General features: G+C 70.4%; 44 protein-coding genes and 2 pseudogenes (1 of these 46 cut by a window edge). 35 read left to right on the top strand and 11 right to left on the bottom strand.

What is annotated here, in order from left to right:
- Positions 1 to 142 precede the first annotated feature (142 nt).
- From JK364_RS10925 to JK364_RS10900, 6 genes are all read left to right on the top strand, one after another.
- Positions 143 to 1,168, top strand: coding sequence for an AraC family transcriptional regulator (locus tag JK364_RS10925; protein WP_201850121.1), 1,026 nt, complete (start codon positions 143 to 145; stop codon positions 1,166 to 1,168).
- 311 nt (positions 1,169 to 1,479) lie between these two features.
- Complete coding sequence (locus JK364_RS10920; protein WP_201850119.1) at positions 1,480 to 2,538, top strand: beta-keto acid cleavage family enzyme; 1,059 nt, start codon at positions 1,480 to 1,482, stop codon at positions 2,536 to 2,538.
- 44 nt (positions 2,539 to 2,582) lie between these two features.
- Positions 2,583 to 3,554 carry a quinone oxidoreductase family protein gene (locus JK364_RS10915; protein ID WP_201850117.1) on the top strand — a complete coding sequence of 324 codons (972 nt, stop codon included), beginning with the start codon at positions 2,583 to 2,585 and terminating at the stop codon, positions 3,552 to 3,554.
- Between the two features lie 40 nt (positions 3,555 to 3,594).
- Complete coding sequence (locus tag JK364_RS10910; RefSeq protein ID WP_201850115.1) at positions 3,595 to 4,515, top strand: TauD/TfdA dioxygenase family protein; 921 nt, start codon at positions 3,595 to 3,597, stop codon at positions 4,513 to 4,515.
- A 30-nt stretch (positions 4,516 to 4,545) separates the two neighbouring features.
- Entirely contained in the window at positions 4,546 to 5,877 is a 1,332-nt protein-coding gene (locus JK364_RS10905; protein WP_201850113.1) for an MFS transporter, read from the top strand.
- Positions 5,874 to 6,458 (top strand): RBBP9/YdeN family alpha/beta hydrolase, encoded by a 585-nt coding sequence (locus tag JK364_RS10900; protein ID WP_201850111.1) that lies wholly within the window; start codon positions 5,874 to 5,876, stop codon positions 6,456 to 6,458. Before JK364_RS10905 ends, JK364_RS10900 begins: the two co-directional genes overlap by 4 nt.
- A gap of 111 nt (positions 6,459 to 6,569) precedes the next feature.
- On the opposite strand, the gene JK364_RS10895 is transcribed toward JK364_RS10900, so the two are convergent.
- Entirely contained in the window at positions 6,570 to 7,658 is a 1,089-nt protein-coding gene (locus tag JK364_RS10895) for a YeiH family protein (protein ID WP_201850109.1), read from the bottom strand.
- Positions 7,659 to 7,766: 108 nt separating this feature from the next.
- Here JK364_RS10895 and JK364_RS10890 point away from each other — a divergent pair, with 108 nt between their 5' ends.
- The 4 genes from JK364_RS10890 to JK364_RS10875 all read left to right on the top strand — a co-directional run bounded on the left by JK364_RS10890 (position 7,767) and on the right by JK364_RS10875 (position 13,912).
- Complete coding sequence (locus JK364_RS10890) at positions 7,767 to 8,675, top strand: LysR family transcriptional regulator (RefSeq protein WP_201850107.1); 909 nt, start codon at positions 7,767 to 7,769, stop codon at positions 8,673 to 8,675.
- Between the two features lie 132 nt (positions 8,676 to 8,807).
- Positions 8,808 to 9,077, top strand: coding sequence for an FCD domain-containing protein (locus JK364_RS10885; RefSeq protein ID WP_201850705.1), 270 nt, complete (start codon positions 8,808 to 8,810; stop codon positions 9,075 to 9,077).
- 143 nt (positions 9,078 to 9,220) lie between these two features.
- Positions 9,221 to 12,586, top strand: coding sequence for an outer membrane protein assembly factor BamB family protein (locus JK364_RS10880; protein WP_230991758.1), 3,366 nt, complete (start codon positions 9,221 to 9,223; stop codon positions 12,584 to 12,586).
- Positions 12,587 to 12,601: 15 nt separating this feature from the next.
- Positions 12,602 to 13,912 (top strand): hypothetical protein, encoded by a 1,311-nt coding sequence (locus JK364_RS10875; RefSeq protein WP_307841224.1) that lies wholly within the window; start codon positions 12,602 to 12,604, stop codon positions 13,910 to 13,912.
- Here the strand turns inward: JK364_RS10875 and JK364_RS10870 are convergent.
- Positions 13,905 to 14,375, bottom strand: a complete 471-nt coding sequence (locus JK364_RS10870) for a MarR family winged helix-turn-helix transcriptional regulator (protein WP_201850105.1) — start codon at positions 14,373 to 14,375, stop codon at positions 13,905 to 13,907. The two genes, JK364_RS10875 and JK364_RS10870, sit on opposite strands and share 8 nt — an antisense overlap.
- Positions 14,376 to 14,468: 93 nt before the next feature.
- Here JK364_RS10870 and JK364_RS10865 point away from each other — a divergent pair, with 93 nt between their 5' ends.
- The 5 genes and pseudogenes from JK364_RS10865 (at position 14,469) to JK364_RS10845 (ending at position 19,090) form a co-directional block, all read left to right on the top strand.
- Positions 14,469 to 15,773, top strand: coding sequence for an amidohydrolase family protein (locus JK364_RS10865; RefSeq protein WP_201850097.1), 1,305 nt, complete (start codon positions 14,469 to 14,471; stop codon positions 15,771 to 15,773).
- Positions 15,774 to 16,045: 272 nt separating this feature from the next.
- Positions 16,046 to 16,267 (top strand): annotated as a pseudogene (locus JK364_RS10860) (glycosyl hydrolase 53 family protein); the annotation flags it as partial.
- A 49-nt stretch (positions 16,268 to 16,316) separates the two neighbouring features.
- On the top strand, positions 16,317 to 16,559 hold the full coding sequence (locus tag JK364_RS10855) for an MmyB family transcriptional regulator (protein WP_201850089.1): 243 nt from the start codon (positions 16,317 to 16,319) through the stop codon (positions 16,557 to 16,559).
- Between the two features lie 296 nt (positions 16,560 to 16,855).
- Positions 16,856 to 17,602 carry a hypothetical protein gene (locus JK364_RS10850; RefSeq protein ID WP_307841222.1) on the top strand — a complete coding sequence of 249 codons (747 nt, stop codon included), beginning with the start codon at positions 16,856 to 16,858 and terminating at the stop codon, positions 17,600 to 17,602.
- 33 nt (positions 17,603 to 17,635) lie between these two features.
- Positions 17,636 to 19,090, top strand: coding sequence for an amidase (locus JK364_RS10845; protein ID WP_201850085.1), 1,455 nt, complete (start codon positions 17,636 to 17,638; stop codon positions 19,088 to 19,090).
- A 135-nt stretch (positions 19,091 to 19,225) separates the two neighbouring features.
- Here JK364_RS10845 and JK364_RS10840 read toward each other — a convergent pair whose 3' ends face one another.
- The 3 genes from JK364_RS10840 to JK364_RS10830 form a co-directional block, all read right to left on the bottom strand.
- Positions 19,226 to 22,357 (bottom strand): discoidin domain-containing protein, encoded by a 3,132-nt coding sequence (locus JK364_RS10840; protein WP_201850083.1) that lies wholly within the window; start codon positions 22,355 to 22,357, stop codon positions 19,226 to 19,228.
- A 145-nt stretch (positions 22,358 to 22,502) separates the two neighbouring features.
- Positions 22,503 to 23,651, bottom strand: a complete 1,149-nt coding sequence (locus JK364_RS10835) for a serine hydrolase domain-containing protein (protein ID WP_201850082.1) — start codon at positions 23,649 to 23,651, stop codon at positions 22,503 to 22,505.
- Positions 23,652 to 23,748: 97 nt separating this feature from the next.
- Positions 23,749 to 24,678: a helix-turn-helix transcriptional regulator gene (locus JK364_RS10830; RefSeq protein WP_201850080.1), complete on the bottom strand. Its 930-nt coding sequence runs from the start codon at positions 24,676 to 24,678 to the stop codon at positions 23,749 to 23,751.
- A gap of 179 nt (positions 24,679 to 24,857) precedes the next feature.
- On the opposite strand from JK364_RS10830, the gene JK364_RS10825 reads away from it, so the two are divergent.
- The 3 genes from JK364_RS10825 (at position 24,858) to JK364_RS10815 (ending at position 28,307) form a co-directional block, all read left to right on the top strand.
- Positions 24,858 to 25,739, top strand: a complete 882-nt coding sequence (locus JK364_RS10825) for an alpha/beta fold hydrolase (protein WP_201850078.1) — start codon at positions 24,858 to 24,860, stop codon at positions 25,737 to 25,739.
- Positions 25,740 to 25,882: 143 nt separating this feature from the next.
- Positions 25,883 to 27,112, top strand: a complete 1,230-nt coding sequence (locus JK364_RS10820; protein ID WP_201850076.1) for an ROK family protein — start codon at positions 25,883 to 25,885, stop codon at positions 27,110 to 27,112.
- Between the two features lie 28 nt (positions 27,113 to 27,140).
- A complete protein-coding gene (locus JK364_RS10815) occupies positions 27,141 to 28,307 on the top strand; it encodes an acyl-CoA dehydrogenase family protein (RefSeq protein WP_201850074.1) in 1,167 nt (388 codons plus the stop codon).
- 14 nt (positions 28,308 to 28,321) lie between these two features.
- Here JK364_RS10815 and JK364_RS10810 read toward each other — a convergent pair whose 3' ends face one another.
- Positions 28,322 to 29,617 (bottom strand): HAD family hydrolase, encoded by a 1,296-nt coding sequence (locus JK364_RS10810; RefSeq protein ID WP_201850073.1) that lies wholly within the window; start codon positions 29,615 to 29,617, stop codon positions 28,322 to 28,324.
- A 441-nt stretch (positions 29,618 to 30,058) separates the two neighbouring features.
- Here JK364_RS10810 and JK364_RS10805 point away from each other — a divergent pair, with 441 nt between their 5' ends.
- The 3 genes from JK364_RS10805 (at position 30,059) to JK364_RS10795 (ending at position 32,450) form a co-directional block, all read left to right on the top strand.
- On the top strand, positions 30,059 to 30,523 hold the full coding sequence (locus JK364_RS10805) for a DinB family protein (protein ID WP_201850071.1): 465 nt from the start codon (positions 30,059 to 30,061) through the stop codon (positions 30,521 to 30,523).
- Positions 30,520 to 31,743 (top strand): MalY/PatB family protein, encoded by a 1,224-nt coding sequence (locus tag JK364_RS10800; RefSeq protein WP_230991756.1) that lies wholly within the window; start codon positions 30,520 to 30,522, stop codon positions 31,741 to 31,743. Before JK364_RS10805 ends, JK364_RS10800 begins: the two co-directional genes overlap by 4 nt.
- A 134-nt stretch (positions 31,744 to 31,877) precedes the next feature.
- Positions 31,878 to 32,450 carry a CGNR zinc finger domain-containing protein gene (locus JK364_RS10795; protein ID WP_201850069.1) on the top strand — a complete coding sequence of 191 codons (573 nt, stop codon included), beginning with the start codon at positions 31,878 to 31,880 and terminating at the stop codon, positions 32,448 to 32,450.
- Positions 32,451 to 32,504: 54 nt separating this feature from the next.
- On the opposite strand, the gene JK364_RS10790 is transcribed toward JK364_RS10795, so the two are convergent.
- Positions 32,505 to 33,446: an aminoglycoside phosphotransferase family protein gene (locus tag JK364_RS10790; protein ID WP_201850061.1), complete on the bottom strand. Its 942-nt coding sequence runs from the start codon at positions 33,444 to 33,446 to the stop codon at positions 32,505 to 32,507.
- Positions 33,447 to 33,768: 322 nt separating this feature from the next.
- Positions 33,769 to 35,232: pseudogene (locus JK364_RS58020) on the bottom strand (SDR family oxidoreductase); the annotation flags it as partial.
- Between JK364_RS58020 and JK364_RS55225 the strand changes: the two are divergent.
- From JK364_RS55225 to JK364_RS10750, 6 genes are all read left to right on the top strand, one after another.
- Complete coding sequence (locus JK364_RS55225) at positions 35,143 to 35,715, top strand: TetR family transcriptional regulator (RefSeq protein WP_307841246.1); 573 nt, start codon at positions 35,143 to 35,145, stop codon at positions 35,713 to 35,715. The pseudogene JK364_RS58020 and the gene JK364_RS55225 overlap by 90 nt on opposite strands.
- Before the next feature lie 353 nt (positions 35,716 to 36,068).
- The gene (locus JK364_RS10775) at positions 36,069 to 37,877 is read left to right on the top strand and encodes an ATP-binding cassette domain-containing protein (RefSeq protein ID WP_201850059.1); all 1,809 of its coding nucleotides are present in this window, start codon (positions 36,069 to 36,071) and stop codon (positions 37,875 to 37,877) included.
- Positions 37,878 to 37,963: 86 nt separating this feature from the next.
- Positions 37,964 to 39,445 (top strand): methyltransferase domain-containing protein, encoded by a 1,482-nt coding sequence (locus tag JK364_RS55220; protein ID WP_230991754.1) that lies wholly within the window; start codon positions 37,964 to 37,966, stop codon positions 39,443 to 39,445.
- Positions 39,446 to 39,511: 66 nt separating this feature from the next.
- Positions 39,512 to 40,675, top strand: a complete 1,164-nt coding sequence (locus JK364_RS10760; protein WP_307841220.1) for a bifunctional class I SAM-dependent methyltransferase/NUDIX hydrolase — start codon at positions 39,512 to 39,514, stop codon at positions 40,673 to 40,675.
- A gap of 337 nt (positions 40,676 to 41,012) precedes the next feature.
- A complete protein-coding gene (locus JK364_RS10755) occupies positions 41,013 to 41,192 on the top strand; it encodes a hypothetical protein (RefSeq protein ID WP_201850055.1) in 180 nt (59 codons plus the stop codon).
- Between the two features lie 117 nt (positions 41,193 to 41,309).
- Positions 41,310 to 43,991 carry an FHA domain-containing protein gene (locus JK364_RS10750; RefSeq protein ID WP_201850053.1) on the top strand — a complete coding sequence of 894 codons (2,682 nt, stop codon included), beginning with the start codon at positions 41,310 to 41,312 and terminating at the stop codon, positions 43,989 to 43,991.
- A 225-nt stretch (positions 43,992 to 44,216) separates the two neighbouring features.
- Here the strand turns inward: JK364_RS10750 and JK364_RS10745 are convergent, their stop codons facing one another.
- Positions 44,217 to 44,864 (bottom strand): DUF4232 domain-containing protein, encoded by a 648-nt coding sequence (locus JK364_RS10745; protein WP_201850051.1) that lies wholly within the window; start codon positions 44,862 to 44,864, stop codon positions 44,217 to 44,219.
- Between the two features lie 441 nt (positions 44,865 to 45,305).
- Here JK364_RS10745 and JK364_RS10740 point away from each other — a divergent pair, with 441 nt between their 5' ends.
- The 7 genes from JK364_RS10740 (at position 45,306) to JK364_RS10710 (ending at position 53,965) form a co-directional block, all read left to right on the top strand.
- Positions 45,306 to 46,736 (top strand): MFS transporter, encoded by a 1,431-nt coding sequence (locus JK364_RS10740; RefSeq protein WP_201850049.1) that lies wholly within the window; start codon positions 45,306 to 45,308, stop codon positions 46,734 to 46,736.
- A 183-nt stretch (positions 46,737 to 46,919) separates the two neighbouring features.
- Positions 46,920 to 48,497, top strand: coding sequence for an FGGY family carbohydrate kinase (locus tag JK364_RS10735; protein ID WP_201850047.1), 1,578 nt, complete (start codon positions 46,920 to 46,922; stop codon positions 48,495 to 48,497).
- A gap of 73 nt (positions 48,498 to 48,570) precedes the next feature.
- Positions 48,571 to 50,244, top strand: a complete 1,674-nt coding sequence (locus tag JK364_RS10730) for a glycerol-3-phosphate dehydrogenase/oxidase (protein WP_201850045.1) — start codon at positions 48,571 to 48,573, stop codon at positions 50,242 to 50,244.
- On the top strand, positions 50,241 to 51,794 hold the full coding sequence (locus JK364_RS10725) for an FAD-binding oxidoreductase (protein ID WP_201850044.1): 1,554 nt from the start codon (positions 50,241 to 50,243) through the stop codon (positions 51,792 to 51,794). Before JK364_RS10730 ends, JK364_RS10725 begins: the two co-directional genes overlap by 4 nt.
- A 63-nt stretch (positions 51,795 to 51,857) precedes the next feature.
- The gene (locus JK364_RS10720; RefSeq protein WP_201850043.1) at positions 51,858 to 52,520 is read left to right on the top strand and encodes a glycerol-3-phosphate responsive antiterminator; all 663 of its coding nucleotides are present in this window, start codon (positions 51,858 to 51,860) and stop codon (positions 52,518 to 52,520) included.
- A 6-nt stretch (positions 52,521 to 52,526) separates the two neighbouring features.
- Positions 52,527 to 52,829: a putative quinol monooxygenase gene (locus JK364_RS10715; protein WP_201850042.1), complete on the top strand. Its 303-nt coding sequence runs from the start codon at positions 52,527 to 52,529 to the stop codon at positions 52,827 to 52,829.
- On the top strand, positions 52,826 to 53,965 hold the full coding sequence (locus tag JK364_RS10710) for a zinc-binding dehydrogenase (protein ID WP_201850041.1): 1,140 nt from the start codon (positions 52,826 to 52,828) through the stop codon (positions 53,963 to 53,965). Before JK364_RS10715 ends, JK364_RS10710 begins: the two co-directional genes overlap by 4 nt.
- Before the next feature lie 34 nt (positions 53,966 to 53,999).
- On the opposite strand, the gene JK364_RS10705 is transcribed toward JK364_RS10710, so the two are convergent.
- The gene (locus JK364_RS10705) at positions 54,000 to 54,218 is read right to left on the bottom strand and encodes an EF-hand domain-containing protein (RefSeq protein WP_201850040.1); all 219 of its coding nucleotides are present in this window, start codon (positions 54,216 to 54,218) and stop codon (positions 54,000 to 54,002) included.
- Between the two features lie 221 nt (positions 54,219 to 54,439).
- Here JK364_RS10705 and JK364_RS10700 point away from each other — a divergent pair, with 221 nt between their 5' ends.
- On the top strand, positions 54,440 to 55,006 hold the full coding sequence (locus JK364_RS10700) for a hypothetical protein (protein WP_201850039.1): 567 nt from the start codon (positions 54,440 to 54,442) through the stop codon (positions 55,004 to 55,006).
- A gap of 229 nt (positions 55,007 to 55,235) precedes the next feature.
- Here JK364_RS10700 and JK364_RS10695 read toward each other — a convergent pair whose 3' ends face one another.
- Positions 55,236 to 57,671, bottom strand: partial view of an AfsR/SARP family transcriptional regulator gene (locus JK364_RS10695; protein ID WP_307841219.1) — the 3' portion only. Its footprint extends 393 nt past the window's final position; 2,436 of the gene's 2,829 nt are visible here — the last part of the coding sequence; its start codon lies beyond the right edge, outside the window — the gene reads right to left on this strand; it ends in the stop codon at positions 55,236 to 55,238.

The following is a 57,671-nucleotide window of genomic DNA, read 5'->3' as shown; positions in this document are numbered from 1 at the left end:
TGGTCGGTTCCGGTCGGCTGGGATGCCGAACGTCGGGCGGCGGGCTCTCGCGGTGGTGCAACGTTAGGTCGCGCCGCACCGCACCGCTTGACCTGACGTGACAGGTGACTTACCAATTGGGGACGACCCCTAGAGTGCGCCCATGAAGCCCCTCGTCCGCAACGCGGCGCTGAACAGCTACATCGAGCTCAGCCGGTCGCTCGGCATCGACCCCCGGGGCCTGATGAAGCGGGTGGGTCTGGACCCCGTCGGCCTCGCGGTCCAGGACAGATGGATCTCCGGGGTGGCCGTGACCCAGCTGTTCGAGCTCTCGGCGGCGGCCTCGCACCGCGAGGACTTCGGCCTGCTCCTGGCCGAGCGCCGCCGCCTGTCCAACCTCGGCCCCATCAGCCTGGTCATACGCGAGGAGCCGGATGTCCGGAGCGCGCTCGAGCTTCTCGTCCGCCATGAGTACACGTACAACGAGATGCTCCACAGCCGGCTCTCCGAGGCGAATGGCCTGGCCACCCTGAAAGTGGCGCTGGAGCCGGGTGGTGAGGCCGTGCCGGCCCGCCAGGCCATGGAGCTGGCCGTGGGGGTGTTCCACCAGGTCCTCCGCGGTTTCCTCGGCGCTCGGTGGCTGCCGGTGTCCGTGTGTTTCACCCACGGCGCGCCGACGGACACCGGGACACATCGGCGCACCTTCGGCCCGGTGGTGGAATTCGACCGGGAATTCAACGGAATCGTCTTCTACGCCAGTGATCTCAACGTGCCCAACCCCATGTCGGATCCGCTGCTCCACACCTACGCGCGGCAGTACTTCGACTCCATCGCGGTCTCGAGGGACACGACCGTACCGGACCGCGTGCGCGAGCTGATCGAAGTTCTGCTGCCGACCGGGCGCTGTTCGATCGAGCAGGTCGCCTCCAGCCTCGGCGTCGACCGGCGAACCGTCCACCGGCATCTGTCGGCCTCGGGCGAGTCGTTCTCCTCCCTCCTGAACGCGACGCGCACTCAGCTCGCGGAGCAGCTCGTGGCGAACCAGCGCCGCTCGTTGACCGAGATCTCCGGGCTGCTGGGGTTCGCCGCGCCGAGCGCCTTCTCACGGTGGTTCGGCCAGCGGTTCGGTTGCAGCCCCAGGGAGTGGCGCAACCGGCGAACGAGGCAGCCGCACTCGGGCGAGGAGTGACCACCAGGCGATCCGTCGCGGTCCCCAAGTGATAAGTCGGATGTCACCGACGGTAAAGCGGGTGGCGTAACCGGCCCTTAACGTTGCCTTACCGCAACGGACACCGTCGGCCTCACCAGGGCGAGCGGAGACCCCGTCCGCGGCCGCATGCTCCCCGCCGGGACCCCGCTGATCGTATCCGGGCCCCTGGCGAACCCGGGAATCCCATCCGCAATCCCGCTTCGATCCCCGCCGTCCCGCTCAGCTCTCGCATCGCGGGCAGTGACGCAGATGGCGCGGCGGGTGAAGCCATCCGACAAAGGAGATGGACCGTGCACTTCTTCGATGACTCCCTGTACCCGGAGAACCAGGAGAAGCTGGTCATCCAGGCCGCGCCCTACGGGCCGGAGTGGCTGCCCGGCGATGCAGATGACCTCCCGCTCACCATGGATGAGCACGTGCAGGCGGCGGTCGACTGCTACAACGCCGGCGCCACGGTTCTGCACATCCATGTGCGCGAGCTGGACGGCCACGGTTCCAAGCGCATGTCCATGTTCAACGAGCTGATGGCCCGGCTGCGCGAGGCCGTGCCGGACATGGTCCTGCAGATCGGGGGGTCGATCTCCTTCGCCCCCGAGGACGAGGGTGGCGACGCCAAGTGGCTCAGCTACGACACCCGCCACATGCTGGCCGACATCACCCCCCATCCGGACCAGGTCACGATCGCGATCAACACCAACCAGATGAACATCGTCGAGCTCTTCGACGACGAGGACATCGAGGGCACCTCGATCGCCAAGCCGACGTACTACAAGGCCTATCGGGACATGGTGGTCGAGGCCGGGCCGGACTTCTACCTCGAGCACCTCGAGCGGCTCCGGGCCAGCGGCATCCAGCCGCACTTCCAGCTCGCCAACCTGTCACAGCTGGAGACCGTGGAGCGGCTGATCCGCAAGGGTGTGTACAACGGCCCGCTGGTGCTCAACCTCGTCGCCATCGGCGGTGGGTTCACCGGCCGGCACCCGGCCGACCTGATCGAGTTCATCCGCCGCGTCCCGGACGGGGCGGTGCTGACGGTCGAGGCCTCCATGCGCGCGGTGGCGCCGATGAACGCGATCGGCATCGCCCTGGGCACGCATGTGCGGGTGGGCAACGAGGACAACCTGTGGCGCCACAAGGGCGAGCGGATCTCGTCCGTGGCGCAGGTCGAGCAGATGGTCCAGATCGCGAACGCGCTCGGCCGGGAGATCGCCACCGGACCGGAAGCCAAGAAGATCTACAAGATCGGCGAGTGGTACTCGGACACCGACGAGACCCTGGCCCAGCTCGGCATGGTGCCCAACCGCCGTCCCGGCCGGCGCGGCTCCATGCTGCGCGACGTCGAGAACTGACCCCACACCACGAGCACACGAGCACACGAGCAACGGAGCAATTCATGGCACACGCCACTCGCTTCCACGAAACCGGAGGCCCCGAGGTACTCCGGTGGGAGGCCATGGCCGTCGGCGACCCAGGTCCTGGTGAGGTACGTGTCCGGCATGTCGCCGTCGGACTCAACTTCGCCGACACCTACTTCCGTACCGGGCTGTATCCCGTGCCGCTCCCCGCGGGGCTCGGTGTCGAGGGTTCCGGGGTGGTCGAGGCCGTGGGCGAGGGCGTGGCGCATATCGCCGAGGGTGACCGCGTGACCTACACCGGCAGCCCGCTGGGCGCCTACAGCACGGAGCGGGTCATGCCCGCCGACTCGCTGATCAAGCTGCCGGACGGGATCGACTGCGAGACCGCCGCGGCGATGACCATGCGCGGCCTCACCTCGGCCTATCTGCTGCGCCGGATCCACCCGCTCGAGTCCGGGGACACCGTACTGCTCCACGCGGCGGCCGGCGGTGTCGGGCTGATCTTCTCCCAGTGGGCGAAGCTGCTCGGCATCACCGTCATCGGCACGGTCTCCAGCGAGGAGAAGGCCGAGATCGCCCGCGCCCACGGCTGCGACCACATCATCCACTACCGCCGCGAGAACGTGGCCGAGCGGGTGCGTGAGCTGACCGACGGCCAGGGTGTCCCGGTGGTCTTCGACAGTGTCGGCAAGGACACGGTCGCCGGATCCATGGCGTCGCTGCGGCGCCGCGGCCTGCTGGTGTGCTTCGGCACGGCCTCCGGTGTCCCGCCGCTCGACGCCATGCAACTGGCCATCCACGGCTCGCTGTTCGTGACCCGGCCCGCGCTGGCCGACTACATCGCCGAACCCGCCGAACGGGCCGCCCTGGCGGGTGAGCTGTTCGGACATGTCGGGTCCGGCCGCATCAAGATCGAGATCAATCAGCGCTACGCCCTCCAGGACGCGGTGCGGGCACACCGCGAAATGGAGGCGGGACGAACGACGGGATCTTCCATCTTCGTCCTCTGAGCACTCCGTGCCCCCCTCAGTCATTCCAGGAGTGAACACCATGCCCCAGACCATCCCCGCGGCGAAAGACGACGCGCCTGCCCTGGTGCGCCCGAGCGTCCTCCGTACCTCCCTCACCGTTGAGCCGCTGACCTGCACCATCGGCGCCGAACTCTTCGGTGTGAACCTCGGTGACGCCGCACGCGACGACGACCTGTTCGCCGAGATCAGGAAACTGCTGCTGCGGCACAAGGTCCTGTTCGTGCGCGACCAGGACATCACCCGTGCCGAGCACATCGCCTTCGCCTCGCGCTTCGGCCCGCTGGAGGACCACCCGGTGCTCGGCAGCGACCCGGACAACCCTGGGCTGGTCCGCATCTACAAGGACCTGGACAGCAAGCCCGAGCACTACGAGAACGCGCTCCACTGCGACGCGACCTGGCGGGAGTGCCCACCCATGGGAGCCGTGCTGCGCTGCGTCGAGGGGCCCGAGGTGGGCGGCGACACGATCTGGGTCAACATGGCCGAGGCCTATCGCAAGCTGCCCGAGCAGATCAAGACGCAGATCGCCGACCTGCGCGCACGCCACAGCATCGAGGCGACCTTCGGCGCCTGCATGCCGATGGAGCGGCGTCACCAATTGAAGGCCCAGTACCCGGACCCGGAGCACCCGGTGGTGCGTACCCATCCCGATACCGGCGAGAAGATCCTCTTCGTCAACGCCTTCACCACGCACCTCGTGAACTACCACACGCCCGAGAACGTGCGTTTCGGCCAGGACTACGCACCCGGGGCGAGCCATCTCCTGAACTACCTGATCAGCCAGGCGGCCGTCCCCGAGTACCAGGTGCGCTGGCGCTGGCAGAACAACAGCTTCGCCATCTGGGACAACCGCTCCACACAGCACTACGCCGTCCAGGACTACTGGCCCGCCGTCCGCAAGATGGAGCGCGCCGGAATCGTTGGTGACAGAACGTTCTAAGCCCCGGCCCACGACGGAAAGGTGACGACCATGGGACCGCAAACGACTGCCACGAGGTTGCCGGAGACGTCTCCCGTCACACCGGCCGTGTCCCGCGGCTATGCCTGGCTGGTGTTCGCCCTGAGTTTCGGGCTTCTGCTGTCCGACTACATGTCGCGACAGGTCCTCAACGCCGTCTTTCCTCAGCTGAAGGCCGAATGGCTCCTCTCCGACTCCAAGTTGGGGTCGCTCAGCGGCATCGTGGCCCTGATGGTCGGTGTGCTCACCTTCCCCCTGTCGCTCCTCGCGGACCGGTGGGGCAGGGCCAAGAGCCTGGTGATCGCCGCGGTGGTGTGGAGTCTGGCGACTTTGGCCTGCGCCGTTTCCGCCAGTTACGGCCAGATGTTCGCGGGCCGGTTCCTCGTGGGCGTCGGAGAGGCGGCCTACGGAAGTGTCGGTATCGCGGTGGTCCTCAGCGTCTTCCCCGTCCGTCTGCGGGCCACGCTCTCCGGCGCGTTCATCGCGGGAGGGTCGTTCGGATCCGTGCTGGGCGTGTCGGTCGGCGGCGTCATCGGCCAGGCGTACGGCTGGCGCTGGGCGTTCGGTGTCATGGGGGCCATCGGACTCGTGCTGGCCGCTGTCTACGGTTTCGTGGTCACCGACAAGAGGCTCGGGTCGGCCGCGAGCAAGCACAGCGGCCAGTCCGGTGAACGCCCTCCCCTCGGGCCCCAGCTGCGGCGGCTGTTCTCCTCGGTCTCCGTCATCTGCGCCTACATCGGCAGCGGGGCCCAGATGTTCATCATGGCGGCCATGTTGGCCTGGATGCCCAGCTTCCTCAACCGCTACTACGACCTGCCTACCGCGAAGGCCGGACTGGCTGCCGGGGGGTTTGCACTGATCAGCGGCACTGGAATGATCCTCTGCGGGGTCGTCGCGGACCGCCTCAGCAAGGGGGCCGCGATCCGGAAGTGGACCGTTGCGATCGCCTGCAGCCTCGCGTCGCTCGTTCTGCTGACGACCGCGTTCCAGCTGCCGACCGGGCCGCCGCAGCTCATCGTGCTCGCCGCCGGGACGCTGGTGGTCGGCGGCGCTTCCGGCCCGGCGGCTGCCATGGTGGCAAGGCTGACCCCAGCCGACATCGCGGCGACGGCCATGGCCACGCTCACCCTGGCCAACAGTCTGATCGGGCTTGCCCCGGGGCCGGCGGTGACCGGCATGCTCGCGGACGACTGGGGTCTGCTCGGCGCGCTGAAGGTGGTCCCGCTGACCGCGCTCGCGGGCAGCGTGGCCTTCGCCATCGGCAGGTTCTCCTACGAAAAAGATCTGCGCCGGATGGGGCTGCTCCCCGACCCGGCGTTCCCGACCCCGGAGTATGCGTCATGAATCTCACCCCGTCACCGACGATCGTGATCGTCCCCGGACTGCGTGATCATGTGCCGGACCACTGGCAGACCATCCTCGCCAATAAGATCGAAAACTGCCGTTCGGTGTCGCCGCTGGAGAAGGACAGGCTGGCCTGCGACGCCCAGGTCGCCGCCTTGGACGCGGTGCTGTCGGATATCTCCGGCGAGGTAGTGCTGGTCGCCCACAGCGCCGGGGTGATGACCACCGTGCACTGGGCGCGACGACACCACCGTCCGGTCCTGGGCGCACTGCTGGCGGCGCCGCCGGACTTCGAGACGCCACTGCCGGAGGGCTACCCCACCCCGGAAGCCCTGCGTGCGAACGGCTGGACGCCGACCCCGCGGACGCCCTTGCCGTTCCCCAGCATCGTCGCGGCGAGCACGAACGATCCCCTGGCCACTTTCGAGCGCGTCACCGACCTCGCACGGGCATGGGGCAGCCGCTTGGTGGACGTCGGACCGGTTGGTCACCTCAACCCGGCCGCGGGCTACGGCGCATGGCCGCGGGCCGAGGAGTTCATCCGCGAACTCGGCGGAGTCCCGCTCGACAAAACCCTCTGACGTCCGACGCATGGCGTACGTCCGACGCATGGCGTAACTCCCCTCCGGCTCCCTCCTGCCCGCCCTCGGCAGGAGGGAGCCATTCCCACGACTTCACGGCCGGGCTCCCGCTCACAAGGAACCGGTCAGGAATTGGAGAAGCAGGCTGGTGGCCGAGACCACCACCCACAGGCAGGCCCCGAGGATGAGCGGTCGGGGGCCGGTGCGGCGCAGTGCCGCGAGGTCGGTGGACAGGCCCGTCGCGGAGAGCGCGACGGTGATGAGGAAGACCGACAGCTCACCGAGTCCGTGGTGGGCGGCGGCCGGGACGAAACCCAGGCTGTTCGCCGTGGTCATCAGCAGGAAGCCGATCAGGAACACGGGCACCAGCTTGACCACCCGAAGCCGGGGACGGTCCGTGGCCTCCGCCGCGGCGCGGTCGCGGCGTCCCACCAGCCAGGCCAGTCCCAGGCAGATGGGGATGATCATGAGGCTGCGGGTGAGCTTGACGACGACCGCGTAGTCCGCCGCGGTCCGGCCGTAGCTGGTGGCGGCGGCGACCACCGAGGACGTGTCGTTGACCGCGGTCCCCGCGAAGAGGCCGAAGCTGTGCTGGCTCATCCCCAGGAGGTGGCCGAGCAGCGGGAAGGTGAGCACGGCGGCGACGTTGAACAGGAAGATGGTGGAGACCGCGTAGGCCACCTCGACCCCGGCCGCGCCGATGACCGGCGCGGTCGCCGCGATCGCCGACGCGCCACAGACGCCCGTGCCCACGCCGATCAGTGTCCGCAGGTCCCCGACGATGCCGAGCCACCGGCCGATGCCGTACGCGGCGGTCAGGCAGACCACCAACGAGCCGATCATCACCGGAATCGAGCCGACGCCCACCTGGACCATCTGGCCCAGCGACAGTTGCGAGCCCAGGACGACGACCGAGACCTGCAGCACCCACTTGCTGGCGAAACCGATACCGGGACGCCACCGCGCTCCTGGTCTCTTCAGCGCGGCCAGCAGCACACCGAGCACGATCCCGGCCACCGGGCCGCCGACGAGCGGGAACATCTTCCCCACCGCCGTGCCCGCCACGGCGAGAGCCAGGACGAGGGCCAGACCGGGTACGAGAGAGGCCACGGCGGGCCGGGACGCCCGCGCCGGTTCGGCCTCCGGCCGGGCATCAGGCTCCGGCCGGGCAGGGACCGGACAGTCCAGATCTTCACTCATGGCCTTGACTCTGCTGCGCTCCGGACCACGGTTGTAGCCCCGAGATCGCGAGGAGGTCATAGCCAAGGGGAATGACCGCCGACCGGGTCCGCCCCATACCCTGGGGCTATGAGCCAGTTGCCGGATCCGGAATCACTGCGGCTGCTCGTCCTGGTCGGAGACGTGGGGAGCCTGAGCGGTGCGGCGGCGGAGCTCGGTCTCACGCAGCCGTCGGCGAGCAAGCGGCTGTCCGTGCTGGAGCGCAGGCTGGGCCTGGTGCTGGTGACCCGGACGCGGCGGGGATCGCAGCTCACCGACGCGGGCCGGGCCGTGGCGGGCTGGGCGCAGCGGGTCCTACAGGAGATGGAGGGGCTGCTGACCGGCACGGAGGCGCTGCGTACGAAGCGGGACGCGGAGCTGAGGGTGGCGGCCAGCATGACGGTGGCCGAGTGTCTGGTACCGGGCTGGATCGGCGAGCTGCGCCGCACCCGGCCGGAGTTGTACGTCGGTCTCCAGGTGACCAACAGCGAGCAGGTTCCGGAGCTGCTGCGCAGCGGAGCGGTGGACCTGGGGTTCGTCGAGTCACCGCGGGCCCCGGCGGGGCTGTCCGCCCGGCAGGTCGCCCGCGACCGGCTGCTCGTGGTGGTCGCCCCGGGACACCCCTGGACGCGCCGCCGTCGCCCGCTGAGCGTCGCCGAGCTCGTGGCCGCGCCGCTGGTGCTGCGCGAACGCGGCTCGGGCACCCGCGAGACCCTGGACCAGGCGCTGCGCAAGGCCGGCGTGGGCGAACCGCTGCCGCTCCTGGAGCTGGGGTCGGCGACCGCCGTGCGCAATGCCGTGATCGCCGGAACCGGCCCGGCAGTGATCAGCGAGCTCGCGGTGGGGGCCGACCTCGCCGATGGCCGCCTGGTGTCGGTGGCGGTCGAGGGCCTCGATCTACGCCGTGATCTGCGCGCCGTCTGGGCTTCGGGACGTGTCCCCGTCGGCCCCGCGGCGGAGCTTCTGGCCGTGACGAGACGCCGCGGAAAGAAGGCATGAACCGCCGCGGGGCCGACGCGGCACAGGCGCCATCAGTCGGCGGCCAGGTCGGGGCCGGAGGTCAGCGGGGCATGACCGCCAGCGGGCGCCGCGGTCACCGCGGACGACCCGGCCGAGCTGACGGCGGCGGACATGCGGTTCCACGAGATGCTGGTGGCGTGCCTGCGCAATCAGCGCCTCGAGCGCACCAGCAGGACACTACTGGTCGAAACGCGGATGTGTCTGGCCCGGCTCGAGGGGCACTACTCGATGCCGCAAGAGGCCGTCGACGAGCACTCCGACATCGTCGGCGCGATCGAGTCGGCGGACGTCGCAGCGGTGATCAAGGCCGTGGGCGACCACATGACCAACGCCGCGGAACTGCTGGACCGCCTCCATACCCAGCACACCACCCCGCGGTGAGGGCACGAAAGCGCTGATGGCACGTCATATGCGCCCCGCATGCCCCAACAGCCGCGAACGGGACGCTGAACACTTCGGGGCCGCCATGTGAAGAAGACCATTACCAACGAGTAACCGATAGCGGATCAGTAGCGTCCGCGTTTATGAAATCCATACACAGAGCGGCGGGGCTCGCCCTCGCGCTGCTGTTTCTCGTGCTGGGCATCGGTGCCCAGACCGCGTCCGCGCATGTCACGCGCGAGCATGCCGAACTCGTGGTCGCGCCCGGTGACCACGTCACCAGCGGCCGTCTCATCGTGCACAGTTCAGTCGTCGCTCCCGAGAAGGCCGGCGAGTGGGCGGCCGGGATGCTCTCGGCCCCTTGCCCCGCCACCGGCTCGGGCGTGCCCGGCGACCACGGCGGCGTGCCCGGCGGCGTCGTCATCGAGGTGGCGTGGAGCTGCCGCGTCGACGCGCTCGACCTGAGCCCGCTCATCGACAAGGCCGGACTGGCCCAGGTCGTCACCGAGTTCGACGGCACGACCGTCGATGCCTCCGCCGCCACCCCGCTCGTCGACGTCCACGGCGCGCACGCCCTGCCGTCGTTCCCCTGGCTCACCGTCGTGCTCGGCACGGCCGGCGGTGCCGTACTGTTGCTCGCCGCCTGGCGACTGCCGCTCCTCGTCCGCGGACTGCGCCGCGTCCGTCGGCGGTGGCAGCTGGCGGCCGCGGGGGTCGTGGCGCTGTCCTTCCTCGCGCCCCAGGCGGCCTTCGCCGACAACAGCGCGGATCCGGTCGACACCGTCACCGTCGAGGGCACCGTCTTCAAGGACCGCAACGGCAATGGCAAGCGGGACACGGGTGAGCGGCCCATGCCCGGTATCGACGTCACCGACGGCGCCGGGTGGACCACGACCGGCGCGGACGGCTCGTACCGCCTGAGCATGGACCCGAAGCGGCGGGAGACCGACCTCGTCAGCATCGTCTCCCCCGACGGATACACGCCCGCCCTGCGCAAGGACTACATCCCGCAGTTCTTCCACAAGGTCCCCGAGACCGGTGGCAAGGACGTGGACTTCGCGCTCGTACCCGACCGCAACGCCTCGAACCCCACCGAGAAGTGGGTCATGAACTCCGACACGGAGGTGAGCAACACATCCGACAACCAGGCCCGGAACGCCCTGCCCCAGTGGACCGGCCAGGTCCAGGCGATGTCCGAGGTCGACGGCGCGACGATGCAGATCGATACCGGTGACCTCACCGTCACGGACTACGCCGACGAGCCGCGCCGCCAGGGCGGGTACGACATGTTCATGAAGGGTCTGGAGGACGGCCGGCTCGGCCACCCCTTCTACCCGGTGATGGGCAACCATGACTTCGGCGGCACGGCGACCTCCCAGGGATACGCCGGCAGCATGGAGTACTACCGCCGCAACCTCGCCCCCGAGTGGTACAGCTTCGACCGCGACGGCCGCCACATCGTCGTCCTCGAGGACAACTACGACTCCAGCGGACTGAAGCCGCAGCTCGAATGGTTGCGCCGGGACCTCGCCCGGCACGCGGTCGGCAAGCAGGTGTTCGTCTTCGCCCACCGCTCGCTGTTCACCCAGTGGGGCCCGGGCGCCGGCATGCAGCCGACCATCGACGAACTCGCCAAGTACGACGTACGGATGGTCGCCGCCGGTCACAACCAGCAGGCCGAGTTCCGGCGCGGCGCCTTCAAACGGTCCGTCGAGATCAACAACCAGGGCACCTACGGGATCGACGGCGCCCACCCCGACTACAAGGTCCTCGACTTCCAAGCCATCACGGACGACCCCCGCACCCGCCGCAACGAGGACACCGGTCATGTGACCGGCGTCCACCGGCAGTTCGACATCGACGACGACGCGGCGCTGGTCAGCCCCGCGCAGGGCAGCGTGCACGGCGACAAGACCGCGGTGCCCGTCGAGGCGTACGCGGAGGACGACGGGCGCACGCCCGCGAAGGCCACGCTGACGGTGCGCGACGACCGCGGCGAAGTCGTGAAGCGGACCACGATGCCCTTCGGCAAGGGGGCGTCCCACCCAGGCGTCGAGAACTGCTACACCCCGCCCGGCGGCAAGCCCGAGCCCTGCCCCGACGCACGCGGCGCCTGGACCCGGGCGAGCGGCACGCTGCCGGAGCTGCGGCCCGGCACGTACACCGCCGAGTCCATCGCGTACGACACCAGGGGCAAGCGGTTCCCCACCGTGCGGAACACCTTCGAGATCGTGCGCGACTCCGAGCTCGCCAAGCCCAGGACCGGCAGGGACTGGCTGCGGCAGGGCGGCGACGAGGCCGGGCGGTCCTCGAGCGGCGACGAGCCGGGAGCGAAGCTCGACCTCAAGTGGGCCCGCCACACCGGCGAGCAGTTCAACCTCAACGGTTCGGTGGTCACGGACGGCAAACTCATCGTCTCCTCCCGCGCCTTCGACTCGCCGTACAGCATGATGCTCGCCTACGACATCGCCTCCGGGCGTGAGCTGTGGCGCACCTACCTGGACGGAGACGCCGAGTCGGCGCCGACGCTGCACGGCGGCAAGGTCTATCTCACCACCGGCGTCGGCCGGATCTACGCACTCGACGCGGCGAACGGCCGCATCGCCTGGCAGTCGATCGACCGGGAGGAAACCCACGGGGACACCGTGCGCCGCTACGGCCGCGCCGGCGGCCCGGTCAGCGTCTTCACGCTCGGGGGCGCGGACCGCCGCTCGGTCGCCGTCTACCAGGACGCCGGCACGGTCCGCTGCCGGGACGCCGAGTCCGGCGGGACGCTGCCCGGCGGCTTCGGCGCCGCGTTCTCCTGGGGACAGGCCCACAGCACGGTGATCCGCGAGCCCGGCTCCAACACCGCCTATCTGCACTCCATGTCGAGCAACTCCGTCATCGCCATGGACCTCGCGACCTGCACCCAGAAGTGGGTGAAGGACACCGCGGGCGGCATCGACAGCCACTCCTCGCCCGTCCTGACCGACCCGGCCACGGGCGAGGCGAAGCTGGTGACGTTCACGGCGTGGGGCGTCCGCGGGCACGACCCGAAGACGGGCGCGGTGACCTGGGAGTCCAAGCTGGGCGGCAACAGCACCTGCGAGCCGGGGCCCGCCCCGCTCACCAGCCCGGCCGTATGGGGCGACACCGCCTATGTCGCGGGCCGGGACGGTGTCGTACGCGCCTACGACACCAGCGCGGCCGATCCGTCGAAGCCGGTGTGGGAGACCAAGTCCGGCTATCTGGCGGGCGAGAGTCCGCTGGACGACAAGTGGCGCGTCGCCATGGGCTGTTCGGCCGGTGCCGGTTCGCCGACGATGCACCCGCTGGTGACGAAGTCCCATGTGTACGTCGGGACCTGGGACGGCCGACTGCTCGTCCTGGACCGGGCGAGCGGGGCGCAGGTCGCCTCGTACAACCTCGGCGCGGGAGTGGCCTCGGCCCTCTCCCTGAGCGGTGACTGGGTCTTCGCCCTCACGGACGACGGCACGGTCCACGCGCTCGCCGCACGCCGGAAGTAGAGGAGAAGCACCACCGTGCGATCACTCCGCACCGGGGTGCCGCTCCTGCTGGCCGCCGTCTCCGCGCTGCTCCTGGGCAGCGCGGGGACGGCGCAGGCGCACCCCTTCGGCACCCCTCCCGTAGTGAAGATCGAAGCGACGGGCACCGCCGTCGACACGACCTGGTCCGCGCAGCGGGACGACATCGCCGTCCTGGACAAGAAGACCGGCGGTGACGAGGCGGGCTATCTGCGCTCGCACATCGTCGTACGCCAGGACGGCCACCCCTGCCCGGTGAAGCGGGCGGTCGGCGTGAAGCTCCACTTCGTCTGCCCGCGGCCGGTGGACCGCGTCGAACTGACGGTCACGGCGCTGACGGACATCAACCCGGCGTACCGGACGCTGTCGGTCACGAGCACGGGCTCCGGCGGGCTGCACACGGCCCAGGAACCGACGCGAACGCTGACCCTGACCCCGACGGCGGCGGGGACCGCCGAGGCCGCACCGGCCGCTTCGGGCGGGCCGGCCTGGACAACTGACCTGGCCTCACTGCTGGACCACGGCGTGGCCCTTCCGCTCGCGCTGCTCGTGGCCGCGGCCGTGGGGGCGCTCCACGCCTGCGCACCGGGGCACGGGAAGTCCCTGGCCGCCGGGTATCTGGTGGGCGCCAAGGGCAGGCCGCGCGACGCGGTGTGGCTGGGCGGGATCGTCGCCGTGATGCACACGTTCTCGGTCGCCGCTCTGGCGGTCGGCTGGTGGCTGGCGGCGAACAGCACGCCCGACATCGCGGCGCTGACGGGGTGGCTCCAGCTGATCGCGGCGCTGGTGGTGGCCGGGGTGGGGGTGAACCTGCTGCGCCGCCATCTGCGCCACCGAAGGCACCACCGTTCCCCTCACGGACATGACCACGGGCCTGACCATGGTCACGGGCATGACCACGGGCACGGACATGACCACGGGCACGGGCATGACCACGGGCACGGGCACAGCCATCACATCCCGGACGCCCCGTCCCTCCTCACCTGGCGAGGCCTCGTGCTCCTCGGCACATCGGGTGGTCTGCTGCCCTCGCCGTCCGCCTTCCTCGTCCTGCTCACCGGCCTGCTGACCGGCAAGGTCGGGATCGCGCTCGCGATGGTCGCGGCGTTCAGCCTCGGCATGGCGCTGACGCTCATCGGCGTCGGCCTGATCGTGCTGCGCGGCCGGGACGCGCTGCTGGACCGCGTCTCCCGGTCCCGGACGCTGCGGACGTGGACGCCGAGGGTTCCGCTGTTCGCGGCCTCGGCGGTGGTGGCCGGAGGGACCGTGGCCGCGGCGGTTGCCGCGGGCCACCTCCTGGCTACGTGACCTCGCTGTGCGATTCGATGCGCTCGATCGTCTGCTCGCTCCATGCCCGGATGGCATCGGCCTGCTGCGGAGTGAGGGTGTCGAAGAAGTGGCGGCGGATGTTGCCGGCGTGCCCGGTGATGGCGCTCTGCACGGCACTACGCCCCTCGGCGGTCAGCTTGGTCCCGGTACGGCGGCCGTAGGCACCGCTTTCGGTCCGTGCCACGAAACCGCGCTTCTCCATGCGGGTCAGCTGGTGCGAGACGCGGCTCTTCTCCCAGCCGAGCGACTCGGAGAGCTCACCGACACGCAGCTCGCGCCCGGCCGCGCGCCACAAGGTCATCAGCACGCTGAACTCGGCCTTCGAGATGCCGAACTCACGTTGGAGGGCACGGTCGAGCTCCCGGGCGAGCAGCCGCTGCGCGTGCGTCCAGGCGCCCCAGAGCTCCCACTCCTCGGGGTCCAGGTCGCGGGTCTCCGTCATGGCGGAAATCCTACCCGCCGGAGGCGCGCAGTTGACGCATCAACACCACGCTCCTAGAGTTGATGCGTCAACTGTGTGAGAGGAGCTCATCCGATGAGGACATTGGTGCGCGGCGGCATGGTGGTCAGCATGGACCCGGCCGTCGGCAATCTCCCGCAGGGCGACCTGCTCATCGAGGACGGCCGGATCGCGGCGATCGCCGCCGACGTGGACCCGGCCGACTCGGAGGTCGTCGACGCCCGCGGCAAGATCGTGATGCCCGGTTTCGTCGACACCCACCGGCACACCTGGCAGACCGCCTTCCGTGGCATCGGCGCCAACTGGACGTTCCGCGAGTACGGCGTCGCCATGCACGGCACATTCCGGCCGCACTACCGGCCGGAGGACGTGTACCTGGGCAACCTGCTGGGCCGGATCGAGGCACTGAGCTCGGGCGTCACGACCATGCTCGACTGGTTCCACTGCTCCGACCGCCCGGAGAACGCCGACGCCGCGATCCAGGCGCTGCGTGACGCGCCCGGCCACTCGGTGTTCTGCTACGGCGCGGGCTTCGCCGACGACTCGATCGCCACCGAGGTCAAGCGCGTGCGATCCCAACTGCCGGACGAGGGAATGGCGTTGGGGCTGCGCGGCCCGCAGCTGACCTCGTTGGACACCACCGCGGACGATGTCGCACTGGCACGGGAGCTCGGGCTGCGGGTGAGCGTCCACGTACACGCCGCCACGGGCTGGCCCAGCGGTGAGCGCCCCATCGCGGACATGCGTGACCGCGGACTGCTGGATGACCGCACGACCTTCGTGCACGGCAACGGCATCTCCGACGACCAGGTGGCGATGATGGCCGACGCGGGCTGCTCGGTGTCGATCAGCCCGGACGTCGAGCTGAAGATGGGCTTCGGCTGGCCCGAGACCGGCCGCATGCTGGCCGCCGGGATCCGCCCCTCACTGTCCGTCGACGACTGCCCGTCCGCCGGCGGCGACATGTTCGCCACCATGCGCACGGCGTTCTCCGTCCAGCGCGGCCTGAACGGCGGTCTCACGGCGCGGGACTTCGTCGAATTCGCCACGGTGGACGGCGCCCGCACGTGTGGACTCGACGCCCGGACGGGCAGTCTCAGTGTCGGCAAGGACGCCGACTTCATCCTCCTCGACGCCGAGGACCTCACGGTCTTCCCGGTCACGGATCCCATCGGCACGATCGTCTCCGCCGGTCACCCCGGGCTGGTGGACAGCGTCTTCATCGCCGGAAAGCCGGTCAAGCGAAACGGCCGGCTGCTCGACGTCGACCTGCCGGCGTTGCGCACCCGGCTGCTGGAGTCCCGCGCCCGGGTCGCCGCAGCGGCAGGCGTGCCGCTCGACGGGTCCTGGGCCCCAACGGCGAGCGCGCCGAGGCGTTGATCGGCCGCGAGCGCGGCCGGGACGGATGCGGGCGAGGTGGCGAGCCGGCGGGCGTGCGGCGTGCGGCGTACGCATGCCTAAGGATCCGGCCGCCGCGCCCTGAAGGTCACCTTGCTCACGACGGTGGTCGCCCTGGCCGTGCCTCTGCTCCCCGTGCCCACGAACGCCTCCGCCACGAACGCGCTCAGCATGCGCGGCGCCGACGTGTCGACCGCACAGCGAGCTCTTGACCTGGGCGCCAAGTACTACGACGCGAACGGAAACACCAAGGACCCGCTCGACAGGCGGGCCAGGCCGCCAACTTCTCCGATGTGCGGAACACCGCCCGCAACGCCGGCGCGATCGGGGTCTTCTACTGGGAACCGACTTGGTACGCGGTCCCCGGCAACGGCTGGGACCCGGCCGACATCGACAACAGCGGAAACAGCTGGGACAACATGGCCCTCTTCGACTGGACGGGTCATCTGAACCCGAACGTCAGCTGGAGCCCGTAGCCGATGCGACGAGCCCCGTACCGACGGTGCCCGCGAATCCCGATATGACGTGCCGGCCCTGGCCGAACTCGTCGGCGATCTCGTCCTGGGCTACGAGTCCTTCACCGCCACCGACGACCCGGACCAGATCCTCGGCATCTACACCGTCGAACCCGGTTCTCCCTCCGCGGACCGGCTGGCTCTCCTCGCAGGCTGGAGCAGCCCCCCGTACCAGCCTGACCATTCCCAGGCCGCCGGCGCGGCCAAGGCCGAACCGCCCAACGACCGGGCGGGACGCAATTCGTCTTCGTGACCTACAATTCCCCGGCCAACTGGCGAAAAACGCGCGTTCGAGCGCATGGGCGAGGAGGAGCCGCGATGGCAACGGGGGGATGGGGTCTGCCGAACGACCCCGGGCAGGGAGGCAACCGCTGGGGACCGCCGCCGGCACCCGGTCCGTACGGGCCACCGCCGACACCGGACCCGTACGGGCCACCGCCGACACCGAATCCGTACGGGCCACCACCGAACCCCTATGGGCCCCCGCCCCCACCCCCGCCGCCCGGTCCCTACCGTCCGGCGCCCGCAGGCCGGCGCTGGTACCGGCGAGTGCCGTTCCTCTCCTTCCTCATCCCCCTGCTCCGCCTGGCGCACCGGCCCGCGCGGAAACTGTTCGACCAGGACGGCGGCGGGCGTGTCCACGACCCCGTGGTCGACCGCGTCCAGATCATCCGCACGGTGCTCGGCGTCCTCGCGACGCTCGCGCTCTACTACACCTACGGATCGGACGACGACCTGAAGGACCAGGCCAGCGAGAGTGCCGCCCAACTCATCGTGACCCCGGTCCTGCTCCTCATCGCCGGACCGGTGGTCATCGCCGTCTTCATCCGCTACGCGCCCGCGGAGCGGCGGCGGTTGCTGCGCTCCCGGCTCGGTGTCCCGGCCAAGACCGTCGGCTGGTACGTCCTGACGGTGGCCGTCCTCGTCGCCACGTTCTGGGCGATCTCGGCCAACCCCGAGGTGCTGGAAGGGCTGCACGGGGTGTGGCTGTTCGTGGCCGCCGTCCCCGCGCTCACGCTCGTACTGTGGGGACTGCCGTTCTTCTTCCTGGCCTCGGCCTACGTCGCCCGCTCCGCCTTCAACACCGCCTATGTGCACGCCGCGCTGCCGGCCGTGCTCACCGTGGTGATGGTCTGGATCATCGCCGCCTTCAACCTGACCGGGAGCGGTATGCCCAACGGGCCGCAGTGGGCCCAGCTCTGCTCCCTGTTCGGCGGCCCGCTGTCGGTGACCGGACTCTCCCTGTGGGAGCTGCACCGACTGCGCACACGCCACGGCGTGACCATACGCGGCTGAGACGCGGGCCCGCCGCGTACGCTGCGAATGCAGATGCGCCCTGCATCTTATCGACGGCGGAAGGGCCTGTCCGTGGGCGAGCGTGAGCTGTACTACCGGGATGCGACCGAGCTGGCGGCACTCATCGCGGGACGACAGGTATCCGCCGTGGAAGTGGTGCGGGCGCATCTGGACCGTATCGCGGCGGTCGACCCGAAGATCAACGCCGTGACGGTGACCGCCGAACGGGCACTCGACGCGGCGCGCGCCGCCGACCGGGCCGTGCGGGCGGGCACGGCTCTGGGCGCGCTGCACGGCGTCCCGTTCACGGTCAAGGACTCGCTGGATGTGGCGGGAGTGGTCACCGCCCGCGGCTCGGCCCTGTTCCGGGACCGTGTCCCGGCCGGAGACGCGACCGCGGTGGCCAGACTCCGGGCGGCGGGCGGGATTCCGCTGGCCAAGACGAACCTGCCCGAGTTCTCCTACTGGACCGAGACCGACAACGTCATCACCGGCAGGTCACTCAACCCCTGGGACCACGAGCGGACTCCAGGCGGATCAAGTGGTGGCGAATCAGCCGCGATCGCCGCCGGGATGTCCCCGCTCGGGCTGGGCAGCGATGTCGCCATCTCGGTGCGGGGGCCGGCCCACGACACCGGCATCGTCGCGCTGAAGGCCACCCGGGGCCGCATCCCAACCACCGGTCACTGGCCCGAGGTTCCCCGGCGCTACTGGCACGTCGGTCCCATGGCCCGCAGTGTGCGGGACATCGCGGCCGCGCTGAGGGTCCTCGCGGGACCCGACGGTGCCGACGGTTACGTGCGGCACCACCACCCGCTCCCCGCCGACCCGTCCGGACCGCGGGACATAGCCGGGCTGCGGGTGGGCTGGGCGACCGAGCCCGCCTTCGGCCCGGTGGACCGCGAGGTGGCGGCCACCGTCACCGCGGCGGCCGACGCCCTGCGCACCCTGGGCTGCACGGTCGAACCGGCCCCACTCCCCGAGCTGGAGACCCTCGACGCGACCGCGCTGAGCGCGGTGCTGTTCACCGCCGAGGTCGTGCCGTACTTCCGGCAGGCCGTCGCCGGCCGCGAGTCCGAGCTGCACAGCGTCATCCGGCGGGCGCTGACCGCGCCGGACGTGACGCTGACCGACTATGTCGCCGCCCAGCAACGGGCCGAGGCGCTCAGCTCGATGTTCTCCGGGTACTTCGAGCGCTACGACGTCCTGCTGTGCCCCGTGTGCCCCGTCCCCGCGCCGCCGCACGCCCGGCGGACATTCGAGGTCGGCGACGTCACCGTCCCGGCACGCGGCATCATGCGCGCGACGGTCCCGTTCAATCTCACCGGCCTGCCCGCGCTCTCCCTCCCCTTCGGAGCCACCGGCGGGAAACTGCCGATCGGCGTCCAGCTCGTCTCCCGCTGGTACGACGAGGCGACGATCCTGCGGCTCGGCGCGGCGCTGGAGGACATCAGCCCGGTCCGGCACCGCCGCCCCGACCTCATCTGACCCGGCCGCCGATCCATCCGGAGGGGACTCGCCCCCGCCGCCCCTTCGCTCACCCGTGGGCCGCCGTCCCCGCCCGCCCGCACGCCCTCGGTGAGCGAGGGCCCCGCCTCGCGTGGCCCGGTGGCCGCGGGGCGGTCAGCGCACCGTCAGGCGCCGCAGGCGTGACACCGCCGCGGGCGCCGACCCGTCGACCTCGAGGCTGACGTAGCGGGCCGTCTCGGAGGCGGTCAGCCGACGCACGCGGCCCCGGCCGGTGAGGGTTCCGGCGTCCCGGTAGGTGATGCCGTCCGTGCTGAAGCCGGCCTTCGCGCCCGGCGCCGGTGCCGCCGTCCACTCGGTCTCCACCAGGCGGACCGGGCGGACCGCGCCGAGGTCCACGACCATGCGGCCGCGCGTGCCCGGCCGCCACGCCGTGTGGGCGTCGCCGTCCACCGCCGCCGCGGGGTCGGACATGCCCTCCGGCAGCGGGCTGGTGGGGAAGACGGTCCTGCCGAGGGCCAGGTCGTCGTGCGGATGGGCGGCCGCGCCCGCCAGGACGACGGTGATCGTCCGGTCCGCTCTGACGACGGCGACCTGGCTGTGCCCCTGGGCCCGGACGCGCAGGGCGCAGGAGGCCCCGGACAGGCGCACGGTCGCGCCGTCGACGACCTGGACCCGCAGGCCCGACGGCAGGCGTCGGCTGGTGAGGGGGGTGAGCGTGAAGCGCGGGGGCAGCACGACCGCCGTGGCGGCGGGCAGCGCGGCCTCGAAGGACGTGCCGTCGGCGGTCAGCCTCTGGGTGCCCTCGAAGACCACCGTGTCCGTGCCGGTGCGCGGGATCGCGATCAGCGTCCGGACGGACTCGCCGGAGAGGTTGAACAGGGTCAGGTGCCCGTCCGTCAGCGTCGTGCGCACCTCGGTGGCCTCCGCCGTGGGCGCGGCCCCCCGGGCGATCGCGCGCAGCTTCCCGGCCGACGTGCCGGGGAAACCCTCGACGAGGAGAGGTGCCGCCGGGCCGTCGCCGAGGACGATCTTGTCGTCGTAGACGCCGATCGGGTTCCGGCCGTCACGCACCACGAGCCCGGCGCGTCCATCGACGTCGAGCCAGCCGCCGCGGCTGCTCACCGCGGGCCTGGGCCCGGTCGCCAGGTCCCGCCAGTCCCGGCCGTCCGTGGAACCCTGGACGCGGTAGGCGCGGCCGGCCGCCGACTCCCAGCGCAGGGTGACCCGGTCGATCCGGCGCTCGGCGCCGAGGTCGACGGCCAGCCAGCTGTCGGCGCGCGGACGGTCGGCCCTCGACACCGCCCAGCGGGTGGCCGCGTCGCCGTCGACCGCGAGCGGCGCGCCCTTCCCTGCGTCGGCCGACGAGGCGGTGGCGGACCCGCCGCGCGCGAGGTCCGCGCCCTGGGCGCCGTCGCGCACCTCGAAGGCGTACAGGGAGTATCCGTAGGCCGGGTCGGGCCGCACGCCGAGCATGCGGACGTGGCGCACCGTCGTGGGGGTGAAGCCGAGGTCGTCGACCCGTCCGGCGGGTGTTCCGGTGGCGGTGTCGCGGGCGCGGACGGTCGCTTCGCCCTCCTCGAAGCGGTAGGTGCGCGCGCCGTCGAGCCCCGGCATACCGGGCATCGTCAGGTTGTGCACCTCGAGGTGGCCCTCCGCGTCGGCGGTGCCGCCGCTCGCGTAGACGACCGCGCCCGTCGGGAGCGTCGCGAATCCGGCCCAGCCGCCGTCCAGGCGCAGGAGTGTCGCGCTGCCGTCGAAGCCGTCGCGCGGGGACTCGTACCCGCGCACGGTACGGCCCTGGACCTTCGCGGCGGTGGCGGGCAGGAACATCGGGGTCGCGCCGCCGATCCGGAACAGCCAGTCGTCGTGCCCCGGTTGCCAGGCGAACTTCACGAACCCGGGCTTCGTCACGGCACCGGCCCACGCGGTTCGCGACTGGTGCGACAGCAGTCCGGGGCCGGTCCCGAAGTCCGTGACACCGGAGGCCCGCGCGAACAGTTCGTCGCGCGACAGCGCCTTGACGGGCCGCCCGGACGCCGCCGCCCACACGTGCAGCAGATAGCTGATCGCGATCTCGGCGCGTGCCTCCGGCTCGTACTTCGGCTCCCCCGAGAACTTCGCCATCCGGTGCTCGGGCGGGTACTGCTGGTACGCCTCCAGCCGCGACGCCAGCTCCTGCTCCGCGCGCGCCGCGGCCCGGTCGCGCATCACCTGGGAGAGGAAGGCGAGCGGGATGACGTCCCTGCCGTAGAGGTGTTCGCGGTCGTCGACCATCGGCATCAGCGGTTCGCCCGCGTCGCTCATGACGCCCAGCAGCGTGTGCCACAGCGGCTGGGCGTTCGGCTGCCGTGTGAGGACCTGCGGGAGGGGGCGTCCGGCGGCCAGGAAGTGCGCGGCGTTGCGGCCGGAGGTGCGCCACAGCTCCTCCTGGTAGTGCGGGCCGAAGGAGCCGTGGTTCTCGACGATGAAGGTGTCGTACAGGTTGCGGGCGGTGTTCTCGGAGACGGCGACGCCGTCCACCCGGGCGGGGTTGGCGAGGTCGGCGGGCGGCAGCCCCGCCTCGTTGCGCGACCAGACGCCGTACCACCTGGCCCAGTCGGCGGCGCGGCGGTCGTCGTGGGCCCACGCGAGCGCCGGTGCGAGGGTCTGCGCGTACAGGCCCATCTCCTCCAGTTTGGTGTCGCCGACGTGTCCGCCGTTCAGTCCGTTCGGCGTCCAGTCGCCCGAGGCGGGGTCGTCGCCGCTGCCCAACGACGCGGTGTAGGCGGCCTGTTCGCGGACGATGGTCTCGACGTTCCGCCGCGTCGCGGTGTCGAGGTCCTGCCACAGCAGCCGGGCGGCGAGGACGAAGTACGACTGGAAGGTGGTGTCGAAGAAGAGCGTGCGGCCCCACTCGTCGCCGCCGGTGAGCCGGTTCGACGCGGCGAAGTGACGGATGGTGGCGAGCGTGCGCCGCTTCAGGGTCTCCCGGTCGGTGCCCGCGCGCGCCGCGTCGTAGGTGCCGTGGGTGAGCAGGACCGCGTTGCCGAGGACCACGGCGAAGCCGAAGTCCTTGGCGGTGTAGTGGCCCTGGGCCTCGTCCCACCGCGTCTCGGACCACCGGGTGTGGTCCAGGAGCACCCGCAGGTAGGTGGCCGCGACGGCGTCGGGCGGTGTGTCGTCACGGCCCTGCGCCGCGTGGGCGCTCGCGGCTCCGGTGAGCGGGGGCATGGCGGCCAGCGCACCCGTGAGACCGGCGAGGTGCAGGAAGCGGCGGCGGTCGAGGGGCAGGGATTGGTGCGACACGGAAGCGACACCTCGGAGGCTGGACAACGTTGTCAGAAGGTGTCGCACATTCTTCGGCGAATCCGGTCTGCGCGTCAACGGGTGTGACGTCAAGAGGGAGGCATCGGCCGCCCGCCGGGCAGCCGATGCGAAGCGGAATCCGGCGTCAGGGGTTGTGCCGGAGCGCGTCGTAGATGGCCGTGACGTAGCTGCCGCTTCGGTCGGAACCGATGATGCCGGGGGCCATCCTGTTCATCATGTAGGAGATCGTCATGCGCCGCTCGAGGTCCATGATGATCATTGACCCGCCCCAGCCTCCCCAGAAGCAGATCTTTCCGTCGGGGATCCAGGCGATGGTGTCCTTCTTGGGCAACGCGTAGCCGACACCCCAGCGCAGCGGGATGCCGAGGACCACGTCCACACCGTTGGCCTGCTCGTCGAAGATGAGATCGATCGTGTCCGGGCCGAGCAGGCGGATGCCGTCGACCTCACCGCCTCGGGCGATCGCGGACAGCATACGTGCGACGGAGCGGGCGTTGCCGTGCCCGTTCACCCCGCCCATGTCCGCGCGGCGCCAGTCCGGTGTGTTGGCGTCGTCCGCCTCCATGAAGGGTCCGGTCGCGGCCCTGACGCCCGGGTTGTCCGCTCCCCGGGCGTCGGCGTCGATCCGCATGGGGGGTGGCGGAATCACGTTCGCGATCCGGCCCCAGTCCTCCTCGGCGGCACCGATCTGGAAGTCGGCGCCCAGCGGGCCGGCGATCTCCTCGGCGACGAACCGCTTCAGGGGCTTTCCGCTCACCCGGCGGACGACCTCGCCGAGCAAGTGACCGAAGTTCGACAAGTGGTAGCCCGAGGCCGTTCCCGGCTCCCACCACGGGGCCTGAGCGGCCATCCGGGCGGTGGACTTCTCCCGGTCGTAGAGGTCCGCGAGCACGGCGGGCTGGTCGAGACCGGCGACCCCGGAGGTGTGCGAGAGAAGGTGGCGGATTTCGACGCCCTGTTTGCCGTTGGCGGCGAACTCGGGCCAGTACTCGGCCACCGGTGCGTGGATGTCGAGTTGGCCGCGGTCGACGAGCATGAGCGCCGCCAGGCTGGTGACGGTCTTCGTGGTCGACCACACATTGGTGATGGTGTGTTCGTCCCACGCCACGGTGCGGGCCGGGTCGCGGAAGCCGCCCCACAGGTCGATGACGACGTCGCCGTCGATGTCGAGGACCAGGGACGCGCCCAGTTCCTCGCCGGAGGCCACGTTCTGCTCGAACTTGGCGCGGACGGTGTCGAATCGGGCGTCATGCCTTCCGGCTATGTGGCTCATGGCGGCTCACGCTAACACCTGACGCGACGTCAAGGAGCCGGACAAAAGCGGGCGGCATGCGGATTAAATGAGTCGGCCGTCACGATGGGCGGACACGTTACCGACCGCCGCCGATCAACAGCTGGAGGCGGCTCAGGCGGTCCACGGTCTTCGTGTCCGGCACGGGTTGCAGCAGCAGAAGCCGTTGCCGGGACAGTGGGCTGGCGAGGATGACGCAGTCCAGATCAAGGCGCCCCACCTGCTCGCTGAACACGGATTTCGTCGAGCAGCGCAGCGTCGACACCCGGTGCTGGTCCCACATCCCGGCGAACTCCGCACTGGCTTCCCGCAGATCGGCGACCAGTGTCGCGGCGGCGGGATCGTGACCGCGCTGGGTGACCGTGGCCCTGAGGTCGGCCACGTACAACAGGCTGGTCGCCTCTTCCTCCCGCGGCGACGCCGAGCGCAGTACGGAACGCCAGTGCGCGGAGGTGAACCAGTGCCAGGTCAGGTTCCTCTCGTGGCCGGGCCGGTCGGCGAACGTGCCGAACAGGGCGACGTTCAAAGGGTTCTGTGCCAGGACGTTGGAGAGGTCGTCGGAGATGAGCGCGGGTGTCGTGGCCGCCACCGCGTCCAGCGTGTACGCCAGCCCCGGGTCGAGGTAGTCCGGGGGCTCGGCCGCTGTCGGCGGCGCGTGTCCGGCCAGCAGGTAGAGATGATGCCGTTCGTCGGGTGTCAGCCGCAGGGCGGTCGCGATGCTCGCGAGTATCGCGACCGATGGCTGGGGGCCACGTGCCTGCTCGAGACTTTCGTAGTAGGCCGTGGACATGTTGGCCATCGCCGCCACCTCGTCGCGGCGCAGCCCGGGAGTCCTGCGCCGGGGGCCGGGGGCAAGACCGAGGTCCTCCGGACGCAGTGCCTCACGGCGACGGCGGAGGAAGTCCCCCAATTGGATCCGGTCCGTCACCTGGGTCCCCGGGGTCGGCCTCCAGCCCGGGTCCGCGGCACCGGCGATCGGATCGGGGGCCGCGTCGAGATGGCGCTTCATGAGGTGCATCGTCGCATTTGGGCCCGCGCCCGTGCACATGGGCCGATCGGCGCCCCGGGTGCCGCCCGTTTTATCCACCGGTCGTCAGTACGTGGCTGAGCTGTTCGCCCGTCCCCAGCGCGCGCCTATGGTCCTGCTGACCCGCAGTTGGTCGATGAGATGGATGAAAGAGGAAGAGCATGGAAGCCACCACCCCCGTCGTTCTCGTTCACGGTTTCTGGCATGGCAGCTGGTGCTGGAGCCTGGTCGGTGAGCAACTCGCGAGCCGCGGTGTCGCCTCGGTCGCCGTGGACCTCGACGGGCATGGTCTGAAGAGCCGCTCACCCCGGTCGCGATGGGGGCGTCCGTTCGATGCCGACGCGTTCGCCGCGGAGCCCTCGCCGGTGGCCGGGATCACGGCGTCCTCCGCGGCCGCGAGCCTGGTCGAGCAGGTGCGGCGGATCGGAAGCGGCCGGCCGTGTCTGGTCGTGGCGCACAGCATGGGCGGCACCGTGGCGACCGCCGCGGCCGAACAGGCGCCGGAGCTGTTCGCCGAACTCATGTACGTGGCGGCGTTCGCCCCGGTCAGTGGGGCGCCGACGGCGCAGTACATCGGCATGCCGGAGAACGCGGGAGAAATGGTGGCGGGCGGGCTCTCGGCGGACCCGGCGTCGGTCGGTGCGCTGCGCTACGACACGAGCGACGGCGATCGTCGGGCCGTCATCCGCGAGACGTTCTACAACGACGTCGCCGACGAGGTGACCGCCGAGGCGGCGATCTCGCTGCTGAGCACGGACGCGCCCGCCGGCGTCGCCGCCGAGCCGATCAAGGTGACCGCCGAACGGTACGGTGCGATCCCGCACAGCTACGTCGTCTGCACCAGGGACAACGCCATACGGCCCACGTTGCAACGCCTCATGATCCGGGAAATCGACGCTGTGTCCACCCAGCCGACGACGATTGTGGAGATGGATTCCTCGCACTCACCGTTCCTCTCCCGGCCGACCGCCCTCGCGGATGTCATTCACGTGGCGCACACGGCGGTACACCGGCCTGAGCGGTCGCGGACCGCCGGGGTCTGACGCGATCCGGGCATCCCTGGGCGCCGCCCCGGAAACCCACAGAATTCCCACAAAGACGCTCTCTAGCCTCCCGGGCCACAAGCGATCGACCCACCTGCGTCCTGCCCACGTCACAGGTGCGTTCAAGAGGGGACCCTGCCGCCATGCCGACCGAGGGGACACGGGCCTCCGCCTCCCACAGGACCCTGGTGCTGCGCCTGTTGCGCGAACACGGCCCACTGACGCGGGGAGAGTTGGGGACCCGGTGCGGCCTGTCCCGCACCGTGCTCCACGACGCCGTCGGAGCGCTCATGGACAACGGCACCGTCCTCGCCTCGATACCGGAAGCGGCCCGGCGCAAGCGGGGCCGCCCGGCCGAGGTGCTGACCGTGAACCCCGGAACCGGTCTGCTGCTCGGCATCGAGTTCGCGCGGCGGGCGGTGCGGGTGGCCACGATGGACGCGTCACGCCAGATCGCCGGGGCCGTGGGGGAGGCACACGGCCCCGACACCCCGTGGCAGGCCCGTGTCGACATCGCATGGCGGCTGGCGGACACCCTGACCGGCGGGGCGCTGCGGTCCGGCGCGCCGAACGGCATCGGCGTCGGGGTGGTCGGACCTGTCGGCTCGCCGGATCACGGCCCCCCGCGGGCATCCCCGCACCACACGGTCTCAGAGCTGGTCCGCGAGCGCTTCGGTGCCCGGCCGCTGATCGACAACAACACCCGGTTGGCGGCGCTGGCCGAGACGATCTGGGGCGCGGCCGCCGGTGAACAGGACGTGCTGTACCTGCGGTTGTCGCACGGCGTCGGCGGCGGACTCGTGGTGGCCGGCGCACTCCACCGCGGCGCCCACGGCCACTCCGGAGAGTTCGGCCACATCACCGTGGAACCGGACGGCGCGCCCTGCGAGTGCGGTGGGACCGGGTGCCTGGAGACGGTGGCCTCGATCGGGGCCGTACTCGACGCCTACCGCGCCGCCGGAGGTACGGCAGCGGACGTCCCGGAGCTGGTGGCCGCGCTCAGGTCGGGCGACCGTCGGGCACATGCGGTCCTGGAGCGGGCCGGCGCCCACATCGGCAGAATGCTGGACGCCGTGAGCCACGCCGTGGGTCCGGGGGTGATCGTCGTAGGCGGTGAGCTGGTCGACGCCGGTCCGGCCCTGCTGCGGTCGATCGAACGCACACTGCACACGCGCGTGACGCGCGGCCCGTACGGGCGGCCGACAGTGCGTCCGGCCGGACTCGGTGACTCCGCCGCCGCGCTCGGCGCCATCGCCCATATGGTGCCCCGGCCCCCCGGAGACATCACACTGTGCGGCGGCAGCCATGCGAAGCGAATGACCCCCGCTCCGGTGGGGCGCGTGCCCTGCCCGGTCCGCGACGCGCGTTCATGATGGAACTCCCCCACAAGGAGCGTCCAGCATGAGCACACTCGACATCCTGTCCGAGGACGAGCGGTTCATCGTCAGCACCGTGCACGACTTCGTCGACAGGGAAGTGAAGCCCGTCGTCCGGGAGCTGGAGCACGCCAACACCTACCCCGAAGCCCTCATCGAGCAGATGAAACAGCTCGGAATCTTCGGACTCGCCGTCCCGGAGGAGTACGGCGGTACCCCGGTCTCCACCCCGTGTTATGTGCTGATCACCGAAGAGCTGGCCCGGGGCTGGATGAGTCTGGCGGGCGCGATGGGAGGGCACACGGTCGTCGCCAAGCTGCTGCTGCGCTTCGGCACGCAGGAGCAGAAGCGGCGTTACCTGCCGAGGATGGCCACCGGTGAGATCCGGGCGACCATGGCGCTGACCGAACCGGGCGGCGGCTCCGACCTCCAGGCGATGCGCACCGTCGCCCGGAGGGACGCGGACGGCTATCTGGTGAACGGTACGAAGACGTGGATCACCAACTCCCGCCGGTCCCAGCTCATCGCCCTGCTGTGCAAGACCGACCCGGACGCGAGCCCCGCGCACACGGGCATCTCCATCCTGCTCGCCGAGCACGGCCCCGGGCTGACCGTCTCGCGTGACCTGCCCAAGCTCGGCTACAAGGGCGTGGAGAGCTGCGAGTTGTCCTTCGAGGACTACCGGGCGCCCGCGAATGCCGTGCTCGGAGGCGTGGCGGGCGAGGGCTTCGCGCACATGATGAAGGGACTGGAGACCGGCCGCCTCCAGGTTGCCGCCCGCGCCCTCGGCGTAGGCCGGGCGGCATTCGAGGACGCCCTCGCCTACGCACAGGAACGCGAGTCGTTCGGCAAGCCGGTCTGGCGGCACCAGTCCATCGGCAACTACCTGGCCGACATGGCGACTTCACTGACCGCGGCGCGCCAGCTGACCCTCTACGCGGCCCGGGAGGCGGACGCCGGGCGCCGGGTGGACATGGAGGCCGGCATGGCGAAACTCTTCGCTTCCGAGACGGCGATGGAGATCGCCCTGAACGCCGTCCGCATCCACGGCGGTTACGGCTACTCCACCGAGTTCGACGTCGAGCGCTACTTCCGTGACGCCCCGCTGATGATCGTCGGCGAGGGTACCAACGAGATCCAGCGCAATGTCATCGCGAGCCAGCTGGTCAAGCGCGGTGGTCTGGACGCCTGATCACCCGGGGCCCCTCAGCCTCCGTGGACCGAGTCCTCCTGGTCCGGGATGACGCTGCCGTCCTGTCGGCGCACCGGACCCAGTGTGCCGTCGGGGTTGGTGTATCCGGTGGTGGAGCAGGGGTAGGCGGCTTCCTTGCGCGGCAGCGGCTCGATGAACATGGGGTTGATCAGCCAGGTGCCGTCCGCGTTGTCGTAGGCCCGGCACATGATCTCGTTCTTGTTCCGGTTGAGGACCAGGCCCGCACCGGTGGCGTCGCCGACCATCGTCACATCGGTGTCGGCATCGCCCGCGCCGATCACCAGGCGCTTCTCAGGAGACTGCCGCTTCCAGGCGGCGGGGCCGGTGACACCGAACACCTTCTCGTTGAGCCAGCATCGCTTGCCCTCGATGTACGGCATGACCGTGCCCTTGCTGTCGGGTTCACCGCCGCACCCTTCCTGGGTGTAGGTGATCCGCCCCCGACGGTCCAGCAGGTTGCGGATGGCGAGGGTGTGTTCGCGGTCGACGCCGACGCCACTCGCCCAGGCGTTGGTGACCGGAGTGCTGCCGGCGGAATCCACCCACACCTCGAATCCCGCCTTCTTCAGGACCCGGATCAGGTCCTTGATCTGCGGGTTGTAACGAGCGTAGGCGTGCAGGGTGTGGCTGCCGACCCGCTGTGTGGCGCCGACGGGGGCGGCCAGCGCCTCGGCCCGGGACTTCCGCGCGTAGGAGGTGACCTCGGCCTCGGTGTGGCCCGCGAACAGCTGGGGCACCCAGGCGTACTGGGGAAGGGTCCGGCGGCTGTTCCACTCCCCCGCGAATGCCTTGTGGCCGTTCATCAGGGTGGCCTCGCTGCGGATGGAGAAGATCTCGTCCGTGCAGGCGGTGTCGGTGGAAGTCGGCAGTGGCGCACCGACGGGCACATCCGTGCCACACGCCTCGGTGAGTGTCCGGTCGGCCTCCTCGGTCAGCCAGGGACTGGTGTCGGACCAGCGCGCCGGTCGCAAGATCTTGTCGTGCTTGAGAGCCCAGGCGATGGCGAGGTCGGTGATGTCGTTCTTGGTGACGGTGTTGTCCCAGTCGAAGGCGGCGACCGGCCGCTCGCCATGACGCACCCGCGGGTCGCCGCACGTTCCGTGCTCGTCAATCACGCGCTGAAGCCGCTCCCTGTTGTCGCCGTGCCACGCGAGCGAGGAAGAGAGGCGGGGGCAGTGGGCTCGTCCGGCGGCGGTCTCCGCCGCGTAGGTCGTGCCCGCCGGAACCAGGGACGTCAGTACGGCGACCGACGCCAGCCCGAGGACGGCACCCAGGGAAGCAGTGCGCATGCGGTGGCTCTCCTTCGCATCGAGGACGGTATCGAGGACGGTGAGGACGAAACGTTCGTACGACGGACGGTGGGACGACTCGTACCGTACGCGCAACGATCATCCGGGTACACCTCTGAGCGGTGAGTCACCGTAGGGCCGCGAGCGCGGCTCGCCGGGCGCCCTGAAGCTCCACGAACTCGGCCCCCGCCACATCGCCGCACACCTCACACCTCACACCTCACACCTCGTTCTGGACACCGGTCCATGACGTGTCACACCTTGCGAGCGTCACCTGTTTGACTGGTGACGCAATTCCGGATTAGCCTGCGGCCGTCACCAGCCGTCCGCCGAGGGCCGTGTCGCCCGGACACCCTGTTCACCCACGTCCTCGCTCGACCGTGGCCCATCGCCTCGGCCTGCTCTCGTCATGGCCCTGACCAGCACTCTCATGAGGAACCCATGGAACTGAACGAGTACCTGTACTTCCTGCGCCGCGCGTTCGACGGCATGATCGGCGCACTGGAGGAACTGGGCGACGAGCTCGCCAACACCGTGCCCCCGCCGGCCGGGGCGAACAGCCCGTTCGCTGTCGCCTACCACTGCACGGGCGTGGCCGACTACTGGATCGGGCACGTCATCGCCGGCAGGTCCGTGGACCGGGACCGGGCCTCGGAGTTCACCGCCGTCGGGACGGTCGCCGATCTCAAGAGCGCTCTGGACCCGCTGTTCGACCGTCTCCGCGACGACCTGCGGGGAGTCGACGCACAGGCGGCGCCCCGCAAGGTACCGCCCGCCTCCTTCGAAGGCCCCGACCGCCCGCTGAGCTGTGCCGGCGTTCAGCTGCACGTACTGGAGGAACTCGCCCAGCACCACGGCCAGGTGCAGATCACCCGGGACGTCCTCCTGAACGGAACGGTGCGATGACTCCCATGCCCCCCGGCCCGGGAGCCCCGGCCGCCGGCCACCGCCACGTCCCGGGCTTCGACGACCTCGACCGGGACTGGCTGCGCGACCGGACCGGGGTGAAGTGGCACCGCGTGGATCCAACGGTCCTGCCCGCCTGGGTGGCCGACATGGACTACCCCATCCCCCGGGCCGTCGCCGAGGCCCTCCACGATGCCGTCACCCACGGAGATCTGGGCTATCCCGACTGGCCCGACGGCAGCCCGCTGCGCCGGCTCTTCGCCGAGCGCATGACGTCCCGCTACGGCTGGGAAGCCGCTCCATCCCGCGTCCGCGAACAAACAGACCTCATACAATGCCTACAGCTCCTCCTCCACCTGGCCACCTCCCCAGGGGACGCCGTCGCTGTCCAGACGCCGAACTACCCTCCATTCCTGGCCACGCTGAAAACGATGCGACGCCCCGCCGTTCCAGTGCCCATGATCCAGACCGACCAGGGCTGGCGCATGGACTTCGCCGCGCTGGCCGACGGCGCGGCCCGCCACGGCTGCAAGGTCCTCCTGCTGGTCAACCCCCACAACCCCACCGGCCGGGTGATGACCCGGGACGAGCTCGAGGAGATCGCCGCCGTTGCCCGACGGCACGACATGCTGGTCATCAGCGACGAGATCCACTCCGAGCTGAGCCACGCCCCCCACCAGCACATCCCCTTCGCGTCCCTGTCGCCCGACGCCGCCGCACGGACGGTGACCATCACCTCCGCGACCAAGGCGTTCAACCTCGCCGGCCTGCGCTGCACCGTCACCCACTACGGTCCCGACCGGCTGCTGGCCACCCGCGACGCCCAGCCACCGGACCTGTACGGAACCGTCTCCACCCTCGGCGTCATCGGCACCCAAGCGGCCTGGCGGCACGGGGACCCCTGGCAGAAGGAACTCCTGACCGTCCTGGACCGCAACCGCCATCGCGTCCACGACGTACTGCGCGACCGGGTGCCGGCACTGCGCCACTGGCTTCCCGAAGCCACCTACCTCGCCTGGCTCGACGTCCGCCGACTGCGGCTCACGGACGATCCGGTCCAGTACGTGCTCCGCCAGGGCAAGGTCCTCCTCGACGGCGGGGAACCCTTCGGCCCGGAGTCCGGCGGATATCTGCGGCTCAACTTCGCCACCTCGGCGCGGGTGCTGGACGAGATCCTCGACGGCGTCGTCACCGCGCTGGCCCCCCGCCAGGAGCGCTAGGGAAATCTCTGTGCGCGATTCACGCACGAAGCCGGCCATCGCCCCCCGCCACCCACTCGGACGCGGCAGGCCGTCACCGCATTGACAGGTGTCGCAATATCGACACGGGAGGCGTCACCTGTCAATATGGACGCGTGGATGAGTTCGTCTTTGTGAGTGGCCGGCTGTGTCTCGATCTGGCGGGCACCAAGCTGTGGCGTCGGAGTCTTCGCACGGAACTGCTGAACTCCCCGGATGACATGCGGCGCTGGGTTCGCCAGGCGGAGCTCCTGGATGCTCCGGGCCCAGTGGACGCCCGCGCCTTCGAGCGGCTGCGCCGTCTGCGTGAGGCGGTCTACACCCTCGCCACTTCCTGGCCTCCGGGCGACCACCCGGATGCCGACGTCGGTGACGTCCTCGCGGAAGTGAACGAAGCGGCCCGGCTGCCGCTGCCGAAGCATCAGCTCGAGGTGTCGGGTCGTCTGACCCGGACGGGCAGTGTGGACGAGGTACTCGGTGCGGTCGCCCGCGACGCGGTGGAACTGCTGAGCTCGGCCCATTTCGCGCGGATGAGGGAGTGCGCCAACCCGGACTGCACACGCCTCTTCGTCGATCTGTCCCACTCCGGCGCCCGACGATGGTGCGGGATGGCCGAGTGCGGGAACAAGCACAAGGCCGCCAGCTACCGGAGGCGGAAGAAGCAAGCCACGGTCGAAGCCGGTGTCTGAGGGCAGACCACTCATGCCGTGAGGGCTGGGTTGGATGAGCGGCTGTGGCTCAGGTCACCGCTTTGGTGCTGGGGAACCGGGGTGGTCGATCGTCGTGGTGAGGCGTCGCAGCGCGGCGCGGGCGGGTGGGCCCCAGGTGCGCTTGCCGCCCGGACGGCCGTGGACGCCCGCCTCTCCGATGAGGATGCAGCCGAGGGCTTTCAGCACCGCCCAGCCGCGGGCGCGGCGTCGGGTCGCTGTGTCCGGGGTCGGTTGATAAGCGTCGTAGAAGCGGTCGACGGCGCCGTCCGGCAGCAGTATCCAAGCGGCGGCGAGGTCGCAGGCCGGATCGCTCGCGAAGAGATCGCCGAAGTCGATCACGCCGCAGAAGGTGCCGTCCGCGGTGAGGACGTTGGCCGGATGCAGATCGCCGTGCAGCCACAGTGCCGGCCCCGTCCAGTCGGGCGCGGCGACGGCGTCCTCCCAGACGGCGCGGACGGCGTCCGGGTCGGGGATCAGTCCCGACTCGGTGGCCGAGGCCAAGGCCTGGGCGAACCCCTCGGCCTGGTCGGTCAGCGGCCCTCCACGGTCGCGACCGGCCGGCGCCCCGTCCGGGGCCGGTCGGTGAAGAGCGGTCAGAAACGTGGCCAGGGTGTCGGCCGCCTCCGCGGCGCGCGTGGCGGGGGCGCGGTCGGCGGGCGTTCCCGGCACCCAGGTGGTGACGATCCAGGGCCGCGGGAACCGCTCGGAGGGCTCGCCGAGACGCTGCGGGACGGGGACCGGCAGGGGAAGACGCGGGGCGAGGGCGGGAAGCCAGGCGTGCTCTTTGAGCAGCAGCGCGTCCGCGGACCGCGTCGCCCAGGGCAGCCGGACGGCGAGGTCGTCGCCGAGCCGCCACAGCTGGTTGTCCCAGCCCCGAGCACCGAGCCGCACGGGGCGATCGACCAGGTCGGGGTGCTGGTCGCGCAGCAGATCCCGGACCAGTTCCGCGGTGATCTCGATCTCGATGTGGGTCATGCGGAGCCACGATAGCCGGACACTGACCCGCCGTTCGTGACGTCCAGCACTCCCCTCGAGCCGTTCGCCGCCGACGCTTCCGGCGGACGCGGCGCTCGCTGTCAGGTGAGGGGGCCGCCGGACGATGAAGCCGCCGTCGGCGATGATTTCGGCGCCAGTGGCGAAGCGGGCTTGGTCGAAGGCGGTGAAGAGGATGAAGTTGGCGATTTCGTCGGGGCGGCGTTGCGGGGACGGCGAAGTCGTCGACGGACACGATCGCGTTGCCGTCGGGGCCGTAGGCGAGGGGTGTTTCGACGATGCCGGGGTGGACGGAGTTGACGCGGATGTTGCCGCGGGCCAGTCCCTTGGCGGCCACGCGCATGAGGCCGCGCAGTGCCCACTTGCTGCTGCTGTAGGCGACGAGTTCCGGGGCGGCCGCGAGCCCGGCGACGGAGTTGATGTTGACGATCGCGCCGCCTCCTGCCTTGCGCATGGCGGGGGCCGCGGCGCGGATGCCGAGCAGGGCGCCGGTGACGTTCGTGTCGAACACGCGCTGGAACTCGTCGAGCGGGATGCTCTCCACGTTGCCCACGCGCAGGTAGGCGGCGTTGTTGATCAGGATGTCCAGATGGCCGAAGCGTGCTTCGGTCTGGTTGATCACGTCGGTCCAGTCGGACTCGCTCGTGACGTCGAGCCGTACTCCGAGAGGGGCCGTCGAGCTCGACGGCGAACTGATCGGAGTCTGTTCGGGCAGCGGTGACGGTGTTGGCCCCGGCCTCGGAGAACCGGGCGGACAGCGTGGAGCCGAGGGCGCCGGATCCTCCGGTGATGAGAACGGTCTTACCGGTGAAGTCGAGCATGGCGGGTTCCCTTCAGTTGCCGACGAGGTCGGCGGGGGCGGCAAGGTCGGCGGGGCGGCGGGCGTGGTGAAGTCGTCGGCGTCGGTGGAGTGGGCGAGGGCGCGCCCGGCTTCGAGGGCTTCGAGGCGGTTGCGCGGGGCAGCGGTTGCCAGCGCGTAGGCATCGGAGCCCAGCGTGAGCCGGAATGGCGGCTTGGCCCGGTCGGCGGAGGCGATGATGGCCGCCGCGATCTTCGCGGGGTCACCGGGTGCGGGCAGCGGCGGCAGGTCGCCGGAGAGCGTGCCCCGCAGCTGCCCTGAGGGGCCGTCGGCGTATTCGGGCAGCGGGGCGCCCAGGACCGAGCCGGCGGCGCCGAAGTTGGTGCGGGAAACGCCGGGCTCGACGACCGTCACGGCGAAGTCGAACGGCGCGAGTTCGGCGGCGGCCGACTCCCAGAATCCTTCGATGCCCCACTTGGTGGCGTGGTAGAGGCTCATGGCGGGGAAGGCGACCTGGCCGCCGATGCTGGCGATCTGGATGTAGCGTCCGCCGCCCTGGCGGCGCAGGTGCGGGACGGCGGCGCGGGCGAGCTGGATCGACGCCGTCAGGTTGGTCGCGATCTGCCGGTCGATCTGCTCGTCGGCGAGCTCTTCGGCCGCGCCGAAAAGCCCGTAGCCGGCGTTGGACACGACGACGTCGAGCCGACCGAGATCGGAGAACGCGCGGTCCACGATCTCACGCAGCGCGCTGGTGTCGGTGACATCCAGGCGGGCTCGCCACAGCTGCTCGCCGTAGCGGACCGCCAGGTCATCGAGGCTCTCCAGGCGCCGCGCGGTGGCGGCGACCCTGTCTCCCCGTGCGAGCAGTTGCTCGGTGAGGTGACGGCCGAAGCATACGGCTTGGCAGGCGCCCGGATCGACCGCATCGCCGAGACCGCCACGGCCAACAAGCGGTCGATCTACATGCACTTCGGGACCAAGGAGGAACTGTTCGACAAGGTCGTCGCCGACAGCATGATCAAGCTGGCGGAGTCGGCCTCCTTCGAGGCCGGAGACCTGCCCGCCTACGCCGGCGAGCTATTCGACCGACTGGAGCAGTGGCCACATATTCGGCGCCTGTACCTATGGGCGGGACTGGAACGGGACCAGCCCGTCGATACCGAGGTCGAGCAATACCGGAAGCGGGTCGCCGCACTCGAAGCCGCGCAGGAGGCGGGCCGGATCCGCGCCGACATCCCGTCGGCGGAACTGATGGCCATGGTGATCGCCCTGGTGATCAGCTGGGACACCGCCGCCTGGTCATTGAAGGCGCTGCAACCGGAGAACCGTCGAGAAACCAGCACCGACCACAGGCACAACGTCACAGCCGCCGTAGCCGCTCTCGCCCGACCCGCCACGGGCTTCGGCGAGGGCGCGGACCGAGGGGCCCAGCCCAGCCGCTCACGTCGGTAAGGGGCCGACGGCACCGTCGGCGTTTTGGCCACCGCCCTTCCGGGCCCGGCCCTTGCGCGGCAAGGGCCGGTGCACCCCGCACCCTCCGGCATACGCGCAATCGCGGGGTTCCGAGCCCGACCGAAACACATGTGTTCGAAATTCCGGCTGAGTCGTTGACCCCCACAAGCGAGCCGCGCGACCGCCAAAGGGGGACCACGTTGACTTCGGCCAGCGCACAAGGACATTCGGCCAGCGCACAAGCACAATCGAATCCCGGCACATCGGACACCAGCCCGCCGGACGATGCTCACAGCGCACGGGACGAGGAGTTCCTGTACCGCGACAAGTCCAGACTCCAGGCCGGCGCACAGATGACGACCAGCACGATGGCACGGCGGCTGCCCGCGCTGGTCCTGCGGTCCCTGAAGATGGCGTGGCAGGTGGATCGTGGTGCCACGCTCGGCCTGCTGGCGTGCCAGGTCGGCACGGGTGTGCTCGCCGCCGTGGGACTGCTCGCGGTCACGGGAACGATCACCGCGCTGATCTCGTCGGGGGACATCACCGAGCGACTGTGGGAGGCGGCCCCGCAGTTGACGGTCATCGCCGTGGCGACCGGTCTGCGCGCCCTGCTGGGGATCTCGGTCACGTGGCTGACCGCGCGGCTGCGGCCGGTGCTGGCCCGGGCGGCAGAGCTGACGATGATCGAGGCCGCCCTCGGCGCGGAGCTGGCGGCGAACAACAAGCCTGGCTACAACGACTTCTACGACATCGCCGACCGCGGCGCCCAGGTCACTCCCGACCTTGTCGACGAGGCCCAGAACGTACTGGCCGCCACGGCCACACTCGCCGCCGGCGCGACCGTTCTCACCGTGCTGCACCCGGCACTTCTTCCGCTGCTCCTGCTGGCGTGTCTGCCGCAGGCCGCCGCGTATGTGCGGGCCGCCCGGGTGGTGTACCTGGCGGCACTGGAGACCTCCGGGCGGCGCCGGATGCTGCACAAGCTCCGCTGGCACATGGCCTACATCGAGTCCAGCGAGGAGATGCGAGCCTGTCTGGCCGGTCCCTTCCTCATCAGCCGGTACCGACGGCTCGCCGCCTCGGTCAACGCCGCGGAGCGCAGAGCCGCGGACACCGGCGCGTGGATGGGGCTGGCCGGCGCGGTCGCCGGCGGCGTGGCGTCGGCCGCGGTGTGGGCCGCGCTGCTCTGGCTCCTGGCCTCCGGCCGCATGGACCTCGCGGCCGGAGGCGGCGCGGTCTTCGCCCTCCAGACGGCGACCGGCTCCGTGCGCGGCATCATCAACGGCGGGGCCCGGCTGGTACGCACCGGCTGGTACGTGCAGGATTGGCAGAACTTCCTCGACAACGCCCACGGGCAGGCCATGACGGCGTCCCGAGGCACCAAGACCCTCACCGGGGCACCGGAGCGGTTCGAGGTCCGTGACATCACCTACCGGTACGAGGGTGCCGCGAAAGACAGCCTCAGCGGGGTGTCCCTGCGGGTGCGGCGCGGGGAGATCGTGGCGCTGGTCGGGGAGAACGGGTCGGGCAAATCCACCCTGTCCCGGCTGATCTGCGGTCTGCTGTTGCCCACGTCCGGCGAGGTGGCGTGGGACCACACGACCACGGCGGAGCTGGAGCCCTGGGCGGCGTGGAAACATGCCGCCCTGGCGCCGCAGAGGTACACCTACCTGCCGCTGACCCTCCGCGACAACATCACCTTCGGGCAGGGCGACACCAGCGACGCCGCCGTCCTGGCGGCCTGCGGGGCGTCCGGTGCGTTGGACATGCTGCCCAGCCTGCGGTCAGGACTCGACACCCTTCTGACGTCGGAGTGGTACGGAGGGCAGCAGCTGTCCGGGGGGCAGTGGCAGCGTGTGGTGCTGACGAGGACGTTCCACCGGAAGGCGGCTCTGCTCGTGATGGATGAGCCCACCGCCGCGTTGGACGCTCGCGCGGAGCACCACATCTTCAGCGGACTGCGGGCGCTGGCCAAGGACCGGGCGGTCCTGCTGATCACACACCGGCTCGCCAACGTCGCTGAGGCGGACCGGATCGTCGTCCTCGACCAGGGGCGGGTTGTGCAGGAAGGGACGTACGCACAACTCACCCGGGAGCCGGGGCTGTTCAGGTCCCTGTGGGTACTTCAGCAGCGCACGGACGGCGAGGCGACCCGCGCGTGACCACCAGCCCCCGGCCACCCCGGTCCCGCCACACGCCTCCGCGCCACTGCCGTGAACCCGTCGCTCTTGGGAAGGACGTGCCCCTCATGTTCACCACACAGGACGAATGGAACACCGGCTACGCCGATGGCCGCCGCTACAGCCGGCTCAGCGACCGTGAGCGGTCGCTGCTGGCCACCCACCTTCCCGCCCCTGTCGACGGCAAGGCCCTCGACGTCGGGTGCGGGGTCGGAGAACTCGCGGCCCACCTGTCCTCGCTCGGCTACCACGTCGACGCCGTCGACTGGTCCGACAACGCCCTCGCCGAGGCAACCGCCCAGCACGGAAACGCCGCCCAATGGCTGCGCCTGGACATCGAGCTCGACGAATGGGCACCTCTGCGCGCCGACGGCTACGACGTGATCACCCTCCGGTTCGTATATCCCTTCCTGCGGCACCGCGACCGCACCATGCGGGCCCTCGGCCGCCGCCTGCGGCCTGGCGCCGCCATCGTGGTCATCACGCCCCTCGCCGCCGACACCCCGGCCGAACGGCGCGGCATCGCGCTCGACGAGGACGAACTCGCCCACCTGCGGGCCGGCTGGTCCACCACCGAACGCCACGACGCCGAAGGACTGGCCTTCGTGGTCCTGCGCGGCCCACACCGGGCCGAAGCCACGCCACCGCCTGAGCCATCGGCCAACCACACGCAACACGCACCCGCCGACGCCCGAGACGCCACGCCCACCTCGCGACGGCACCACTTCACCCTGCGGGAGCGCTACTACGCCCAGGTGGAGTCCGGACGCAAAACGATCGAAGTACGCGTGGGGACCCCGGGGACAGCGGCCGTCGAAACCGGGGACACGATCGTCTTCCATGAGCCGGACAGCGGGCGGGAACTCGACATCGTCGCGAAGCGGATCACCCCGTACACCTCATTCGAAGAGCTTCTCGACGCGGAGGATCCGGCACGCATCGATCCCGGCTCCACACGCGAGGAGCAACTCGCCAGCCTCCGCCGCGTCTACCCGCCGGACAAGGAAGCCCTCGGCGCCCTCGCCTTCGAGTTCGACCACCGTCCGGGACGCCCCGGCCACACCATGCCCATGACTCCCGTCGAGTACGTTCGGACGGTGCCCCACCACACGGTGTACGGCTGCCTGTACATCCGGGACGAGCACGACCGCCCGGTACAGCTGCGCTCCGTGTACGGCGACCGGCAGTGGCAGTTCCCCGGAGGCAACGCCGACGCCGGCGAAGACCCCTTGGAGACCGCACGCCGCGAGGCGGCCGAGGAGACCGGACTCGAACTCGGCCAGGGCCGACCACGCCTGCTGCTGACGCACTACCTCCGCCCAGGCACCCGCTGGCCACTGGGCAAGATCGGCTTCATCTTCGACGGCGGCCGGCTCAGCTCCGAGCAACTGCGCCGCATCCGGCTCGACCCTGCCGAACACGACCTGTGGGCCATCCACGATCTCGCCGAGTGGCGACAGCTCATGGGCGAGCTGCCCTTCGCCCGTCTCGACGCCATCGAACGCACCCGCCATGGCCAAGGCCCGAACTACCTCGTCACCGGCCCCTGATGGCCAAACCGGATGATGAAGCCGCGCGCAGTCACCACTTTCCTCGCTCTGCTCCCGGGAGTTCCCGTGTCCGTTGAGGACCTCAACGCCGAAGCCTGGACCGTTTACGGCCAACGTCAGCTGAACCACGGATACATGCCGCCTGTCCCCGAACGACTGGAGTGGACTCCGTGGGAGGGAGCCGGCCCCGGTACGGAGATCCTCGGTGACGTCACCGACCAACGCGTCCTGGACATCGGCTCCGGTCCCGGCCACCACGCCGTACACCTGGCCCGAACCCACGATGCGCAGGTCACCGCGGTCGAGCTGTCCTTCACCCAGCACCAACGCGCCATCGATACGCACGCAGGCACTCCCGGCGTCCACTTCGTACATGGCGACGTGATGGACTACCTCCGCACCGCCCAACCCTTCGACGCCGCGTACGCCATCGGCAGCCTCGCCTTCACCGACCCGCACCGATCCCTGCCCGCGCTGCGCGACGGCCTGCGCCCCGGCGCCCCATTGATCCTCTCGCTCCTCCACACCGACCTGCACGGCCGCGGTCCGTCCACGACCGTCGCACCACGCGAGCAGATGATCGTGCTCCGGGACGATCCACCGCTGCCCACCCAGATGTGGGTCCTGGCACCGCAGTTGTGGGAGGACCTGCTCACCGACCACGGCTTCCGAGTCGAGGCCATCGACCTCCTGCGCCCCTCCGACGAGAACAACCCCGTCGTGCAGCAGCTCATCCGCGCCCGTCGCCTCCCAAACCGCCCCGCACGCATCTCCAGCCGACCCCGCACCACCCGACCGCCCGTGCCGCACGCTGCCATCGGCGTCGGCGCCATCCTCCTCAGCGACCAGGGCGTACTCCTCGGCCGCCACCGCCGCGGCACCCTCGAACTACCGGGAGGAACCGTAGAAGCCGGGGAATCCCTCGAGGCGACCGTGATCCGTGAACTCGCCGAGGAAACCGGCCTGATCGCCCGACCCGACGACGTCGCACTCCTGGGCACGCTCGTCGACCACGTCGGAGACGTCGTGCGGGTCACCGTCGGTGCCATCGTCAGCGCCTGGCAAGGCCAGCCGGTCACGCAGCCGGACGAGAGCGTCGGTGACTGGGCTTGGTACCCCCTGGACCGACTACCTCACGGCCTGTTCGTGTGCAGCGCCCAAATCCTCACCGCCTGGCGCCCCGACCTGCCCATCAACCACACCCCAGCGCACTTCACGCCCTACGCCTAACGCACAGCACCCTGGACAGCCACGACGGAAGGCACCGCGCGTCCTACTCCCGGGTGATCGCCGTGTGGATGATGCCCTCCAGGAGGTCCGGCGGCCTGATCGACGGGCGCCGGCGGCCGCTGCCGTGCTGCCGGCGGCGCGGGACGCGGGTGGAATCCCCGGCACCGTGCCATGACGCGCAACCTCCGCATGTCACGCGCCCTCTTCCATACCGGCCATGCCCGTAAGCTCCGGCGTGTCCCGGTCCGGGACGCGCACGGCTGACCAACTCGGATTCCGACCCCGCCCCGACCCCGCCCCGACCCCGACTCCGATACCACGAGGACACACCGCTGTGATGCCCGACGAACACTTCGACCGCATCGCCGACGACCGCACCGATCGTCCGCGCGCAGCCCGTCGCGTTCGTCGGGAAACGCACGGCTCGGTTCCCGGGGAACCGGGGCACGGCCCGCCGATGAGCGAGTTGGCGTACGGCCCGGTGGTGGTTGGCCGGCTCGCGCCGCATAGCGTATGACGCTCAATCAGCACGCGGGACGTCCGGGCGCACACCGGAACCGCAGGAACAACCGTCCGAGCCGTCGTCTGTCCTGGCGCAGACGGCCTCGGTGCACACGACCGACTTGGGGCAGACGTGCCGGAACTTGTACTGCATGCCAATGGACGCACCTGGACCCTGGACGCGTCCCGGAGCTACACCATCGGGCGCGACCAGCAGGCCGACATCTCGTGCATCGACCGCCGAGTCTCCCGGCGGCACCTCGTGATCCGTTGTGACGGCGGGACGTGGGTCATCGAAGATCTCGGCAGCGCGAATGGCACGTTCGCCGAAGGGCGTCGTATCCAGCGGTTGGAGATCGGCCACGGTTCGATCGTCCGGCTGGGAGACGTCTCCACCGGCACGCGGCTGGACTTCACCGGGGTCTTCACCGGAGCCCCGGCGGCGGTGGGTGACGATCAGGTGCGTGCTGACGCCCGAATACGCGCGGGGCTGCCCCAGGGCGAGGCCCGTCCCAGTGCCGGGGGTGCCACGGATCGGGGCACATCGGAGGCGGCCGCCGCCACACCCCCGGTGGTGCCCGGTCCCCGGGCGGGGGAGGGTCCGGGAGCCCCCACGGGGGCGGCGGCCCAAGGCGACGACCTGTTCCGGCCACTCCCCCACCACCCCGCGTCCGCCCCCACCCGTGCCGCGGTTCCCACGACTCCCGTAGCCGCGGGTGATGCCCGGGACAGCCACCGGCCCGAAGAACCCGCAGCCGGTCCCCGTGGAGCCGCCGCGGCCCTTTTCGTCGACCGGGACCCCTCGGGCGTCCACCGACTCGACCTGGGACAACGGCTGCGTATCGGTCGCGCGCAGGACAACGAACTCGTGGTGGAGGGTCCGTATGTCTCCCGCTACCACGCGGAGTTCCGGCCCCTGCCCGGTGGCCGCTTCGAAATCGTCGACCTCGGCAGTCACAACGGCACCTATGTCAATGGGCAGCCCGTGGACCGCCGCCAGGTCATCGGCCCGTACGACATCGTCGGTGTCGGCCACTCCACCTTCCGTCTCGCCGGAGACCGGCTGGAGGAGTTCGTCGACACCGGTGAGGTCTCCTTCACCGCCCGCAATCTGACGGTGACCGTCGGGCGCGGCAAGACCATCCTGGACGACGTCTCCTTCGGTGTCCCCGAGAAGTCGCTGGTCGCGGTGATCGGGCCGTCGGGCTCCGGAAAGTCCACCCTGCTGCGCGCACTCACCGGCTACCGGCCCGCCGACCGTGGTCAGGTGCTCTACGACCACCGCGATCTCTACGCCCAGTTCGCCGAGTTGCGCCGCCGTATCGGTCTCGTCCCGCAGGATGACATCCTGCACAAGGAGCTGACCGTCGACACCGCTCTGAAGTACGCCGCCAGGCTCCGCTTTCCCGGTGACACCAAGGCGGCCGAGCGCAAGGCCCGTATCGACGAGGTGCTCCAGGAGCTCAGGCTCGACGCCCACCGGGGCAAGAAGGTCGCCTCGCTCTCCGGCGGTCAGCGCAAACGGGTGTCCGTCGCCCTGGAACTGCTGACCAAGCCCTCCCTGCTCTTCCTCGACGAGCCCACCTCCGGTCTGGACCCGGGCCTGGACCGTTCCGTCATGAAGTTGCTGCGGGAGCTCGCCGATGACGGCCGCACCGTGCTGGTGGTGACCCACTCGGTCGCCGAACTGTCCATGTGTGACCGGGTGTTGGTCATGGCGCCCGGTGGCTCCGCAGCCTATTTCGGTCCCCCGGACGAGGCCCTGGACTTCTTCGGTCACGACAGCTGGGCCGATGTCTTCTCCGCCTTCGAGGACCATCACGACGACGACTGGGGCGGGCGCTGGCGGGCTTCCCGGCAGTACGAGCGGTGCATCGCGGAGATCGACTCGGCCGTACCGCCGCAGCAGCATCCGGGCGCCCCCGCGACGCAGCCGCGCGCACGAGCTCTGCAGCCCAAACCACAGGGCTGGATCGGCCAGTTGTGGACGCTGATGCGCCGCTATGTGTCGGTCATCGCCTCCGACAGGGGCTTCATGGCGCTGATGCTGCTGCTCCCGGCCGTGCTGGGCGGAGTGAGCTGTCTGATTCCGGCGAAATACGGACTCGCCCCGCCACCGCCCGACAGCGGTTTCCGCTACAACCAGGAGTCCGGAACCATTCTGCTGGTGCTGGTCGTCGGCATGTGCTTCTCCGGCGCGGCCAACTCCGTACGTGAATTGATCAAGGAACGGGTGATCTACGAACGGGAGAGAGCCACGGGTCTGTCCCGATCCGCGTATCTGATGTCGAAGGTGATCGTCCTCGGTCTGATCACCGCGCTGCAGGGTGTCATCATCTGCGCGATCGGCTTCTCCGTCCGTCAACTGCCCGCCCAGGGGCTGCTCATGCCCACGGCCGTCGAGGTCTGCGTGGTCGTCAGTGCGCTGGGCTTCACCACCATGCTGTTCGGTCTGGTCATCTCCGCGCTGGTGCGGACCCCGGAGAAGACCATGCCACTGCTCGTGATGTTCGCCGTCGTCCAGGTCGTCTTCACCGGGGTCCTCTTCAAGCTGTTCGACTCTCCGGGCATCGAACAGATCGGCTGGCTGATGCCCGCCCGCTGGGGGGTGGCCGGCGCCGGGACCACACTCGACCTCGCGCACACCATGCCGCCCTGGAACCTCGACAAGCCGGACGATCTCGACCCGCTGTGGGCCCACACCGTCACCCAGTGGGGCATCGACCTCGGTGTGCTCCTGGCGATCGGGCTGATCTGCGGCTTCGTGGTGGCCCGCCTGCTGCGTCGGCACGAGCCCGAGGTCATGCGGGACTAGCCCGCGCGTTTCACCTGGCGCGGTGCCCGGGTCTTCCTGGCACGGTGTCCGGGTCTTGGCCGGGTGGTCACCCGGGCCAACGCCACCGTCCCCGCAGGACCGACGAGCCGGCGGGGACGGTGTTCTCCGGGAATCGTGCGGGCGGCAGACCGTCGCGGCACAGCACGAAAAGGGTGCTCGGGCAGCGGCGTGTGCCGCTGCCCGAGCACCCTGGGGCGGTGCGGGTCAGCCGCCCTGACCGATGCCCCCGATCGGGCCGACCTTCACCGGGGAGCCGGAACCGTCCGTGACGGGGAGTGTGCCACCGCCCGGCCAGTCGAGGGTGACCGACTTCGTCTCGTTCGGCGGGGTCACCACGAGCCCCGTGACGCGGACGCCGGAGCCGCCCGAGTCATTGACCGGGTAGTTGACGCCGAAGTACGTCGACTCCCCGTCCTTGAGGATATGCGTGTCGGCCGGCTGACCACTGCGCTTCGCGGACAGCGCCCCCTCGCTGGTCTTCAGGTCGACGCCCGCGAACCCGGAGATCGCGCAGTCCCGGCCGCCACCGTTCTTCAGCGTCACCGCGACGGTGCCCTCGCCGTCGCCGTCGATGGTGCGGTCCGCCGCCGTGACCTCCAGCTCGTCGGTGCGGCACTTGTCGATCTTGCCGTCCTCGTTGGAGCCGGTCCCGGCGGCTGTGCCCTGCTCGCCGGAGTCCTTCCCGCCGCCCTGATCCGAGCCGCCCGAGCCCGAACCACCACCCGAGGAAGACGCACTCGACGCGGACGACGGGTCGCTCTTCCCCGCGCTGTCGTCGTCGTTCTGGCAGGCCGTGAGCGAGAGACCCGCGGCAACGGCCAAGGCGGCGATGGTGAGCTTGTGTATGCGCATCGTTTTCCTCAGGATCGGTTGGGGGTGCCGCCTGCTCGGTACGAGTCGGTACGAGCGAGCGTTTCTGGCCCCCAAGATCGACTCGATCCACGGACCGTTCCGCCCGACCGCCCGCTAATACATTCCTGTTACACGCCGACGCCGTGAGCGCCATCGACCAACCGCGCACCGCGAGCCAGTCGTGGCTGACCTCACCGGCGGGCCATGCGTACGGACCGGCCCGTCACGTTTCGGTAACTTGGCCGAAACCCTTGACGTTTCGCATGGCCCGTTCCTAATCTCGCTGCACCGCGTCATTGGCGGTTCCAGCAGTTCACGTGCTGCGGCGCTTTCCGCAGTCTTTTGGCAGGCACAGACACAGACCACCTGTCGGTGGCTTCGTCGTGCCTGTTTTTTCTGTGCTCCCCGTGCCGCCGGTAGGTCTTCCTCGAAGGCGGATTCATGGCACAACGTCCGAGCGTCAGAGGCGTCGCCGACGTCGTCGCGCTCATCGATGGGCTGGGAAAGATCACCGGCCGGGCGCAGATCATCTGGTTCCTCGTGTTCGGCGGGCTGTTCCTCGACGCCTACTCGAACGCGGCGCTGAGCGCCGGTCTGGGGCCCATGACGACCCAGATGGAGCTCACCAGCACCCAAGTCTCGGTCCTCACGGCCACCGCTCCGGCGCTGGCCATCATCTTCAACCCCCTCGGTGGCTGGCTCGCCACCCGCATCGGCCGCGTTCCCCCACTGCTCATCGCCAAGGTGTTCGCGCTCGCGGGTGGCCTGCTCGCCGCGTTCGCCGGTGGCTTCACCGTCGTATGGCTCGGCCGGGTCCTGGTGGGTGTCGCGTACGGCATCGACTTCGCGGTCGCCATGGCGCTGCTCGCCGAGTACACGCCCGCGAAGCTGGGCGGCCGGCTCAACCTGTGGCAAGCCGTCTGGTACGTCGCCACCACCAGCAACCTCGTCCTGGCCCTGGTCTTCTTCAACCTGGACGTCGGCGCCGACATCTGGCGCTGGTCGGTCGGCTCGGCCGCGGTCGTCGCCGTCGCGCTGCTGCTGAGCCAGGCGCTGATGCTCAAGGAGAGCCCCGCCTGGCTGGCCGGCCAGGGCCGGCTGGACGAGTCCGTCGCCAACCTGGACCGGATCTACGGGATCAAGGCCGTCGTCGGTACGCCCGACGCGAAGACCCGCACCGCGGCCGAGGCGCCGGCCATCGGGTTCCGCCAGACCGGATTGCTGTTCAAGGGCGAGTACCTGCCGCGCACGATCCTCTCGTCGGTGATCTCGCTCGGGCAGTCGATGCAGTACTTCGCGGTCGGCTGGTACCTCCCGCTGATCAGCCTGACGATCTTCGGCGAGAGCTTCGAGAAGGCCACCATCGGCTCGATGGTGTTCAACGCCTTCGGTATCGCGGGCGGGCTGCTGTCCGCGTACTTCGGCCGCCGCCTCGGCCTGCGGCTCAGCTCCGCCGCCGGTTTCGCCGGGGTCTTCGTGGCCCTGGTGGCGATGGGACTAACCTTCGAGAAGGTACCCACGGCCGTGGCGTTCCTGCTGCCGGTGCTGTTCATCCTCTGTCACTCGGCGGGCCCCGGGGCCAATGGCAAGTCCATCGCCGCGCTCTCGTACACCAGTGACGTCCGCGCCCTGGGCACCGGTGTCACCGGGATGGTCGGCAGCTTCGGCAGTGTCGCCGGCCTGTATCTGTTTCCGCAGATCAAGGACTCGCTCGGACTCGCCGATACCTTCCTGACGCTGTCCATCGTGCCGCTGCTCGGCCTGATCACCTGCCTGGTGATCAAGTGGGACCCGATGAAGGCCGCCTCGCCCGACGAGGTCGCCGGACAGGACCGCGAGGCCACTGCGGCGCTCTCCGTGACCGCGCGCTGACCCACCGCCGGACCTGGCGCACAGTGCGGTGATCCCCTCCCCTCCCTCCGTGTGCGTCCCTTCCGTATCCCCTCCCTCCGTCTCCGCCGCGTCCGTCCCCTCCCGTATCCGTCCCCTCCCGAATCCTTCCCCTACGAATCCCTCCGCACGGCTCGCTCGCGGTGCTCGAATGAAAGGGCTGCCATGACCCAGAGGTTCCCCGGCGCCTCCCCACGGCGCGGTGTGCTGTCCATCGACGAGGGCACCACGGGCACCCGGGCCGGAGTCGTGCTCGACTCGGGCGCCACCCACGAGGTGTTCTACCGGCCGATCAAGGTCAGCCATCCGAATGACCTCTCGGTCGAGCAGGACCCGATGGAGATCTGGACCGCCACCCTCGAGGTGGCGCGCCGGGCCGTCGGCGGGGCACGCGAGGACGGCGTCGAGATCACCTCGGTCGCGCTGTCCACACAGCGTGCCACGGCCATGCTGTGGGACCGGGTCACCGGGCTGCCCTTGCTGCCCGCGGTGGTGTGGCAGGACCGCCGGTACGCGCATGAGCTCACCGCCTACGAGGCGGAGTGGGACGCCGTCCTGCTGGCCCGGCAGGGCCGGCCGGTCGGCGCCCGCGCCCCGTTCCGCTGGGCCGCCCGGCAGATCGCCGCGCACCCGGAGGTGGCCGAGGCGCACCGGGCGGGGCGGCTGCTCTTCGGCACCGTCGACACCTGGCTGATCTGGCGCCTCACCGGTGGTGCCGTGCACGCCACCACCCCGACCAACGCCGCGTCCACCGGTGGCTACCTGCTGGAGCGGCACGCCTGGGACGAGGAGTGGATCGGCCACCTCGGCTTCCCCCTCGGCCTGCTGCCGGAGCTCCGCTCCGACGACGCCGGATTCGGTACGACCGACCCGGCCGCCCTCGGTATCGCCGTCCCGCTGGCCGCCTCCATGGGCGACCAGCACGCCGCACTCGTCGCGCTCGGCGGTCTCTCCGCCGGACAGGGCATGTGCATGTATGGGACCGGCGCGTTCGTCGACGCGGCGACCGGCACCACACCCGCCCTGCCCCGGCCGGACATCTCCGGGGTGCTCGCCCAGCCCGGCCGGCGGCAGGGCGACATCAGCCACTACAGCCTGGAGGCGTACACCTCCACCGTGGGTTCGGCGCTGCGCTGGCTCTGTGACGATCTGGGCCTGTTCGCGTCGCCGAAGGAGCTCGGTGAGGAAGCGGGCCGGGTCCCCACCCGGCCGGGCCGCACCCCGCGTTTCGTCCCGGCGCTCGCCGGGGTCCGTACGCCGGTCTGGCACCCGGAGGCCACCGCGTCCCTCACCGGGCTCACTCTCGCCACCACTCGCGCCGATCTCGCCCGCGCCGTGCTCGACGGGATCGCGCATTCGGTGTGCGACCTGATCGACGGGGTCGCCGACACCATGGGCACCCCGTTCACCCGGCTCCGGGTCGGCGGCGGCGTCGCCGGCAGCGACCCGCTGATGCGGATCCAGGCCGACCTGACCGGTCTGCCGCTGGAACGGGTCGCCGACTCCGCCACCGCGAGCCTGCGCGGCACCGCGTATCTGGCGGGTGTCGCCCGGGGCCTGTGGGCCTCGCTCGAAGAGGTCGTCGAGGCGCAGCCACAGGGCCGGATCTTCGAGCCGTCGATCACGTCGGCCGAGCGCACCGAACTGCGCACCGCCTGGCGCGATGTGCTGAGCGCCCATCTGAACGACCCCGCGCCGCTCCCCCCGCGGGACGGCCCGCCCGAATCTCACACCCCCCGCTGACGGCCCACTGACCGTCGCACCGGCGGCCCGCCGACCACGCGGCCGCCGAACCGAAACACCAGGAGTTGATGTTGTGATCACCATGCCCGCCCGGAAACCGCGGCGCACCGCCGCGGCGACCCGTCGGACGCCGCTGCTGCTCGACCGGGCCGCCCTCAAGCGCCAACTGGCCGACGACACCTACGACGTGCTCGTCATCGGAGGTGGCATCACCGGGGCGTACGCCGTGCTCGACGCCGCCTCGCGCGGTCTGCGCGCGGCCCTGGTCGAGAAGGACGACTTCGCCTCCGGCACCTCGTCGAAGTCCTCGAAGATGGTGCACGGCGGTCTGCGCTACATCGAGCAGGGCAACGTCAATCTGGTCCGCCACTCGCTCCTGGAGCGCCACCGCTTCCGGAAGAACGCCCCGCACCTGGTGCGCCGGCTGCCGTTCCTCTTCCCGATCCTGGAGAAGGAAGGTGTCTTCGACGCCCGCCTCGCCAAGGGCTTCGAGGGCCTGCTGTGGACGTACGACCTGGTCGGCGGATGGCGGATCGGCAAGCTCCACCAGCGGCTCACCGTTCCCGAGGTGCTCGCCCAGGCTCCGACGCTGCGCGCCGAGAACCTCAAGGGCGGGCTGATGTACTTCGACGCCCGCACCGACGACGCCCGGCTCGTCCTCACCATCGTCCGCACCGCCGCCGCGCTCGGCGCGACGGTCCTCAACGGGGCCAGGGCGGAGGGCCTGCTGACGCAGCTGGGCAAGGTGTCCGGTGCCCGGGTCTCGGCGGACGGCGACACCATCGACATCCGCGCGCGGGCCGTCGTCAACGCCACCGGGGTGTGGACCGACGAACTGGACGCGAAGGCGGATGAAGGCCACAAGCCGCAGGTCCGGCCCGCCAAGGGCGTCCATATCGTGGTGCCGTGGGACAAGGTGCGGATCAACTGCACGGTCACCGTGCCGGTCCCCGGCCGGGCCCGCCGCGCGACCTGCACCCGCTGGGGCGACAGTGTCGTGCTGGGCACCACCGACGAGGACTACCAGGGCTCCCCGGACGATGTGCACTGCACCCGCGAGGAGATGGACTTCCTGCTGGAGGGCGCCAACACCGCCTTCGAGGGAAAGCTCACCGCGGACGATGTGGTCGGCTCCATCGGCGGTCTGCGCCCGCTGGTCGGCGGCAAGGAGGGCGCCACCCTCGATATGCGCCGCGACCACCACATCACCGTCGGCCGCACCGGCATGGTGACGGTGACCGGCGGCAAGCTCACCACCAGCCGGCACATGGGCGAACTCGTCATCGACAAGGTGATGACGGTCCTCGGCAGCAGGGGCAAGAGCCGCACCACCGACCTCCCGCTCCTCGGCGGCGCCGGTTACGACTCCGAGGCCGTCGCCGCGTCCGGTGGCATCGCCGCCCACCTGGGCGAGCGCTTCGGCACCGAGGCCCGCTTCGTCGGTGACCTCATCCAGGACGACCCGTCGCTGGCCGAGCCGATCGTCGCCGGACTCCCGTACACCAAGGCGGAGGTCGTGTACGCGGCCCGTGCCGAGCTGGCCCGGTCGGTCGACGACGTCCTGTCCCGCCGCATGCGCGCCCGGCTGTTCGCCCGGGACGCCTCCGTCGACGCCGCCGAGGCCGTGGGCGCGATCCTCGGCCAGGAACTGAACCTCACGGAGGCGGAGGTCGAGCGCTCGGTCGCCGAGTACCTCGTCGCCGTCCGCCACGAAAAGTCCGTACTCCTCGAAGGGGCAGCAGCATGATCAGCCGTCAGACCATCACCCACCCGTTCAACCGGGGCAACTACACCGTCGGTGCCCCCAGCTTCGCCACCTGGGCGCGGAATACCCCGATCGGTGACGGCGAGGCCGCGCTCCAGGTGAACCCGGTCGAGATCCCCGGGTCCGTGGTCGAGGCGCTGCGCGAGGCCGCGCACACGGTGCACACCTCCCGCGACGAGGTCGTCACCCGGACCCGTGACTGGTGGGCCGGTTCGATGATCGGCGAGACCGAGGGGCGGCCCGCCACCCCGAACGCCGTGATCGTCGAGGCCGCCGACGCGGACCAGGTCGCGGCCGTGCTGCGGATCTGCCACGAGGCCGGTATCCCGGTCACCCCGTCCGCGGGCCGCTCCAACGTCACCGGTGCCGCGCTCCCCGTCTTCGGCGGGGTCGTCCTGGACCTGTGCGGGCTGAACCAGATCACCGGCTTCGACGCCGAGTCGAACGTCGTGGACGTCCAGGCCGGCATGTTCGGCGACCTCTTCGAGAAGGAGCTCCAGGAGGAGTACGGCGTCACCACCGGCCACTGGCCGTCCGCGTTCGCCGTCTCCACCGTCGGCGGCTGGATCGCCTGCCGCGGCGCCGGTCAGCTCTCCACGCGCTACGGCAAGATCGAGGACATGGTCATCGGCGTCGACGTCGTACACGCGGACGGCAGCCGGGCCACGTACGGCGACTACGCCCGCGCCGCGGTCGGCCCGGACCTGCGCCAGCTGTTCATCGGCTCCGAGGGCACCCTCGGTGTCATCGTCTCGGCCCGGCTGCGGGTCCACCCGCTGCCGGAGTACGCGAGCGCCGCCGCGTACGGCTTCAAGACCTTCGCGGAGGGCCTGGACGCCTGCCGCAGGATCATGCGGCGCGGCGCCACCCCGGCCGTCCTGCGCCTGTACGACGCGCTGGAGTCGGGCAACCACTTCGGCCACCCGGAGACCAACCTCCTGCTCATCGCGGACGAGGGCGACCCGGCCATCGTCGACGCGTCGATCGAGGTGGCGAAGGAGGTCTGCGAGGAGTACGGCCCCGAGCTGGACAGCCGGGCCGTCTTCGAGCGCTGGCTGGACGAGCGGATGCTGGTCGGCAAGTCCGCCGAAGGCTTCAGCCCGGGTCCGGGCTTCGTCGCCGACACCCTGGAGATGGCCGCGTCCTGGACCGACCTCCCGGTGATCTACCATGAGGTGGTCGCCGCGATCCAGTCGGTGGACGGCACCCTGGCCGCCTCGGCCCACCAGTCCCACGCGTACACCGACGGCGCCTGCGTCTACTTCTCCCTCCGCGGAAACGTGGCGCCCGAGGCACGCCGCGACTGGTACCGCGCGGTGTGGGACGCGGCCAACGCCGTACTCATCAAGCACGCCGCGGCGCTCAGCCACCACCACGGCTGCGGTCTGCTGCGCGGCCCCTACCTGGAGGAATCCCTCGGGGCGGGCTTCGCGACGTTCGTCGCGGTGAAGCGGGCCCTGGATCCGGCCGGCATCCTCAACCCTGGCAAGCTGGGCCTTCCCAGCCACTTCGGTACGTCTCCGCTCAGCTGACCTCCGCTCCGCCGAGCTGACCCCAGCAGCCACAGATCCCTGACCCCCAGGTAGGCCCTCGCCATGACTCCTTCGCCGTCCCGGTCCGGTGCCCCGATCAATGCCAAGCTGGCCTCCGCGCTGGCCGAGGTCCCGGTCATCGCGTCGGTCGTCACCACCCAGCCGCTGCGGCAGTTCCTGACCGCACCGGCCAAGGTGTGCATCGTGGCGTCGCTCACGGTGGGGCAGCTGCCCAAGGCCGTGCCGGCGCTGGTCCGGGCGGGGAAGACCGTGTTCGTGAACGTGGACAGCAGCCCCGGTCTGGCCCAGGACCGGGGCGCGCTGGAGTTCATCAAGAACATGGGCGCGCACGGCGTGGTCAGCACCCGGCTCTCGCTGATCGAGAAGGGCCGGTCGCTCGGCCTGCTGACGATGATGAAGGTGTTCGTCACCGACCGGTCCAATCTGCGCCGCTCCACGGACGCGGTCTCGCGCGGGGCGCCGGACCTGGTCGAGATCATGCCCGCCCCGATCGTCGCCCGGATGAGCGAGCAGGCACAGCGCGCGATGTCCCCGTCGGTCGCCGCGGGCTTCGTGGAGACCCCCGCCGACGTGGCGCTCGCGCTGGCCCTCGGATCCGTCGCCGCCGCCACGTCCGACCCCCGCCTCTGGCACCTGCGCCGCGACCAGCTGCCGCCCGTTCCGCCCTCCGCACTCAAGCGACCTGCCGCACCCTCCCAGGAGTAAGCCCCCATGTCATACGTCGTCGTCGCCCGCTACCGCACCAGGGAGGGCGAGGAGAACACCGTCCTCCCCCTGCTCGACACGATGGCCGCCGCGTCCCGCCAGGAACCGGGCAACCTCGCCTACCGCGTCCACCAGGGCACCGAGGACCCGCGGGCGATCGTGCTGTACGAGGAGTACGTCTCCGAAGCCGACTTCACCGCGCACTGCGCCACCCCGCACTTCCAGGAGATCGTGCTCGGCAAGGTCGTCCCGCTGCTGGAGAGCCGTGACGTGCTGCGCTGCGCCCCGCGTCCTGAGGTGCGGGCATGAAGACCCGCGCGGTGGTGCTGCGCTCCATATCGACCGCCCGCCCCTACTCCGACACCCGCCCGGTCGAGGTGGAGGAGCTGGAGCTGGGCGCCCCGCGCGAGGGCGAGGTGCTGGTCCGGATCGCGGCCGCCTCGCTCTGCCACTCGGACCTTTCGGTGGTCAACGGCGACCGGGTCCGCCCGCTGCCGATGGCGCTGGGGCACGAGGCGGTGGGCATCGTGCGGGAGACCGGACCGGGCGTCACCCGGGTCCGTCCCGGAGACCACGTGGTCCTGGTCTACGTGCCCAGCTGCGGCTGCTGCGCCGACTGCGCGGCCGGCCGGCCCGCGCTGTGCGCACAGGCCGCCGCGGCGAACGGGTCGGGAGCGCTGCTGCACGGCCCGTCCCTGCTGACCGACGCCGCCGGCAACCCGGTCCACCACCAGCTGGGCGTCTCCGCGTTCTCCGAACACGCGGTGCTGGCCCAGGAGTCGGTGGTGCCGATACCGCGGGACATCCCGTTCACGGTGGCGTCGATGTTCGGCTGCGCGGTCCTGACCGGCGCCGGAGCCGTCATCAATACGGCGTCGCTGCGCCCCGGCCAGTCGACGGTGGTCTACGGCCTGGGCGGCGTGGGCCTGGCCGCGGTGCTGGGTGCCCGCGCGGCGGGCGCGTACCCGGTCATCGCGGTCGACCCGGTACCGGAGAAGCGCGAGCTGGCCCTCCAGCTGGGCGCGACCCACGCGTACGCCCCCGGCGAGGCGGTCGAGGCGATCCATGACCTCACTTCCGGTGGTGCGGAGCTGGCGGTCGAGGCCGTGGGCAGCCCGAAGGTGATGGCCGAATGCCTGACGGCCGTGGCCCGGGGCGGCACGGCCGTCTCGGTGGGCCTGCCCGCCCCCGACCGGGTGCTGGAGGTCCCGGCGCTGACGTTCGCGGGCGAGGGCAAGTCCCTGCTGGGCTCGTACATGGGCGACGCGGTACCACGCCGCGACATTCCCCGGTTCCTGGACCTGTGGCGGGCGGGCCGGCTGCCGGTGGAGCGAATGCACACCGGCACCCTGCCGCTGACCGGCATCAACACGGCGATGGAGGAGCTCGCCTCGGGCCGGGCGATCCGTCAGGTCATCGACACATCGGGAATGCTGGACGTCTGACCACGTTCACGTTCACGTACCGGACCCGGCGGTGTCAGGCATTCATGGCCGCCCAGAACTCCTCGAAGGACATCTGGCGATCGCCGTCGGTGTCGAGCGAGTCGATGAGCTCCTGGGCCTGCGACTCGGTGATCTCCGAGCCCTCCAGCTCCGCCACGACCTTACGGTATTCGTCCGCGGTGACCAGGCCGTCACCGTCGATGTCGTAGCGCTCGAAGACCTTCCGCGCCGCCGTCTCCATGATGTCCGCCATATGCTCCGCCCTTCTGCGATCTTCGCTGACGGGCCCAGGCTATCCGCCCGCCCGGAGCAACGCGGGGGCGGGCGCCTGACCGCGAACCACCACTTCCGCACCTGCCTTCTGGCCTGTTCGAGGCGTTCCACCCCAAGCCGCCGCGCTGTACTTTGTCCGGGTGTTTCATCGGGGCGGACAGGGCGTCCATGACCGCCGACCGCCTCCGTCGAGGGGGGATCGTGGAACCTTCATGGCGCAAGCCCGCACCTCTGAACTGGTCGGCCGCGCGCGAGGGGCAGTACACGACCGCGGCGCCCCTCCTGGGTGGTGCGAGCATCACGCTGCTGGGGCTCGTCATCACGGACCGCGACAAATTTCGCTGGCCGGACCCCACGCTGCTCGCACTCGCCCTGACCACGCTCTTCATGGTCATGGCGGTGGTATGGGGAGTTCGCTCCCGCCAGTATCTGTACTCGCGCAGCGATGTCGAAGCCTGGTGGGGTCCGCTTTCCGAGATGTCCGACGATCGGCACGAGGAGCTGATCCAGGACCAACGGATGCACTACTCCAGATGGATCAGCCTGGCCGCAAGAGCGGACTTCTGTTACTCGTCGGGACTCTTGTGCCTGGCGGCGGGAAGTAGTCTTGCCCTGGCCCCGCTGGCTCACACGTCGGCACCCGCATGGCGGTGGTTCGCCGCAGGCACTACGGCCGCCCCGGTCGTCGTTGTGCTGCTCGTCTGGGTGATGCCGTACATAGGCAACGTGATTCGGAGATGGCGGGCCGACCACCACGACTCGACATAGGAACAAGGAGCACCATGCCTCCCCGACAGTGCCCCGGATGCGACGCCGCTCCGAGCGAAAGGGCCGACCACTACGCCGACTGCCCGCTGAAGGATGTCCCGCTGGCGGAGGTCGCCGGGCTAACGTTCGAGGAGGCCAGGGCGAGGGCGGCACAATGGCGGACGCGGAACACGTAACCCTGTCGGCGCGGAAGATTGCCGTCCTGCCGCACGATCTTTGAGGGCAGACCCTAAAGCGAACCGGCCGTCAGCGACGTGCGATGCGCTCCGAGGCTCTTCCAGAGATCAATGCCCTGCATGGCGAGTTCGATCGCACTATCGGTACGCCCCGTGGCAGCGTGTACACGAGAGAGATTGCACAGGGCGGTGGCAATGCCCGAGAGGTTATTGCCGGTTCGGAACCCGTGGAGTGCCTCGCGGAAGTGCGCTTCAGCCTCTTCGTACCGACGCCGATAGATCGCGATGACGCCGCGCATATTCGATGCGTAGCACGCGGCAGTCAGGTCTCCCGCGGCGAGGCCGGTGCGGCTGGCCTCAGCGTCGGGCGGTTGTTCCGCCGCCACGTAGTGGAGGGAACTGGCGCCGGAATCGACCAGTTCCCTCGTAACGAGAAGAAGATCTGCCGCGCGGCATACGACGTCTTTCTCGGAGGACTTGGCGGCTTGGTAGGCGCAGGAGAGCAGGCAATCGGCCTCGGTCAAGAGCCAGGCGAGCGCGGTGCCGGCATCGGGGAAGGGCTGCCCGAGGTGCTCGATGCGTGCCAGGTGCTCGATGAGCCGGTCCCCCGGTCGTTCCATGGCATACACGCGCGCCGCCGAGGACAGATAGAAGTCCAGGATCCGCGAGAACGCGGCCGCCCGGGTTTCCGGCCGCTCGTCCCGCACCGCACAACTGCACGCGTAAAGTCGTAGCAGGTCGTGGTAGCGATAGCGGCCGGGAACCACCGACTCCAGCAGACAAGTGTCAACGAGCGATTCAAGGATACGTTCAGTCTCCCGCGCTGGTGTGCCGAGTGCGGCTACAGCCGCGCTCAAAGAGATGTCCGGCCCATCACAGAGCCCGAGAAGCCGAAAAGCACGCGCCTGGGTTGCGTTCAACTGCGCGTATCCGAATTCGAAGCTTGTCTGAACGGCGAGGTCTCCGGCCCGTAGTTCTTGTAGACGGCGGTGGACGTCGGCCAGGCGATCGGTCAGAGTATTGATGGTCCAGCCGGGCCGAGTCGCCAGACGAGATGCGGCGACTCTGATGGCCAGGGGCAGATAACCGCAGGCGGCAACGGCTTGACGGCAGGCCTGGGGCTCGGCCGAAGCTCGCTGATCGCCAACGATGCGGGTGAACAAGGCCAGGGCATCTCCCGGTTCCATGACGCTGAGGTCGATCATGTGGACACCGTCGAGGTCGGCCATGGTGGAGCGGCTGGTGATCAGCGTGGCGCAGCCGGGGGTACCGGGCAACAGCGGGCGAACCTGCGCGGTGTCATGGGCGTTGTCGAGCAGGACCAGCACACGGCGGTCGGCCAGGGTGGAGCGGTACAGCGCCGCCCGCTCATGTATCCCCTCCGGGAGATCCGCGGGCGGGGTTCCCAGGGCGCGCAGGAACATGCCCAGTACGGCCGCCGGATCGGCGGGGCGGGAACCTTGGCCGAGGAGGTCCACAAACAGCTGCCCGTCAGGGAAATGCTTCCTGACCGCTTGCGCGACGTGCACGGCCAGCGCCGTCTTGCCCGCCCCGCCCAGTCCGCGCACCGCGGAGAGCGCCATCACCGTCCCATGGGGGTTCAGCAGCCGCTCCCGCAAGATGCGCACAGCGGTGGCACGTCCGGTGAAGTCGGCCGCTCCGGCCGGGAGTTGCGCGGGACGCGGTGGGGGTGTGTGCGCGGGCTCTCCGTCGGCAGGCAACTCCTGTGGACCGGTGAGAGCGGGATCGGCGCGCAGGATGCGCTGGTGCAACCGCGCCAGTTCCGGGTTGGGCTCCACGCCGAGTTCTTCCGCGAGGAGGCGGCGGGTGTCGGTGTAGACACCCAGGGCCTCTGCCTGTCGGCCACCGCGGTAGAGCGCCAGCATCAGCAGCGCTCGTAACCGTTCCCGCACAGGATGCTGTGTGATGAGCGCGGTCAGCTCCGAGACCGCCTCGGCGTGCCGTCCCAGTTCCAGGTCGAGCTCGAGCCCCTTCTCGAGCAGGGCCAGGCGCCACTCCTCGAGACGGCCGCGCTGCGCATGCGCGTAAGGGCCGGGGACTCCGGCCAGCGGTTGCCCGTCCCACAGCGTGTCCGCCATGTGGAGCAGCTTCCGCGCTTTGTGCGGTTCTCCCTCCGCTCTGGCGTCTTTCGCCCGCGCCTCGTAGCCCTGACACACTTCGAGGTCCAGCGCCTCGGGTCGCGCCCGGAGTGCGTACCCACCGGCGTCCGTCAAGAGCACTCCGGGGCCCAGTGCCCGGCGCAGCCGCCAGGCGTAGGTGCGCAGTGCGGCGATCGCCTGGGGCGGAGGGGTTTCCCACACGGCGTCGACCAGCTCGCTCGCGGTGGCGGTGGATCCCCGTCGTAACAGCAGCACGCACAGCACGGCTTGCTCCTGCGGCGTGCGGATCGGCAGTGCCTGACGGCCGCGCCAGATACGAACCGGCCCGAGAACGACGAATCGCAATCCGGCGCCCAATGTGCCGCTCAG

It is taken from the genome of Streptomyces endocoffeicus, from assembly GCF_016741935.1.
Taxonomy (GTDB): Bacteria; Actinomycetota; Actinomycetes; order Streptomycetales; family Streptomycetaceae; genus Streptomyces; species Streptomyces endocoffeicus.
Note: the sequence above shows the minus strand (reverse complement) of the source record. Positions and strands in the feature narration are given on the sequence as shown.

Bases quoted from the DNA above. Each gene is read 5' to 3' on its own strand.
- JK364_RS10925 (WP_201850121.1), top strand. From the start codon at position 143: ATGAAGCCCCTCGTCCGCAACGCGGCGCTGAACAGCTACATCGAGCTC.
- JK364_RS10915 (WP_201850117.1), top strand. From the start codon at position 2,583: ATGGCACACGCCACTCGCTTCCACGAAACCGGAGGCCCCGAGGTACTC.
- JK364_RS10910 (WP_201850115.1), top strand. From the start codon at position 3,595: ATGCCCCAGACCATCCCCGCGGCGAAAGACGACGCGCCTGCCCTGGTG.
- JK364_RS10905 (WP_201850113.1), top strand. From the start codon at position 4,546: ATGGGACCGCAAACGACTGCCACGAGGTTGCCGGAGACGTCTCCCGTC.
- JK364_RS10900 (WP_201850111.1), top strand. From the start codon at position 5,874: ATGAATCTCACCCCGTCACCGACGATCGTGATCGTCCCCGGACTGCGT.
- JK364_RS10895 (WP_201850109.1), bottom strand. From the start codon at position 7,658: ATGAGTGAAGATCTGGACTGTCCGGTCCCTGCCCGGCCGGAGCCTGAT.
- JK364_RS10890 (WP_201850107.1), top strand. From the start codon at position 7,767: ATGAGCCAGTTGCCGGATCCGGAATCACTGCGGCTGCTCGTCCTGGTC.
- JK364_RS10885 (WP_201850705.1), top strand. From the start codon at position 8,808: ATGCGGTTCCACGAGATGCTGGTGGCGTGCCTGCGCAATCAGCGCCTC.
- JK364_RS10880 (WP_230991758.1), top strand. From the start codon at position 9,221: ATGAAATCCATACACAGAGCGGCGGGGCTCGCCCTCGCGCTGCTGTTT.
- JK364_RS10870 (WP_201850105.1), bottom strand. From the start codon at position 14,375: ATGACGGAGACCCGCGACCTGGACCCCGAGGAGTGGGAGCTCTGGGGC.
- JK364_RS10865 (WP_201850097.1), top strand. From the start codon at position 14,469: ATGAGGACATTGGTGCGCGGCGGCATGGTGGTCAGCATGGACCCGGCC.
- JK364_RS10845 (WP_201850085.1), top strand. From the start codon at position 17,636: ATGCGCCCTGCATCTTATCGACGGCGGAAGGGCCTGTCCGTGGGCGAG.
- JK364_RS10835 (WP_201850082.1), bottom strand. From the start codon at position 23,651: ATGAGCCACATAGCCGGAAGGCATGACGCCCGATTCGACACCGTCCGC.
- JK364_RS10830 (WP_201850080.1), bottom strand. From the start codon at position 24,678: ATGAAGCGCCATCTCGACGCGGCCCCCGATCCGATCGCCGGTGCCGCG.
- JK364_RS10825 (WP_201850078.1), top strand. From the start codon at position 24,858: ATGGAAGCCACCACCCCCGTCGTTCTCGTTCACGGTTTCTGGCATGGC.
- JK364_RS10820 (WP_201850076.1), top strand. From the start codon at position 25,883: ATGCCGACCGAGGGGACACGGGCCTCCGCCTCCCACAGGACCCTGGTG.
- JK364_RS10815 (WP_201850074.1), top strand. From the start codon at position 27,141: ATGAGCACACTCGACATCCTGTCCGAGGACGAGCGGTTCATCGTCAGC.
- JK364_RS10810 (WP_201850073.1), bottom strand. From the start codon at position 29,617: ATGCGCACTGCTTCCCTGGGTGCCGTCCTCGGGCTGGCGTCGGTCGCC.
- JK364_RS10805 (WP_201850071.1), top strand. From the start codon at position 30,059: ATGGAACTGAACGAGTACCTGTACTTCCTGCGCCGCGCGTTCGACGGC.
- JK364_RS10800 (WP_230991756.1), top strand. From the start codon at position 30,520: ATGACTCCCATGCCCCCCGGCCCGGGAGCCCCGGCCGCCGGCCACCGC.
- JK364_RS10790 (WP_201850061.1), bottom strand. From the start codon at position 33,446: ATGACCCACATCGAGATCGAGATCACCGCGGAACTGGTCCGGGATCTG.
- JK364_RS10775 (WP_201850059.1), top strand. From the start codon at position 36,069: ATGACGACCAGCACGATGGCACGGCGGCTGCCCGCGCTGGTCCTGCGG.
- JK364_RS55220 (WP_230991754.1), top strand. From the start codon at position 37,964: ATGTTCACCACACAGGACGAATGGAACACCGGCTACGCCGATGGCCGC.
- JK364_RS10755 (WP_201850055.1), top strand. From the start codon at position 41,013: ATGCCCGACGAACACTTCGACCGCATCGCCGACGACCGCACCGATCGT.
- JK364_RS10745 (WP_201850051.1), bottom strand. From the start codon at position 44,864: ATGCGCATACACAAGCTCACCATCGCCGCCTTGGCCGTTGCCGCGGGT.
- JK364_RS10740 (WP_201850049.1), top strand. From the start codon at position 45,306: ATGGCACAACGTCCGAGCGTCAGAGGCGTCGCCGACGTCGTCGCGCTC.
- JK364_RS10735 (WP_201850047.1), top strand. From the start codon at position 46,920: ATGACCCAGAGGTTCCCCGGCGCCTCCCCACGGCGCGGTGTGCTGTCC.
- JK364_RS10725 (WP_201850044.1), top strand. From the start codon at position 50,241: ATGATCAGCCGTCAGACCATCACCCACCCGTTCAACCGGGGCAACTAC.
- JK364_RS10720 (WP_201850043.1), top strand. From the start codon at position 51,858: ATGACTCCTTCGCCGTCCCGGTCCGGTGCCCCGATCAATGCCAAGCTG.
- JK364_RS10715 (WP_201850042.1), top strand. From the start codon at position 52,527: ATGTCATACGTCGTCGTCGCCCGCTACCGCACCAGGGAGGGCGAGGAG.
- JK364_RS10710 (WP_201850041.1), top strand. From the start codon at position 52,826: ATGAAGACCCGCGCGGTGGTGCTGCGCTCCATATCGACCGCCCGCCCC.
- JK364_RS10705 (WP_201850040.1), bottom strand. From the start codon at position 54,218: ATGGCGGACATCATGGAGACGGCGGCGCGGAAGGTCTTCGAGCGCTAC.